We start from the raw sequence: 57,671 nt of genomic DNA on the forward strand, positions 1-57,671 counted from the left end.
ACGTCTCAATTCCGAAATCGGCAAGCTGATATTTTTTCCCGTCAATCGTAACCGTTGAGTACAGATCAAGCCGCATCTCAGCCAAACCGTTATGCAGCGTGCTGTCGCTCCGTAATAACCCGCTTTTAGCCTTTGCCTCCCACTGCTCAATCTGCTTATCGGTCATCGCTTCTCTTTGTTCATCAGTTAGCGGCTTATAATCGCGGTATTTTGATTCTGTTACCTTCTCGTTTGCACTTTTAATTAACGTATTGTATTTATCAACGAAATCTTTAATGTTGTCAAAAATGCCGTCCGTATCAGTCGTGCTGTTAATCGTAACCGTTTTATTGCTGTCCGTCACGCTGTTCAGCGTGTATTTGATGCCGTTGATCGTAAAGTTATTTGACGTTTTTGTCATTTCAAGCCCGTTGAACGTAAACTTCGCGTTTTTCCCTTCGGCATTGGCCGTCAGTTCATTTGTTGCATCATCAACGGCAAAACCGAGCTGATCTTTCAGAAAGCTTTTGGTTGCGTCATCACCTGCGGCAAGGGTAAATCCTTCCCCCGTTTTATTGGAAGTGAACGCAATCGTATCCACATAATCCGTGCCGTTGGAAATTTTCTCTTTTAAAGCCGTCACTCCGAGACCCGAGCTGTTCAGTTTGGAAATGACATCGTCAATCGTATCGGTTGCGGCAATCGTGACGTTTACCTCAGTCGGCTTCGTTTCACCCGGATTTGTGACATTGAATTTCAATGTTTGGCTCTGACCCGAAGTGAAATTGATGGCGCCTGATGATTTATAAGTCGTCGGCGTAGCCAGCTGCTGTACAGACATACTCGTTGAAATATTCTGCTCAGCACTGACGGCCGCCGCGCTGACACTGGAATCCGAACTTGTTACTGTTTTTTTATTCCAGTTTGTGGACATCAGCATATTATTAAATGTCGTAGAATACATGTCGGCAATCTGAGTATTCACTTCCCGATAAGCATCGCGCTTCCATTCAAGCGTCTGCTTTTGCTGGTTTAATTTATTAAGCGGCTGCTTTTCGGCATCCATCATTTTTTTCACCAGAGAATCTACATCAAGACCGGAATTAAGGCCTGTGATTCTTGTGACCATATGTACCCTCTCCTTTTCGGCGTTTAGTCGTAGACGGCTCTATGACAACAGTGAGTTTCCGACTGTTTATCATATCACAGCTCCATAAATGTATGATCTTATTCTTATATCGGTCATATTAAAAGGTTTTCAATAATTTAACTGCAAAATATAATGTTTCATTTTGTCAATAGGGTTCTTTGGCTTGCTGAAGGGGGAGATAGCTGAAGAAATAAAAAAAAGACCCTGGAGAACCAGGATCTTTCCGTCATTAACCTTTCAGCAATTGAAGAACTTGCTGAGGCTGTTGGTTAGCTTGCGCAAGCATAGCTTGAGAAGCCTGAGTAAGGATGTTGTTTTTCGTGTACTCCATCATCTCAGAAGCCATGTCTACGTCACGGATACGTGATTCAGCAGAAGTCAGGTTCTCAGAAGAAGTACCAAGGTTGTTGATTGTGTGCTCTAAACGGTTTTGAACTGCACCAAGTTTAGCGCGCTCGCTAGATACTGTGTCGATAGCTGTTTTGATTGTTGTAAGAGCTGAAGACGCAGCTTTAGCTGAAGATGAGATGTCGATACCTTTTGTTACTTTAGAATCTGCAGCTAATTTTTCAGATGCAACAACTTTACCTTTATCATCATAATATCCAGCAGCTTTTGTGACTTCACCAGTAGTTCCGTCTTTTTCTTCGTCAGCCCAAGTAGCAGTGCTTCCATCAGTTGCTGTAAGTGTATTTTGATCACCAGATACAGTATAAGTCGTACCAACTTTCAGGCTTTCAGAGTCCATTTTATTGATAGACAGGCTCATTGTTTGGCCTTCGTTAGCTCCGATTTGGAACGTAAGGTTTTGCGCAGTTCCGTCAAGAAGTTTCTTCGTATTGAACTCAGTGTCAGTAGAGATTCTTGTTACTTCAGACGCTAATTGGTCCATCTCTTTTTGAAGCTCAGAACGGTCAGAATCAGTGTTTGTATCGTTCGCCGCTTGTGTAGCAAGCTCGCTCATACGCTGAAGAATGCTGTGAGTTTCGTTCAATGCACCCTCAGATGTTTGGATAAGAGAGATTCCGTCTTGAGCATTTTTAGAAGCCATGTCTAAACCGCGGATTTGGGAACGCATTTTTTCAGAGATCGCAAGACCCGCAGCGTCATCACCAGCGCGGTTGATGCGAAGACCTGAAGATAATTTTTCCATGTTTTTTGCAGCAGAGTTTGAACCTGCATTCAGCTGACGGCTAGTGTTAAGAGCCGCGATATTGTGGTTGATTCTCATTTTGTATTTCCTCCCTGAATTGTTTTTCGCACGTCCTTGTGCATTTACGCAGCGTCATTCTGAAGAAAATTTTTCCTCTCATTGGCTACAATATATATATCGGACGGCCGCTTCCATTGTTTATATTGAAAATAAAAAAATCCTCACTTTTTTTGTGAGGATAAGTTAAGTAATAAATCAGTATTAAAAGATACAGCTCTGTTGTTCTCTTCCAGGATCGACAAGTAGATTTCTTTCCTGTGAATATCTACGTGCTGAGGCGCTTCAATTCCCAGCTTCACTTGTTCTCCTTCGATGGCGATCACCTTTATTTCAATATCCGGCCCGATCTGAATGGACTCATTCACTTTTCTTGAGAGAACTAGCATGATCCTCCTCCTATCAGATGTTTTGTTTCATAGGAAGCATCATGTAAAATGATTTGTTTCGCCTTCATTTCCTTTTTATTGACGATAATCGGCGCTTTTAAATTGGCGGTCGTGTTTTCAAAAGGCTCTTCCAGCGTTAAAATCGCCATCACTTCGACGTCCTCTATATCTTCAATATGCAAAAGTTCAAGCGTCGCATGGTCAATGTCAAATTCGTACCCTTTAAAGAAAATAAACGGACTGGCGACAATAAAGGCGATATGCTCCTGTTTGACAGACTGCAGCGCCAAAAACGGTGAATCTTCCGACAAAGGAAGAACAACAAATTGAGTCTCGTCATTAAATCCCGGCAGGCCGTTTTCAAATGAGATAATCTGCCCTTCGTCTATTCTGATTTCTCCGTGATATTTTGTTTTAATTATCATGCTTCACAATCCTTTACCACTTTCATCTTTTATTCTGCGTTGCCATCGTCAACCGAAATCGTCACCTTAGGGTCTTGCATCATATCAATCTGAACTTTCCCCGGCGTATAATTCCATACAGGTTTATTGACGGCTGCTTCAATTGAAGGTTTGCGGGCTTCAATATCAATCGTAAGCTTTGAAGGAATGCAGTCAATGTCGACGAGAAACTGCGCAGGCAGAAAGTCGCTGAATTCGCCGAATGGATCGGGCGGTCTGACATCCGCTGCCTGCCGGGCCATCACATTGCCCGTTTTCTTTTCGATAGCCGCCATTTCCTTCCCTTCCCTGACTGTTTTTGCAATAAACTCGCTGCAGGCTTCCGCACCTTTCTGAGCGGCTTCAGCGTTCAGCTTTTCAAATGATTTGAGATTCAAGTTCTCCCACGCCCTCGTCTGGTCAATCGTCAGTTTGGCCGGCGTGCTTTCTATGTTCAGCTCTGCCGGCGGCTGCTCGATTTCCAAGTCAGCGGGCGGCTGTTCCATCTCGATTTCTTCCTTTTGAAAGGTTATACCGATTTTAGCAGGCACACTGTCAATAATCAATCTCGGCATCTGCACAGAGATCCCTCCTGTTTATAGTATTTTAGTAAAAAAAGCGATCTCCCTGGTGTGAGTCGCTTTTTTATATATTGAAGACGGTCAGTTCTATTATTTCAGGAAGTCAATCAGTGACGGCTGAATGATATTCGCATTCACTGACAGCGCTGCTCTATGGACCGTCTGCTGAGATAAATAATCAACAATCACATCTTCCATTTCTACATCTTCATTATCGGACAATACTTTTTCAGCGGTTGCCGCTTGTGATTCCAATCTTGTCTGAATGAGTTCCAACCGGTTTGTGCGTGCGCCGATATTGGATTTTTCAGCATTCATTTTGTCAGTAAAACCGTCGATATCTGACAGAATTTGATTTGAATCTGCTTCGGACAGCGTGCCTTTGCTTAAAGAAGCTTCTAGGGAGTTTAGAAATTCAAATACATTATCTCCATTTTGTGCGACGCCTCCGAAAGCTGAGTTTGGATCAGAATTCACTTTCAGCACTGCTCCGTTCGAGATGTTAATGTTAACATCCGAAGCACCGGTATAATTCTCATAGTTGTACGTATATGTGCCGTCGGCATTTTCAGTGATCGGCGGGACATCTGAATTTGTTCCGTTAAACAGATAACGTCCGTTTACCTGAGTATTCGCGACAGAAACGAGCTGCTTTTTCAGCTGGCCGATTTCTGTACCGATTGCTTTCAATTCTGTTTCACCGTTCGAATCACTTTTCGCCTGAACCATCAAGTCCCGGATTTTCCCCATAATATCCGTTTCCGAGTTTACGCTTGATTCCGAGTTTTCCAGCCATGTAAAGCCTTGCGAAACATTCCGCTGATACTGGTTTACCTGCGCAAGCTGAGTACGGTACTGCATTCCCTTCATTGCAACGACCGGATCATCAGAAGCTTTCGTGATTTTTTTCCCCGTAGATACTTGCTGCTGAAGCCGATCGAGCTTGTCATAACTTGAGCCGATAAATCGAAGAGAATTTTTTGCGATCATCCCTTGAGTTACTCTCATTTATTTATCTCCTATCTTCCTCCGGTGCCCATACCGTTAATAATTTTATCGAATATTTCATCTTGCATCGTTATAATCCGCGCAGCCGCATTATAAGCGTGCTGAAACTGAATCATATTTGTCATTTCTTCATCTAAAGACACTGCACTGATTGATTGTCTCCGTTCATCGGCTGAAAGGGTGTTGCTTTCAGAGTTGTTCATAAGATTGGCCGCTTTTTGTGAATTAACGCCCAGCTTTCCGATAAGGGATTCATAAAAGTCATTAATTGTAGTGGTTTCACCGTTAATAGTCAGCTTGCTGTTCTGTACGGCTGCAAGATTTGTCGCGTTTGTGCCGTCACTTTTTTCTCCGTTTAACGACGCTGCGATATTATCAGTAGACGCAAGAATTTTGTCACTGACTTTTATTTTCGCTGCCGCACCTTTTGCAGGCACCGCTTCACCACCGCTGAAATCAAAAAATGCTGCGCCCTGTTCGCCTGTATAGGTTTTTCCTTTTTCATGAACTGCATTAAACGCGTCAGCAAAGGACAGCGCCATATTGTCAAGAGCCGTCAGCATTTCAGGATAAAGACCTTTTTCTTCTCCGTTTGACATATAGCCGTATGATTCAATAAGACCTAAAAGTGAGCCTTTACCGGTAAATGCATCCGCATTGACCGTACTGCTGCCGACTGACACACTCGACACGAGACCGCTGTCCTTGTCGTAGTTTATTTTCATTTCTGAAACTGTTTTTGTGTTACCGTCGAGCAGCGTACCGAGAGAATTGTTGTTTCCGTTCAGCAATTCGACGTTAACCGTGCCCTCAGCAGTCGCCAAGGCATGTCCGCCCGACTTATTATATGAAACTTTAATATTTGCCATAGAAGATAATTGATCAATCAATCTGTCTCTTTGGTCATACAAATCATTAGGGAGCATACCGCTCGGCTCAACTGCCGCTATTTGATTGTTAATGTCATTCAGCTGATTGAGAATGGAATTGACCTGATCCGCTGTGTTATCCAGGTTCTTTTTAATATCACCCTGAATGTTAGTCAAAGAGGTAGATATATAGTTAAAACTTTCGGCAAGAGATTTCCCCTGCTCCTGCAAAACTGAGCGCGCTCCCGTATTTTCCGGATTCGTCGCCAGATCCTGAAGGGCATTCCAAAACGAACTGAGCGATCCGTTTAATCCATTATCGTCAAGCTCTTTCATGACGCCTTCCATTTGTGACAATGAATTGGAACGGGCTGTATAGTACCCTAATTTTGTATTTTCAGTTCTGTACTGATAGTCTAAAAAACTGTCTCTGACGCGCTCAACTGAACCGGCTTTTACTCCTGTTCCGATTTGCCCGGCCGTCAGATCACTGTTTTTTGATACTGCGGGATAAGGGCTCGTCGATTGTAATGTAACGCGCTGCCTCGTATATCCTTCTGTATTTGCATTTGCAACGTTATTTGAAACTGTGCTCAATGCAGTCTGCTGCGCACTCAATGCACGCCTTGCTGTTTCGAGCCCCATAAAAGTCGATGGCATTAAAAATCCTCCGTTCTAAGCTTTTGAATCGAATAATGTCAAACGGCTGACAGGCTTGCGTGCCGCTTGCGGCTCTTTATAATTCATATTCTCTTTTTCACCCGGCATGATCATATCGAATGCCCCGGAGATGAATTGTAAAGCCTGAATCGTGAGCTGTTTGTTCATCTCATTCACTTCTTTCAGACGGTCAAGAAGCGCAGACAAAGAGTGAAATAACCCTTCAAGCTCCTGTTTTTCACTGCCTGAAGTTCTGGAGATGCATGCAGCAATTGTATTGTCCTCACTGCGGCTGAGAAACTGAGAAGTTAACCTGATGCGCTCTTCCTCAGTCTGCCCGATTGCCTGAATATACTTTTGCTCTTTGGTCAAAATGTTGGAGAGCTCTTTTGTTTTGCCTGCTTTCAGCGCTTCCGTTTTCTCTTCAGACAGCGTGAGCAGATGTTCATGCAGAGCGCAAAGTCGCTTCAGTTGATCAATAATTGGCTTTGCTGACATTGACTTTCTCCTTTTTATTGCTTTTTATAGAAATTCACTATGTTTTCAGCGATGCTGTTTGAATCTATTTTATATGTTCCGCTCTCTATATCCGCTTTAAGCTGAGCGATTTTTTCCTGACGTGTTTTAGTGACCGCATCTGACGCATTTTGAAGCTCTTTTGCATGAGAAGAAATTTCCACTTTGTCCTTCGGCTTTGCAGCCTCTTTTTGTACGGCTTGCTTTTCGTAATTTTTTTGGTATGGATTAACGGATTGTGTTCCGTACTGATTGATTTTCATAGGATTCCTCTCGCTTTCTGTTCGCAGTCTAATTCTTTTATCGACTGCGTTATCAGTTAGTTTAGGGAATCAGGTGTTTTTGGTATTATAGGCATAGTATGTGTCTTTTGTACTGTTTTTCTCTTCGAATTCAGCGGCTGTTTTTTGGTTCATATGGTCTAATTGCGACTCAATATCTGTCTGACAGGACTTGCAAAATTTCCCCGTCCTGATTGGATTTCCGCACCTTTCGCAAGGATATGCCAAATTTGGAAGCTGGCTGATCTGAATCCTTTTTTGTTTGATAAACTTGAGGATCAGCTCTTCATCCACACCTGTTTCCTCAGTGATCTGCTGCATCGTCGACTGTCTGTTGATCTGCTTTCTCAAAAATTTATAGACGGTTTCAAATGCTTTTTCTTCTTCTTTAATACATGCCTGGCACACGGTCTGCAGGTTCGTTTTAAAAAATAAAGCATTGCATTTTGGACAATTCGCCAATTCACCCATCGTATTAACTCCTATTCCTTCTTTAATCTGCCTTATATTTCTATCAATTATATCGGCAGAAAAAAAGAATGATTTAGCTCCTGATTAAAGTAAAAGAGGAGACCGATGACGCTTTGCCCGCTGTCAGCAGGACTTCGGCGGCTTGGTGAAGTGTGGCGCCCGTCGTATAAATATCATCTATTAAGATGACGTTCATACCTTTGGCGGAGTTTTCGGCTGCTGAAAACTTTTTTTCTGCAGACAGCCTGTCTGTTTTGCTCTTTTTGGATTGTTTTTCGTTGTTCAGTCGGATGAGGGGGAAAATGACGGGCATTCCGAGCAGAGAGGCCAGCAGCTCGGATTGATTGAATCCGCGTTCGGCCAGCCGTTCGCCGCTCAGCGGAATAGGGATGAGAGTATGTGTATTTGATGGATATGCCGCTTTAAAGCCGGCAGCAAAGTCACGTTCAAATGCTTGAATGATTTTCGCATCACCCCTGAATTTAAACCGGGCCAATGAGTCCTTCATCGCATCATTATACAAATATACCGAACGGTTTTGCCGCAGCAAAAAGCGCTTTTCCGTTTTTGATTCCCGGGCCGCACAATCAGCGCATTTTTCATTTGACTCCTGAGGCCTCCCGCATATACTGCATACGGGGCCTTCAATTTTTTCGAATTGGCTGCTGCATATGCTGCATACCTCTTGCTCGGGCGCCAGAGAAAACAGAGATCTCCAAGTCAATGAACTTGAAATTGGTGAGTCACACAATAAACAATTCAGAGATATTACGCTCCTTCCCGAGTTTCACAGAACTCGCTTGGATTAACCGAAACAATCGCCGCTGATTCAGCCAGAATGACAAGCAGCGCCGTATTTTTCTGTTTATCAACTATCTCTGCTTTTGCATAAGCAACTTTCTTTTTATCTGTAACATATGCCGGTTCAGCCCGGTTTAGTGAAAGTGCCAGTACATCATTTTTGCATACCCGGCATGTGCATTTCATATGAAGCTTAGGCATATGGCGGTCGAGAAGTTCCTTTAATATGATTTCTTTAGAATTGACAAGCATGCTGACAGCTCCTCATAGGAAAGTATGAGTATACTGTATCACGTTTTCTGAAATTAACTAGTCCAACAATTTACTTTTTTGTGCCAATTTGTTCATATGTTCAATATGTTTTTTTGCTTTTTTCATTCCGTTTGTAATTCCGAAATGAAACATGATGACATCACCGCTGAAATGTTTATAATGCCTTCCCGTTCTGCCTGCGATCTGTACGAGCGCGCTCTCAGTAAAGATAGGTGCTTCTGCGCCGAGGACACATGTCTGAACTTTGGGCACGGTAACCCCTCTTTCTAAAATCGTAGTCGTTACCAGCAGGTCAAGCCGGCCGTCTCTGAACCGTTTCACTTTATCCTTTCTGAATGTGTCTTCCGCATGTACGCCTTCTGCCCGTATGTTTAATTTCTGAAAATAATCCGTTGTCTTTTTCAATACGTGTACAGACGGAACGAATAAGAAAACCGGCAGCTGTAATTGAAGTTTTTGGCAAACCCAATCAGTTACAGAGCGCGGCAGTTTTCCTTTCTGAAGCTTCTTCTTCCAATTGCCGCACCACAAAAAACGCGGCTCCGGGAGGGGTTTCCGATGATATCTGGCCGGTATGCGGACGCTTTTCAGCAAACCGGCTTCAGCCTTCTTTTTTAATGTGTCTGAAGGAGTTGCCGTTACATAAACAAGGGCGCTGTTTTTCTTCCTCGCTTTATCAACAGCGAATCTTAATGTCTCATCGGCGGAAAAAGGAAACGCATCTACTTCATCTATTATCACGACATCAAAAATGTCTCGGTAGCGCATCAGCTGGTGAGCGGTTGAAATCATCAGCGGAGTCAGACGGCCTTTGTCCTCGCTGCCGCCGTACAGAGCAGAAACTTCGACTTTCTCAAATGCTTTTTTCAGTCTCGGCAGCAGTTCAAGTACGACATCTGTACGCGGAGTCGCGACACAGACGCGCAAACCGTGATTCAGCGCAAACTCGATACCCGGAAACAGCATCTCTGTTTTCCCCGATCCGCAAACCGCCCATACTAACAGCTCTTGTCTCTCTTTTATCGCATCTGTAAGCGCGGCGGCCGCCTGCTTCTGTCCGTCTGTCAGTGTTCCTTCCCAAGAAAGCTTTACAGGCTCCCAGCTGTTTTCAGAGGCTTGATTCCAAGAATATAATGATGTCAGTTCATCAGCCCTTCCCATCATGACACAGGCACGGCAATAGGTAATCTGCCTTTTGGCAAAGGACGCCCAAAATGCCGCAAAGCAGGCTTGATCAGACTGACCGCATCGTTGGCAGACGTAACGGTTTTTCCGGCGGATGATTGACGGCTCGGCCGTTATATACTCTTTTTCTATAAAACCGTTGATGCGCTGATCTGAAAACGGTATCTCAGATCTCAATAAATGCCGGCCGTAAAAGAAATCCCGCACCTCTGAAAATTCTGAAGCACCTTCGGACATCTCCCTGCCTCCTTTCTGCTCAAAGTATGCCTTGTCGGGAACCCACTTGTCGAATTGCCAAAATTAAAAAATAAAAAAATCTCCGCCCTTGAAAACGGAGATTTTCACTTAGTTTTTAAAGCACCAGCCGATTCCGATGGCACCTTCGCCCAAATGGGTTCCGATCACGGCACCGAAATAGCTGTTATAGAATTCGACATGAGGATACTTACCGCTTAACTCCTGTATAATATCCGCCGCTTCTTCTTCCCTGTTTGCATGGATGATAGCGGCCCGCATCGGGATTCCTTTACTTGCATCTTCCCCAAACAGCTCAAAAATTCTCGAAATCGCTTTTTTGCGTGTCCGAATCTTCTCAAAAGGAACAATTACCTTATTGTCAAAATGAAGAATAGGCTTTACCTTTAACAGACCGCCGATAAAAGCCTGAGCACTGCTTAGACGCCCGCCCCGCTGGAGGTGTGATAAATCGTCCACCATAAAATACGCACGGACTGTTTTTTTCATTTCTTCCAGCTCTTTTATAATCTCTTCCGGTGAGTCAACACCGTCTTTAATGAGCTGTGCTGCCTTTAATGCATAAAAACCTTGTGCCAAACAGCTGATCTCTGAATCAAAGGGATAAACTTTAATATGATCAACCATAGTGTTTGCTGAGGCGGCGCTGTTATATGTTCCGCTGATTCCGCTGGACAAATGTATGCTTATGACTGCATCATATGTTTTGCTCAGTTCTTCGTACAATGCGATTAATTCACCGAAAGAAGGCTGAGACGTAGTCGGCAGCTCATCATGATTTTTTACTTCTTTATAAAAACTTCTCCAGTCGAGTTCTGTTTCTTCGCGGAATGTTTTTTCACCGAAAACCACTTGGAGAGGGATCATATGAATATGATGTTCTTCTCTCATCTCTTTCGGAATATATGCTGTACTGTCTGTTACAACTGCAATCTTCATCACTTTACCTGCCTTATTAAGTACTTAATAAGTATTTTAATAGATATGCAGCTGTAAAAAAAGACTTGCCATAACAGGCAAGTCTTCTCACACATGACTAACGCATCTCTACCCAGCCGTTTTTAATGGCCACGACAACGGCTTGTGTCCGGTCATTAACGTTCATTTTCTGCAAAATATTACTCACGTGATTTTTCACTGTTTTCTCACTGATAAACAATGATTCACCGATTCCGCGGTTGCTTTTTCCGTCTGCAAGCATTTGCAGCACTTCACATTCCCGTCTCGTTAATATATGTAATGGTCTCCGGATTTCCGGGTAAACCTCATGCTGAGGATGAGCAGAAACTCCGCTTGTCGCAAGACGGCGGAATTCGTTGACAAGATTGTGGGTTACTTTCGGGTGAAGGTAAGAACCGCCCTCGGCTACCACTTTCACTGCTTCGATTAAAGTATCTGCGTCCATCTCTTTCAGGAGATAGCCTCTTGCACCTGTTTTTAAAGCATGAGTCACATAGTTTTCATCATCATGGATGGAGAGGATAATCACCTTAGATTCAGGGTACAGCTCAACAAGCTGTTTAGTAGCCTCTACACCATTTACATTCGGCATATTAATGTCCATTATGACAACATCGGGATGATAATGCTCGACGATTCGAGCCGCCTCATCTCCATCGTCACCTTCTGCTACCACTTCAAAGGTAGGTTCAAAATCCAATATTCTTTTTACACCCTCACGGAATAGTTGATGGTCGTCGATAATAACAATATTTACTTTAGTCACACGCTACGCCTCCTTATCCTATTGTTCTATATACGCCGCTGTTCGGTCAATATGTCTTTTGGCTCTATTTAACAAATTATAGGCCGAGAGATAACGGAACCTTAATCATGATAAATGTCCCAAGACCTATTTTAGAGTCTATCGTTATCGTTCCTTCAAGCAGATCTACTCTTTCTTTCATTCCCAGCAAGCCGAATGACTTGTTTTTCTTTTGTTTAGCATCCTTAATATCAAAGCCTTTTCCATTGTCCTTAATGATGAGAACGACAAAATCAGCGGTTACTTCCACTTTTACTGTAATTTCCTCTGATTCTGAATGCTTGAGTGCATTTGTGACGGCTTCCTGAGCGAGACGGAAAAGCGCCACTTCAAATTGCGGGGCAAGCCTTTGGTTCTCTGTGTCTCCGATGCACTGAAAATGTATTTTCACCTTTCCGTTGTATTCTTCAGTTGTATAAAGATATTTTCTCAGTGTCGGAATCAGCCCGAGATCGTCCAATGCCATCGGTCTTAAATCATATATAATCCTTCTGACTTCGTAAAGGGCATTCCGCACATTCTGCCGTAGATTTCTGATTTCCTGAAATCCGTCCTCCGTGCCGCGGTCGCGGAAGATCCGTTCAATTAATTCCGATCTCATCATGACATTTGCCAGCATTTGCGCGGGACCGTCATGAATTTCTCTGGAAACTCTTTTTCTTTCTTCCTCTTGGGCTTCAATGATTCTTAAACCGAAATCTTGTTTAGCCTGCGCATCGGCAAGAAGAAGCCCTACTTGGCGAAGGTCTTGATTCAGGTAATTCAGAACGACGGTTATTTGGCTGACCAATGATTCTGACCGTTCAATAATTTCCTGAAGCCCCAAAAGCCGGCGTTCTAAATCATCTCTGCGCTCCCGCAGCTGCTTTTCACGCTGCTGGATCATCGTCAGTTCCACTTGAAGTTTGTGCGCCTTTTCATAGGCGTTGCGAATTTCTTCTTCGCTGAACTTATGGAAATTTCTGCTTACTTCAGACAAGCGGTTTCGTGCGTGCCGCGTATGAACTTCAAGTTTGTCGCCCAGCTCAATGACTTCGTACACCTGCTGTTTGATCTGTTTGAGTTCTTCAACCAGCTGCTCATATTGCTGGCGCGACTGCTCTCCGATTTGAAAAACCTCGTCCTTGCTCCCGTCCACGGTTTTCAGCATTTTCATAAGTATAGAATCCAAAACTTTGGAGTCCATCTTCGATTTATTCATCTGTCTCCCTCCGTAACGGTGTTGTTATGTATTTTTATTATAAATGTAATTGAACTGCAATTTATGTCGAATTATAATGAAAGAATGCGTATATTCTAGAAAAAAACATTTTTATATAGTATCTTACTCTTTCATGATACCAAAATATGCGCAAAAATTCTAAAGTCTGTTCGAATTTGTAGAAACAAGTCTTTTAATGCTTGTCAGGAGGGTCCAGCAATCATGCTGCACAGCTATTTAACAGTTAAAGAAACGGGTGAACATGAGATTGTGATTGAAAAATCGCGCTTTATCTGTCACCTGAGCCGTGCTGCTTCTGAAGAGGAAGCGCAGGAATTTATACAAAAGATAAAAAAACAGCACTGGAATGCGACTCATAACTGCTCAGCTTATCTGATCGGCGAAACCGACCATATACAAAAGGCGAATGATGACGGAGAACCAAGCGGCACAGCCGGCGTCCCCATGCTGGAAGTGCTGAAAAAACGCGGTCTGAAAGATACCTGCGCGGTGGTTACCCGGTATTTCGGCGGAATAAAGCTCGGTGCAGGCGGATTGATTCGTGCATATGGGAAGTCAGTGTCTGAAGGCTTAAATCATATAGGAGTTACGGAGCGGAAGCTGATGCGGATTATGCATACATCAGCGGATTATACGTGGCTCGGCAAGATAGAGAACGAACTGAGAGAATCAGTTTTTTTACTGAAAGATATCCATTATGCGGATCATGTCGAATTTGAAACGTACGTTGAAGAAAAAGACAAAGACGAGTTTATAAAATGGATGACAGAACTGACGAACGGCAAGAGTAAGAATACAGAGGGAGAACTGACGTATTTAGAAACAGACGTCAGCCCTAAAGGAGACTAATGTAATGGCTGAACGTGTAAGAGTGCGTGTTCGAAAGAAAAAGAAAAGCAAACGAAAGATCATATTCAAACGGATTTTGCTGCTGCTTACCCTCGTTTTGTTAGTCGCTGCCGGGTTTGGCGGATACAAAGTATACAAAACGATCAATGCGGCAGATAATGCATATGATGCCCTTTCCCGCGGAGACAAATCAAAACTTCGGGATAAAGTCATCGATATGAAGAAAAAACCGTTCTCCATTTTGTTTATGGGGATCGAAAATTATGCCACAAGCGGAAAAGGCGGACGATCAGACTCTCTTATTGTCGTTACCCTTGATCCGAGAAATAAAACAATGAAAATGCTGAGTATTCCGCGTGATACGCGGGTGACGCTTGCCGGCGATACAACCGGTAAAAAATCAAAAATCAATGCGGCTTTTGCTAAGGGCGGGGCGGATGAAACCGTCTCAACCGTCGAAGACTTATTAGGCATACCGATTGATAAGTATGTCACTGTCGATTTTAACGGCTTTAAGGATGTTATTGATGAAGTCGGCGGAGTCAATGTAAAAGTGCCGTTTGACTTCGACGAAATGAGTGACGTCAGTAAAAAGAAACGGATCTACTTCAAGAAAGGAAACATGCATTTGAACGGTGAGCAGGCTCTGGCTTACGCGCGGATGAGAAAGCAGGATAAGCGCGGAGACTTCGGCCGGAATGACCGCCAAAAGCAAATCCTAAATGCACTGATCGACCAAATGTCTAAAGCTGGAAATATTGCTAAAATCGATAAAATCGCTGAAACAGCAAGCAATAACGTCCAAACGAATATCCGAATCACTGAAGGACTTGCCCTTCAGCAGATTTACAGCGGCTTTACCAGCAAAAAGATTGATACACTGAGCATAACAGGATCAGATCTATATTTAGGCGGCGGCGGAACCGCGTCTACAGGCGGAACATATTATTTCCAGCCGGATCCGACCAATCTCGAAAAAGTACGGCAGGAATTGCAGAAACACCTGGATTACCCGTCCAGAAGCAGCACGGCGTCCGATCCTGCTTCTGACAGCACCGGAACGGACAGTACGACTGATTCGACTTCCGGCAGCACGGGAACAGGCGGTACAACCGATTCAACCAACGGTACTGCTGGTGCAAACGGTACGGACAGCACACAGTCCGGCGGCACAACAGGCTATTAAGAGTAAACCCGATCCTTTGAGCAGGATCGGGTTTTTTTATATAATAAGAGAATAGCAGAATCCACAAAAAAGCAGACCATTCGCATGATCTGCTCTTTTTAATTTTTCTTTACCAATCTCTTGTAAAACTTGGTAAATGGTTTAAATTGTTCATTTACTAACCCTGTGACCTCTGCTATGATTTGCATAAATACAATCAATACAAAAATAATAAACAGCGAAAGCCATATGGTCGCGCTTTTCAGCAGGATGGCACTGACGCTGAAAATGAAGCCGATTAAATAAATGATAATGACAGCCGTGCGGTGTGACAGCCCGAAGGCCATCAGCCGGTGGTGTATATGTGACTTATCAGGCGCTGAGATCGGCTGTTTGTTTAAAATCCGCCTGATGACGGCGAATGTCGTATCAAAAATCGGCACGCCCAAAATGATGATCGGAATGATGATACTGAATAAAGTAACACTTTTATAAAGACCTAATAATGAGAGTACTGAGATGACGTATCCGAGAAAGAGCGATCCGGTATCTCCCATAAATATCTTTGCCGGGTGAAAATTATAAAATAAAAATCCGAGTGTGCTTCCTATCACGACAAGTGAAAGTGACAGAATAAGGATTTTCCCTCCGGACAACGCCATAACGGCGATAGTGGAGAGTCCGATGACCGACAGGCCGGCAGCGAGTCCGTCCAAACCGTCAATCAGGTTCATCGCGTTCGTAATACCGACGATCCATAACACAGTCAGCGGGTAAGCGACCCATCCCAATTCTAAACGTTCCGTTAAAAACGGTACGGAGAAAAAGTCCATTTTCAGTCCCGTGCTCACAATCATAATGGCCACGGCCAGCTGGACGAAAAACTTTACCTTTGCGCTTAATTGGTATTTATCATCAAGGATTCCTAAAATAACAATAATAAACGCACCCACCGTGATGGCGGTCATTTTCGTTTCATTATATATGCCGGCCGCGAGCACACCCGCCGCTACGCCGATAAAGATGGCCAAGCCGCCCATACGGGGCATTATTTTATCATGTACTTTTCGGTTGCTGGGCTGGTCAACTGCACCTATTTTGATCGCAATTTTTTTTACGATAGGAGTTAGGATTAAAACCGTTAGCAGAGAGACAAAAAACGCAACAACTATGCGAAACATGCGTTCGTCAAGCATAAAGAAGTCTCCTTTGGAATTATATGAAGTCTTTTCTGATATTGAACCGTTCCTTCCATTATAATTCTTACTAGTTATTATAACAAGCATCATCAAAAAGAAACACGCAAATCAAAAAATGCGCTTTCCCTTTTAATGGGATTGCGCATTTTTCAATATACCTGTGCATTCGAGCATTCGGCCGAATAAAACATTCCAATCCCGTCTCCGGGCCAATTCACGGCGCAAAGCCTCATATGACCCGCTGCGGTCCGCTGCCAGAAGCGCGTCGCAGGCCGCGATGAAATCTGCGGGATCACTGCCTTCAACGTATTCATAAACGAAAGGCCTTTTGATTTTTGAAGTAGAAGAAAGATTGCAGCCGACAACCGGTTTCCCGGCGGCTAAAAATTCAAAAAGCTTAAGCGGAAATACCGCGTCATTATAAGGTGAATTTTTATACGGCATGATGCCGATGTCGACAAGCTGCATATAGGACGGCACTTCATTCGGCGCGGCAGGTCCCGTCCAGATGACATTCGGACGCTCCAGAAGCGACTTGAAATCCGGATCGTCCTGAGCCGTGTTCGGGCCTACCAATAAAATCGTCCAGTCAGGCCTCAAATCTGCCGTTTCCGCCATAAGCGCAAAATCGAGCTTCGGTTTGATTCCGCCGATAAAACCGAGAACCGTTCCGTTCCGTCCCCGTAAAATGTCTTCATCCGGCTGTTTATTTTCCCGTGAAAACAGGTCATATTCCACTCCGTTTTCAATGGTGAACACTTTCTGGTGCGGGTTCTCCAGCTTTTTTCCGACCTCCTGGTGCAGACAGTCAGATGTACACGTAATGGAATCGGCACGCTGAATGATTCTCATTTCCGCCTGTTTAATGATGTTTCTTCTAACATTTGACAACACCCCGGATCGGCCGCTGATCGGAGCGGCCCACAGATCACTGCAATCATAAATCACTTCATCCCAAGGAAACATATCTGCCAGAAGCGGAAAACCGGGGAAGGTGTACCATAAGCAGCAGCGGGCCCCTTCTCCTTCTTCCTTCAGCATGTTCACCAATGGTGAAAGCTTATGCCTGTAGCACATGTCTGTATACCTGCCGAAGCGGAAAGCTTTTTGCTGCATGATATCCTTTACAGTGAACTGCCGGATTCCCTCGGCGATCCCGGCCATCTGACCATCATTGGCTCGCGGAGACGGGCATACCCAAATGACGCTTTTCGTTTCTTTTTGCCGGGCGAGAAATTCAGCCAGCCGGTGCCGTCTGTATCTCAGCCGGTCATGTCCCCATTCCGCCGCTCCGACGATTACGTGAATAATCGGTTCCACCTTCATCACCCAGCTCCTCTGACGCCTACAGTCTTTTCATGACCGCGTTTTTCGCATATTGCATAAAACACCACGAAGCCTTGATAAAGTGCAGGCGCTCAATTTCTCTATAAACAAACCACGTTTTTCTTGCGGCTTTCCACTTGTTGCTTGAAATCGAATTCTGCACAAGCCTGTATTCTGAAAGGCACTCATTCAGGCCGTAAGCCGTAAATCCCCTTTTCAGCAGGGAAAGCCATGTCGCTAAATCCTGCCGCGTTCTGATATCAGGCATTTGAATCTGCCCCGTCTGCTCTCTGTCAATCATGACCGTTAAACATCCTATAATCGTGTTTTTTAAAGCTTCATCATATGACAGGCTTTCAGGAGCTTGAATCGTTTTGTCCGTCGGCGTTCCGTCCTGCTCCATGACGCTGTAGCCCGTAAATGAAAAAGCGCAGGACCGCTCTGCCATAAACGCAAGCTGTTTTTGAAGCTTTTCCTTTTTCCATCTGTCATCGCTGTCCAGAAATGCGACATAACGGCCCTTGGCATGTTTAAGGGCTGTATTTCTGGCAGCCGCGGCTCCCCCGTTTTGATCTAAATAAACGACGCGGATCCGCTCATCCTTTTGTTCATATTGCCGTAAAATATCTCTCGTTCCGTCCGTTGAACAATCATCCGCGATAATCATTTCCCAATGCGGGTGGCTCTGATGTAAAACGGATTGGATCGTGTCTTCGATATATTCACTTGCGTTATAAGACGGTGTAATGACAGATACGAAAGGTTTCCAGTTTGTCATGGTCACATCTCCATCGCAGATTTTTACAAGGACTCTCTAAAAAACTCAGGAATGACAATGAACATAAATGCAACTGCAATGCCGATTAAAACGCCCAGAACCGCTTTCTTTTTCGGCGGCATGCCTTGTCCCGCCGTTTCATTCATCGGCTCTGAATTGATGATGCCGGCCGCTTTCAGGTTCAGCTGCGTATTTTTCAATTCGTATAAAAATCGTTCCTTATCCACTTTGGCGTCCGCACTGACGGTTTCTCCTTCAAGCGCAGCAATACTCTGCCGCACTACTTTTGCCCGTTTTTCAAACAGGTCCTGATCATTCTTCAGAAAAGTTGTTATGACGGCTTGAAACACCGATTCAGTATCCTGTTTGTTTTGGCCGCTGTAGCTGACCGTGATCAATGAATCTGATTGTGTTTCGACAGTCAGTTTACTTTTCACGGCCGCTCTTTCTTCATCTGTTTTATCAGGCAGAGCCTGCTTTAAAAAGGCATCGCTCGTCAACAGGAGCGGGATTTCTTTTGTATTGTTATAAAGCGGATGATCATAGTTTCCCGCGGCGATCGCGGCTTCTGATGTAAAACTGCTGTTTCCGCTGATTTTTGACGGCAATACATATCCCGCCGCCCCTAACACAACGGGCAGCGCAATGATCCAAATGATATTCTTTTTGATACGCCGGGTTATTCTTGTCAACATATCCTTCATCTCGCATCTCCCTGTTTTTCATAGTACGCCGTGACGGCAGGCTCCTTTTGTAAACGCCTCAGAATATTGACCGCCGCGATCACGAGCGAGAGAAATACCCAGTGGAAAAATAAATTTGATACGGAGCTTGGGCTGATGCTGCTTACCAAAAAACCGGCCATCGCCGTGATAAGTCCTTCTGTGATCAGTCTTGACTGATTTTCCGATTTTCTTTCATGACATTTATAAAGTGTCCAAAAAAGGAACAAATAGACTGTCAGGTAACCGAGCATCGTAAGCACGCCGAAGTTCGCCATAATCTCGACGAGCCAGTTGTGCACCTCAACTACGCCGCCCGTATCATAAACGGGCTCAGCTTTTAAATAATACGAGACGTTTCCGGCACCCACTCCGAACCCCCAGGAATCAATCACATAGTGAAAGGCGTTCTTTAAAAGATTCGCCCTCGCGAGGTTGGAAGGAAGCGGTTGCTGTCCCGGTATCGCCTGCGGAGCTGAAAACAGATTCAAGACGGCATTGGTGATACGGCCCGCAAATAAAACCGCAAACAGCGCAACACCCGCTCCCGCAGCGTACAGCGCGAGTTTTTTCAACAGGGAAGGCAGCAGGATGAAGACGTATACAGCCGCCCCCGCGCATATGCCCAGCAGACTCGCGCGCGAACCGGTCAAAATGATTAAATACAAAGCACTGATTGCAAAGAGCAGGCTGACGGCCTTCACATAGCCGTTTTTCATATTTTTCACCGCCGTTGCATACAGAAAGAAACTGATGCACAAAAAGGTGGCGAAATCATTTTGATTAAAGAAAACGGACGTCGGATAATGCTGTTTGTACTGCGGGCCGTTATAAAGCGTGGAGCTCGGCAGATGGTTGTGTGTAAAATGGTTGTAAAAGCCGACCGCCATCACAAAAATGGTCATCACAAGCCATATGCCGTAAAAAACCATCAGCTGATCAAAGCGCTGAATGAACATGACAATAAGATAAATCAAAAACATGCCCATTCCCATTAAAGCTAAATATTTAATCCCGTACGTCACGGATTTTGCCCACAATAACGATAGGAGACCGTATGTAAACCATAAGGCGAAAAACATCAGAATCCCTTTTACATTCACCCGATTCCATCTGTCAATATGATGACGGTTTGTCAGGATGCCGGCGATGTGAAGGGCGCCAGCTCCGATTAATAACAGCCGGTATATAAATAAGCTGAAAAATCCGAGATGAACCGCAAAGAAGGCCTGGTTTAAAAATGTACACGCGATCAGTATATAAATGAGCCCCATAAACATCTGACCGTTTGTTGTAAAGGCGGATAGCAAAGCAAGTCCGGCAATGCCGATCATGGCGGCAAGCAGCAGCACGGTGATTTTTCCGAAGCCGGCATCCGCCCTGACCGCCTCCAGCATGATAAATCCTCCTGTAATGAGAGCGGCAAGCAGCACAAGAACATGTGCCGCTGAACGTTTGATACTCACATGGCAAACCCCTTTCCAAAACCGGCAGCCGAGCCGGGCTGCCGAGAGCCTGAAGACAAATCTTTTTCTATCTTGCCAGTTCTTTTATTTGCCGATCGGCATGAACCGCTGGACGTCCGACGGAATGATAAGTGAATCCTAAAACCCTCATATACTCCAACGGAAACATATTTCTGCCGTCAATGATGACCGGCTGTTTGAGCAGCTGCTTCACTCTCTGAAGATCCATCTCCTTGACTTCCGGCCAATCTGTTGTAATCAGGCATGCGTCCGCGTTTTTGATGGCACTGTACAGCTCTGTGTGATATTCAATGCCGCCGTCTCCTAATATCGCTGACGCTTCGGGAATCGCGATCGGATCATACGCTTTCACGTGAGCGCCCTGCTCTTTAAGACTTGTGATGATATCAAGAGCCGGGGCGGAGCGGACGTCATTTGTGTGCGGTTTAAAGGCCAGCCCCAGTACGGCCACGGTTTTCCCTTTTAAGGGACCAATGGCGCGGTTCAATTTTTCCGTAATACGGACCCGCTGCTTCTGATTGGTTTCAATGACGGCTTCCATCATTTGAAACGGATAGCCGGCGGCGTTTGCGATATGCAATAAAGCCGTTGTATCCTTCGGAAAGCAGGATCCGCCGAATCCGATGCCCGCCTGCAGAAATTTATTCCCGATCCGGCTGTCAAGACCGAGGCCTTCTGACACGTGGGAAATGTCCGCCCCGACACGTTCGCAAATATTGGCGATATCATTAATAAAAGATATTTTGGCGGCTAAAAAAGCATTTGCGGCATACTTAATCATTTCCGCGCTTTCAAGATTGGTCTTTACGATCTTCGTACGGAACGGCTTATGAAGCTCTTCAATGACCGAAGCGGCATGTTCGCTTGTGGCGCCGATAACCGCCCGCTCCATCTGCATCGTATCCCGCACCGCCGAACCTTCGCGGAGGAATTCAGGATTTGACGCGACATCAAACGGATATTTTCCCTTTGACGCTTCGCTGACGATTTGATAAACGAGCTTTCCCGTCCCGACCGGAACAGTGCTTTTGGTGACAATGATTTTGTATCCGTTCAGCTGTTCTCCGATTGTTTGCGCCGCTGCCTTAATGTAGGTCAGATCGGCTTCACCCGTCTTTGACATCGGCGTACCGACGGCGATATAGATGATATCAGCGGCTTTCACAGCCGGCTCAATGCCGGCCGTAAAGGATAAGCGCCCGGCACTGACATTTTTTTCGGCTAATTCCTCAAGCCCCGGTTCATATATCGGGATGACTCCATTTTGCAAGCTTCTGATTTTCGCTTCATTGATGTCACAGCAAGTCACATGATGGCCGATTTCCGCAAAACAAGTTCCAGATACAAGACCTACATACCCTGTTCCTAATACAGCGATTTTTTTCACAGCTTCATCCCTCTTTCGAAAGGTTCTCCTCTTGCCCGGCCCGGTTCATTACGGATCGGTATTTCTCTTTCAGCGCTTTCGCGTTTTGGCTTGCGTCAAAATACGTGCGGACGGTTTGATAAAGTTCCTCGGCTGTTTGCGGCGTCCAAGCCTCTCCTCCGTCATATCGCAGAATCGATTCTGCCAGCGTCTCAGGTGAACCCGGCTTGATCAGCAACCCCCGGTGTTTCCCGAATAAAGAAGCCAATCCTCCGACATCGGTGCAGATCACCGGCACCTTCAGAGCGAGCGCCTCAATGACCACAGTCGGCATGCCTTCGCTGTAGGACGGCAGCGCCATTACATCCGAGGCCAGCAGATAGTCCTGTACCTTGTCGTTCGGCACTTGCCCCGTGACGATATGAGCGGCTTCCCGCAATGAAGATGCGGCGGGACCGTCACCGACAAAGACGGCTTCATAATTTTCATCCAATGACTGAACGGCTTTTGATAAGTCGAAAACACCTTTCTCTTTGACAAGCCTGCCGATGAACACGATCAGTTTTTTATCCGGAGGAAGGCCGAGCCGTTTTCTGACGGCTTCTTTCGTCTCGTTCCTTTCTCGGAAGGCGTCAAGCGTGATGCCGATCGGAAGCACGCTGCACTCCGCTTCGATGAGCTTTTTCATTTGTTCCCGCAGACTGCCGCTCACAGCGTAAATATCGGCTGCTTCCCGCACCGCAAATGTAAATGCGCGATGAGCGCTTTTGCTGTAATGCGGATAGACATTGACATCACTGCCATGCAAGGTCAGCACATACGGGATGCCTAAAGCCTTTGACACAATGGCGGCCGCTCCGCCTGACGGCATGGCGAAATGCGCGTGAATCAGATCGGGCTTCAGGCCTTGATTTTTAATCGCGGAAAGAACCGATGACGCCATTCTTTTATGCGGCTGCGCCCATTTCAGCTGCCCGGGAACCGCCTGATAAAACGGCCGGTGGACGGACACGCCTTTCCGCCATTCATGTGCCGGCCTGATATCCTTTTTCCGATATGTCTTTTTCAGCACCCGGAATGGCGCGGCGAGTTTCGGCCGCGGACAAATGACGGTCATCTCCGCGCCAAGCTTTCTCAGTTCTTGCGCCTGTGTTTCATGAAAAACGCCTTCCCCCGGCTTCTCACTGCTCGGATATACACTTGTCATCCACAATACCTTCATAGCAAACGTCCTTTTCTTAATTTACTTTTCATATGCGGATAAGCTTTTCCTAACAGGAATAAATAACACAACGCGCCGCAGGCTACGGAGATCACCAGCCGCAGCTTGACATCAAGGCTGATGCGCTCCGTTCCGAAGCTGGCTGTAAAAGCGATGACACCCATTGCCGCCGTAAGCAGAAACGGTTTGGCCACGGCTTTGAAGTAAGCCGACAGCCGCAGCTTAATGACATATGCCAACAGCCAGCGCCCGATCAGGAAATTCAGGATGCTGATGAAAGCGTACGTCCAGGCTACCGTCAAGAGATTTCCGGACAGCACGGCGGCGTACAAAGATGCACCATACAGCAGCATCACCCCGGCGTCCCAATAAAACGCCAGATCGGCCCGCCCTTTTGCGAGCAGCACAGATCCGTTCGGATTCATCAGGACCCTTAAAATCCCGACGATGGCGAGAACGTTTAAAACCGGGACAGCCGATAGCCATTTTTCTCCGAATACCGAAGCCACGAATGCATCCGACACTGAAACCAAACCGAGCAAAAGCGGAAAGGATATCAGCGCGAGTATTTTGGTCATATTAAGAAATCCTTCTCTGATAACGCTGTTTTCATGCTTGTTTTTCGCAAAGACGGGAAACGCGACTCTCGTAATGATCGGATTAATTTTTAAAACCGGAAGCGTGACAATCTGGTAGGCCAGATTGTAAATGCCGAGCGCCTCGGCGCCGATAAAACTGCCGATCAGAATCATATCAATATTCGCTCCGAGCCGGTTCACAAGCCGGGAAGACAGCTGAAAGGCCCCGAAAGAAAAGAAGCCTTTCATTCCTTTCAGATCAAAAACGAACGCCGGTCTCCATGTTTTTCTGCAGGACATCCAGTACAGAATGCCTTTTGACGATTGCAGCAGCACCTGGGAAATCACATAGGCGAGAATCGGGTCCTTATAAAAAACCGCGGCCGCCAAATACACGAAGGACAGCACATTTGAAAAGATTTCAATCTTGCTTAACGTATTAAATGCCAGCGCTTTTTGCAGCATATACTGGTATTGCTGACCGATCGGCGCGATTAAAAACATGACGGCCAGCACGCGGATTAAATAGACAAGCTCCTCCCGCCGATAAAAATCGGCGATGAGCGGACTGCTGAAAAACAGCAGCGCAAACAGCGCAAGCCCCGTTATGATATTCAGCCAGTACAAGGAAGACATCTGTTTATCAGTCACATGATCTTTTTGAATGAGCGCGGCGCCAAAACCCATATCAAGCGCAATTTGGGCAAACACCACTACCGTTGTGATCATGCCGACAAGGCCGAATTCAGCCAGTGACATGACCCGCCCGAGCAGGGCGAATTGGACGATTTGAATGACCGTAATACACGCTGTCGAAATACTTGTCCATTTGGCGCCGCTCAAGATTTGATTTGTAATACTAGGCATCGTTTTCCCTACTTTTTTGTCTGCTGACCAGAATTTTTATCGCGCCCCGTCACCGGTCCAGATCACTTTGCACGTTTTGAGCATAATCTTCAGTTCCAATGAAAAGGTCAGGTTGCGGATATAATATAAGTCAAACATCAGTTTTTCCCTCGGTGTCATGTCATATCCCCCGTTGACCTGTGCCCAGCCGCTTAATCCCGGCTTAACGGCCAGCCGCTCCGTAAACCCCGGAATCTCAGCCTGAAACTGTTCCGTAAACACGGGACGCTCGGGACGCGGGCCGATCAGGCTCATTTCTCCCCGAAGCACATTTACCAGCTGCGGCAGCTCATCAATACGGGTCCTTCTGATAAAAGCGCCGACCTTTGTCACGCGGGGATCCTTTTTCAGCGCCCAAACCGCCCCCGATTTTTCAGCATCTATTTTCATAGAGCGGAGCTTATACAAATAAAACGGCTTCCCGTCTTTGCCTACCCGCTCCTGCTTATAAAAAGCCGGGCCGGGCGACTCCAAACGAATCAGTATGGAGAACAGGCCCATCATCGGGAGTGCCGCCAAGAGCCCCGCAAGCGCAAACACAATGTCCATGAATCGCTTAAAAGCCAAATAACGGGCCGTTCTTTCCGTAACGGCAGCGGAAGTCCCCTGCCGCACTGCATAGTTATTATTTACATTCATGCTTTTCTCTGCTCCCACTGACACACACCTCACGATTTGTTGGGATGTTTGATGACCTATGCCGTGAGTTTAGCAGATGGATGTTAATTGGAAGTAAAGGAAGCGTTAATGTTTATTAGAATGTTTCGATTATTGTTTTTTTATTGTAAATCTATTCATATCCATATTTGAGACAAAGCATAATGAAAAATAAAAAACAGACCGGTATGAACCGGTCTGTTTCCATGAAAAATATTATCTGAAATAGGAGGAAACGCCTTGGGTGATCCCCGCCGCGAGTCTGTCCTTTTTCGTTGATTGTTTTAAAATATTGGCATCAATTGGGCTTGTGACAAAACCGGTTTCTAACAAGACACTCGGCATTTTAGAATACTTAATGACGTAAAATCCGGCAGTTTTCACACTGCGGTCACGCGTGCCGAGAGCAGAAACCATTCTCGGCTGAATATTTTGGGCAAGCCTCAGACTGTTTGCGGATTGGTACGTTTTATCATAATACGTCTCCGTACCGTTTGCACTGCTGTTATCATTCGCATTTGCATGGACGCTGATGAAAATATCGGCGTTCGCCTTCGCCCCTTTGTTCACTCTCTCCTCAAGCGAGTCAAAGGTGTCGCCCTTTCTTGACATTACAGTAAGCGCGCCCGCACCGTATAATTGATTGTTAAGACGCGTAGCGATATCAAGGTTTACATTTTTCTCAAGCAAGCCGTTTCCGGTTGCACCTGAATCCTGATAGCCATGCCCCGGATCAATAAAGACCGTTTTGCCGACAACCGGATTTTTAAGCTGCGACGCGGCATTGTTGCTTAAAGATGAAGCACTTCCTATGACGGTGAAGCTGGTGATGTTTTTACTTCCGATATACGTCCGGACGTCTTTTGACAGACTGTCTCCATTCGTCAGCAGGTGAACTCTCCCCTGTTTGGCGCTCAGCACGCCTCCGACGATGGTATCCGCCTCTTTAAAACCATTGGTAACAAACGTATAGCCTGTGCTTAAGCCTGTCTTTTTTGCAAGATTCACAGACAGGTTATAGCGGTTTTTACCGCTGATTCTTGAAGGGTTCGGCAGCTTATTATAAAGTGAGCTGCTGATGCTGCTTGTCCCGCCGATGACAATCGTGTTTTTAATCCCCAAGCTTTTAATCGCATTGGACGTAGAACCATTTAATGTCGAATCATTAGTAAATAAAATCGGATATTTTTTAGCGGACGCATAAGAAATCGCAGCCATTCCATCTGCATCAACAAACCCGTTGACCACAAGGGCTGTAGAAGATCTTGTCATTTCACCCGCCACTTTTGCGGCTGTGGCATATCTCGTGCTCCCTGATAACCGTTTGACACTGATGCCTAATTTAGCAATTTGATTTGCGGTATTTTTCGAAACGGCAGGTGTGCCGCCAACGATAATCACATTTTTCGTTTTTAAATCAATTAATCCCTTTTTTGTGCCCGCAGACAGCTGATCTTTATTTGTAAACAGCAGCGGCGCATTTTTTTGATATGCAAGCGGCGCAGCGGCAATTGCATCGGCATATGAAGTTCCGCCGGTGATAATGACCGTTTTCGCTTCACCCCATGATTGTTTTGCCGCCAGTACAGCCGTATCATACCGGGTGCTTCCGCCGATCCTTTTAACCGTGTTGTCAGCCAAAGCGGAAGGGACAAATAGAATGACCCCGAGAATAAAGACGGGGAGACATTTTATGATGAATTTCAATCCGATCTCCTCCACAGAAGTTTAGTAGTTTGTAAGTGCTGTATTAGGATAATAGAACGCAAGAATAGAAGTATACGGCTCTCCGGCCTCCGCTCTTTCTTTTGCTCCGTATTGACTCATTCCTACGCCGTGACCGTATCCCTTTCCTGATATCGTGATTTGCGAAGAATTACCGGACGCACTGGCGTATGTGCTTTTAAAAGATGAAGCTCCGATCATCGTTCTGAGTTCAGACGCTTTCACCTCAACAGATGCAGTCTTGTTCATGACATAGCCCTTCGACTTGTCATTCACATGGTACGTGACCTTCACCGCGGCGTCTTCCGCGCGCTGGCCTTTTGTTTTTCCGGTGAGCGAGAGATCAGAGATGCTTGCAATTTTTATGGAACTTGCATTGGTTTCTTTATTTTTCATCAGCCAATTTTTTATTCCGTTGAGCTGCGCGGCATTTGCTTCGTTTGTTTTAGACCACCAGGATGCGGGATTTTTCATATCCAGACCCGTTGGCAGCTGCTGCTTCTGCAATGTTAAAGACCAGCTGATTTCCGGATCTTTTGTATCCTTTTTAGCTACTAAATACGGCACTTTCGATCCCCACACTTCATCGCCGGCTTCCATGTAACCGCCATTGCTTGATGAGTAAGTGGCATCTATCAATCTGCCGGAATAAGTGAGCACTTTCCCTTTTGTTCCGTTAACGGCTGCGGTTGCGTTTGGATACCAGCTGTATCCACCGTAAACCTGAAAGGCCGTTGTATCCGCGACTGTTTGTCCCATCTTGCCGATAGAGTAGGTGCGGGCGGCAACAGCCTGGGCTTTCAGCGCTTCTGTCGGCCAGCTTCCCGGCATTTCATTCGGCAGGACACCTTTCAGATAGTCCTCAAAAGGAATGTTTTCATTAACAGGTCTTACATATTTGCCGGATTCCGCAGTGAAACTCATATTCCCCAAATATGGCTTCCCGTCAATGCTGATTGTGTTTGCTGTTGAATATTTTTCTGGAACCGCCTTGAAAGACGTTTTTCCGCTGTTAATGCCTGCAACACCTAATTTGCCGCCGGACGTTTCAATACGGTACGTCTTTCCATTTACGAGATAAAACTCTTTTGCGTAAGCAGCCTTAACTGAATCGGCAATTGAATTCGCGCTGCCTATTAATGTATAAGAATAGGTGCCTTTCGTTTTAAAAAGGCTGGCCTCGTCTGCGGGTGTTTCACTTTTTTTGATGTATACAAGCGGCATGTGATTTGCGGCGGCAATATTTGATCCGACAACGATGTCCGCTAATTTAGTCCCGTTGGCAGCCACCGTTTTGCTTGCATCCATGCCAAGCGAAGTGACTGCGTTTGCTGATATTTGATATCTATTTGATCCGGTAATTCTTTTGGTGACCGAGGCCTTCTTTTTAATTTGATTCTCCACATCTTTGCTGACGCTTGAAGTGCCTCCCATGATGATTACTTTTTTAGGCAGATTGTAGCTCGGGAGGGAGTCTTTTTTCGTCAGGAGAATCGGATAGCCGTTTTGCGCAGCATAAGGCGCGATTGCCAGCGCATCCGTATAAACATCCCCCGTTACTACGACCGCTTGGTCATAGCTGCCCATTTCGGCCGCAATATTTTTGGACAGATCATATCTGTTTTTTCCGCTGATCCGTTTCGTGCGGCCGTATTTCTTCAATGTCTTTTCCGCGGCTGACGAAATACTGTTCGTCCCGCCGATGATTAAAATATTATCCGGATTGAATTTCTTGATTTGCGCTTCTGTGCTGCTGCTCAGTTTTTTCGCTTCAGTCAGCAGAACAGGCGCTTTCAGTTTATTCGCTAAAGGAATGACGGAAAGCGTATCCGCAAAATAAGCGTCCGTATTAACGACGACCACGTTGGACGGATTTTTCCAATACTTAGATGTCGCAGTGTTAGCCGTATCATATTTGGATGCGCCTCCTAATCTGACAACGGAGGAGACATCGCTTCCCGTCAGTTTATAAGTTCCTGAAGGTTCGATATTCAGAGTCGATTTATTACCAATATAATTCGTCAGTTTTACTGAAATATCAGAACTGGCCGCAAAAGTGCTTTCCGGTAATAAAGCCAGGCTGAATATCACAGAAAAACAGACAGCCCATATTGTTTTCTTCAATTTTTATCCCGCCTTTTGCTGATCATGGTGTATTATTTTGCTTTCTCGATTTCCTTGATCTCTTTTTGGCCTTTATCATTTGTGAAATAAGTGATGCTGACTTTGTCATTTTCGCTGAATTTATTCAGAACATCAGAGAAGTCATCAGAAAACTCAAAGCTGACGGGCTGATCATCCACTTTTACTTCAATTGTGTGCGTATCCGCCATACCGACATAATATGCCGTTTCTTTTTGAGCCTGGTTCTCCGCAGAACCGCTTCCCTTCTTTGATTGATCCGCCGTTCCGCACGCTGCCAACACAACAGAAAAAAGCAGTATTAAGAACGAAGCTGCAATAGTTTTTTTCATTTTTTTCACCTCATCTTTATGTATCGTCTTATACTAACTTTTTTTTAAGGTAATTTTAAGGTCTTTTTGTAACCTTTTTTTAAGAATTTCGTCTATTACATGGTTATAAGTAAAAATATGACTGGGTTTATAAAGATTAGTAAATTGCATCAGGAAAGTTAATAGAAAAGGTGATGACAAATGAGAGCTGAACGAAAAAGAAAGAAGAAAAAAGTTCTTCTGACAATCGTAACAATCATCGGGCTGTTAGTTTTATCATCAGGAGGCTACGTCTACTACTTGTGGCACAAAGCGGCTTCAACGGTGGCAAGCATTCAGGAAGACTTGAAAAAATCGGACAAACGTGACACGGATATAGATCTCGGAAAGAAGGATCCGATTTCTGTTTTAATCATGGGCGTCGATGAGCGGAAAAATGACAAAGGGCGCGCGGATACGATGATTTATATGACCGTCAATCCTAAAACGAATACAACAGAAATGGTCAGCATTCCGCGTGATACGTATACGAAAATCTCCGGCAAAGGTACGATGGATAAAATCAACCACTCCTATGCTTTCGGCGGAACGCAGATGGCCGCGGATACCGTCGAGGACCTGCTTGACGTGCCGGTAGATTATTTTGTGAAAGTAAACATGGAGAGCTTCAAAGATACCGTGGATACACTCGGCGGGATTACGGTGAACAGCACGTTTGCCTTCAACTACGACGGGCACTCTTTCGGAACGGGGAACATCAGCCTGAACGGCGAAGAAGCGCTTGCCTACACGCGTATGAGAAAAGAAGATCCCCGGGGGGATTTCGGCAGGCAGCAGCGCCAGCGCCAAGTGATTGAAGGGATTATTTCTAAAGGGGCAAACATCTCGTCTGTCACAAAATTCGGAGATATGTTTAAGGTCATTGAAAACAACATGAAAACAAACATGTCATTCGATGATATGTGGACGGTTATGACTGACTATAAAAACGCCCGCAGCAAAGTCACTCAGCATGAACTGAAGGGAACGGGAACGAGAATCAACAATATCTATTATTACAAATTAGATGAAGCAAGCCTCGCTTCAGTCAAAAAAGAATTAAAAGAAAGCCTGAAATAATAAAAAACTCTGCATATGATGCAGAGTTTTTTTATTCTGTAAAAGGCTGCGGACGGGTTTTTCTATAGCCGTACCGATAAAGCAGTTCTTCCACAATCCGTTTTGAAGCCGATCCGTCACCATAAGGGTTTGACGCCTTTGACATCCGTTCATATTCAGTCTGATCGGTTAAGAGCTGTTTTGTCAGCTGATACACCGTTTCTTCATCTGTACCCGCCAGCTTTAATGTCCCGGCTTTCACTCCTTCGGGGCGCTCGGTTGTGTCCCGAAGCACCAAGACCGGCTTTCCGAGAGAAGGCGCTTCCTCCTGCACTCCGCCCGAGTCGGTCAAAATGAAATTTGCTTTCGCAGCGAAGTTATGGAAATCCACGACCTCCAGAGGTTCTATTAAATGCACCCTGTCCGAATCAGCGAAATGGGCTTCTGCGGCCTCACGAACTGCGGGATTCAAATGAACGGGATAAACGACTTGTACGTCCTCAAACTCCTCAACGACTCTTCTGACGGCCTTAAACATCTGTTCCATCGGCCTGCCTAAATTTTCACGTCTGTGCGCTGTCAAAAGAATCATCCTGCTTCCGTCCAGCTTGTCAAAAATCGGATGAGAATAGTCTTCCCGCACTGTCGTTTGAAGCGCGTCTATCGCCGTATTTCCCGTGACAAATATAGAATCCGGCTTTTTATTTTCAGCAAGCAGATTCTGTTCAGCCTGGCTTGTCGGCGCAAAATTCACATCAGCGATCACGCCCGTCATCTGCCGGTTGATTTCCTCGGGGAAAGGAGAGTATTTATTTTGCGTACGCAGACCGGCTTCCACATGGCCGACAGCGATTTGATGATAAAAGGCGGCAAGGCTTCCGGCGAACGTTGTCGTCGTATCTCCGTGGACCAACACGATATCTGGTTTTACTTCTTGGAACAGCTTGTCCAGTTTCAGCAAAGCATGAGATGTAATTTCTGAAAGCGTTTGACGCTCTTTCATAATATTCAAATCAAAATCAGGCGTAATGCTGAATGCTTCAAGCACTTGATCCAGCATCTGTCTGTGCTGTGCGGTTACAGTCACCAGCGAATCAATTTCCTGATATTTCTCAAGCTCTAATACGAGCGGAGCCATTTTAATTGCTTCAGGTCTTGTACCGAATACGGTCATTACTTTTAGTTTTTTCAACGGTTTGTCTGCACCTCGTTTTATATGTCGGATATCCCTTCATGTTAACATATTTATGCCGTTTCTTAGATATTGTAAAGCTTAATGGCAAACAAAGCAAAAACCGTTACAAGACTCTTTGAAAGCGGATTAAAAGGTGTGAATTTTAATCAATTGTGGTAAAGTGGAAAAAGACTAGGTTATAGTTCTGAAAAAAAGATTTTGCAGAAACAAGGATGGTGTTATTCAGTGAAGAAAGTACGCAAAGCCATTATTCCGGCAGCAGGTTTAGGCACTCGTTTTTTGCCGGCCACAAAAGCAATGCCTAAAGAAATGCTTCCAATCGTTGATAAGCCGACAATTCAGTATATTATCGAAGAAGCTGTCGAATCCGGCATCGAAGATATTATTATCGTAACCGGAAAAGGAAAAAGAGCAATAGAAGACCATTTCGACAATGCCCCTGAACTGGAACGCAATTTAGAAGAAAAAGGGAAAATTGAACTTCTTCAAAAAGTGAAAAAATCGTCAAATATTGCGGATATCCACTATATTCGCCAAAAAGAGCCAAAAGGACTCGGTCATGCCGTTTGGTGCGCACGCAACTTCATCGGCGATGAACCTTTCGCCGTTCTTCTCGGCGATGATATTGTCCAGGCTGAAAAACCGGGACTTCGTCAGCTGATGGATGAATACGAAAAAACATTGTCTTCAATCATCGGTGTTCAGCAAGTTCCTGAAAGCGACACACACCGCTACGGAATTATCGATCCGTTAACAAATGAAGGCCGCCGTTACCAGGTCAAAAATTTTGTAGAGAAGCCTGAACCGGGCACAGCTCCTTCCAACTTGGCTATTTTAGGAAGATACGTTTTCACTCCTGAAATTTTCATGTACCTGGAACAGCAGGAAGTCGGTGCAGGAGGAGAAATTCAATTAACGGACGCCATCCAAAAGCTCAATGACATTCAGCGTGTCTTCGCTTATGATTTCGAAGGAAAACGTTACGATGTCGGTGAAAAACTCGGATTTATCGAGACGACACTTGAATTCGCCTTACAGGATCAGGATATCCGCCATAAATTAATTCCGTTCATGAAGGATCTTCTTGAAAAAGAAGAAGCTGACGAATAGAAAAAGCTGCCGAATCCGGCAGCTTTTTTTATGTGATCTTTACTTTTTAGACGTTACCGTCAGTGTTTGATCAGCATTGTTCACAGAAAAAGTATATTCCTGGTTTTTAAGCATGAGCAAATTCTGATTGATTTTGCTGCCGCCTTTTTCACTTAAAGCTGAGATGTCTGCAGGACGCGATAAATGAAAAACCACTTCGGAGACTGTATCATTGTCAATCACTACCTCCGTTTTTGCATCGGATGTTTTTAATACGTTCCGTCCGTCAGCCGTTTGTCCGGCAGCTGGATTTTTCAATTTAATCTGTACATCGTCCCCGCTTTTATTGAGATATGAGAGAAACTCTTCTGCTGTTTGGCTTGATAAACTGCCGCTGAAATCATTAAGCTGAACATCCGTCTTTTTTAAAGCATTCACTTTATACAGATCAGTCTTTTTCATAAAGTACTCTTTATCGTTTAATTTCACTTTGGCCGCCTGGTTATTTTCGGCTTCTACCTGCACCTTCGTGCCGAAACTTACACTTGCGGAGGCTTTTCCTTTTATATCTTTTTCAGTATAAAGGTCCGCCTTTTCAGCTTTTACCAAAGCAGGTTTATTCACAGACTCATAAAGTCCGGCATCGCTCTGTTTGACGTGACCGAAAGATGTGATCGCACGCAGAGGCTTGTCTGAAAACATCGAAGCGCCTGCGCCGACAGCCAGCAATGCAAGCAGCGTAATCTGTATCGTATTGGCAATGAATTTAGGCTTCGCTTTCTTTTGCTGCGCCTGAGTGATTTTCTGTTCCTCGGCTGCCCGCGTTCTGCCTTCAATCTGCTCGTTTTGATATTTCTTTTTTTCTTTCTTTGAAAGCTTGTTGAACCAATCCACAAAAGCTTTATATTCTTTCACAACAGCTTTCGTTTCGTCGAACATGCGCATTTCGCCGTAATGCATCCAAGCCACCCGATCACACATTTTCTCAATCTGTCCGATGGAATGACTGACGAAAAAGATCGTTTTGCCGCGTTCTTTAAATTCCGTAATGCGGTCCACACATTTCTGATAGAAAGTCTGGTCCCCTACTGAGAGCGCCTCATCAATAATAAGGATGTCAGGGTCCATATGCGCCGATATGGCAAAACCGAGACGGGATTTCATACCGCTTGAATAGCTTTTAACAGGCTGATCTATAAAGTCGCCGATATCCGCGAATTCAACGATTTTTTCATAAAGCTCGTCTATCTGCCGATTGTTGAGACCCATCATCAAGCATTTTAAACGAATGTTGTCTTTACCGCTTAATTGATTGTTTAATCCGGCAGAAATCGCGATTAAAGACGGCTGCCCGTTCATATCAATCTCACCGCTTGTCGGCGGAATAATCTTTGCAAGCAGATTGGACATCGTTGATTTTCCCGACCCGTTGATCCCTACGAATCCGATCGTTTCCCCTTCATAGACGTCAAAAGAAACATTTCGGACAGCGAAAAAACCTTTTTGATTTCTGTTTGGGAAAAACAATCCTTTAATTTTGTCAGACTGTTTTTTATATAGAAAATACTGTTTTGAAACATTTCTGAACGAAACTTTTAGTTTCATCGTATAATCTCCTTACTATATTAAAGAAAGTCAACAAACTTATCTCTGAATTTCATATGAAGAAGTGAACCGACTGTTAACAACAGCAGTGTGACAAACCAGAAATACAGCGTGTATTTCACATCGTGGAAAAACCACTGCCCTTCCATAAAGCTGTCTCTAAAGCCCTCGATAATATAGAAAAGAGGGTTTAACTTCAAGATGGTCAAAACTTCAGGTCTGTTTCCAAATTTCTCCGCAATATCCCAAAAAATCGGCAGAAGAAAAAAGAGCAGCCTTGTGACGGCCTGAAGCAAAAACTGGTAATCCCTGATTAATACGCTGATAGTCGAATTAAACAGGCCGAAAGCAAACATAAAACTGATCATACAAAACAGGTAATAAATATATTGCAGCCAATGCAGCGTCGGAAAAAGACCGTTGCTCAGCAGCACAATAATATAAATCCCCATCATCACAAAATAACTGAATAAATTCGATGCTATCACTACAGAAGGCAGTGAACTGATCGGAAAGTTCATTTTCGACACTAAATTTATCCGTTTAAAAACGCTGTTAGATGCATCCAGTATCGTCGGACTGATAAAGAACCAAGGAATTAAGCCGGCCAGCATCCAGACAATGAACGGTACGCTGTCTCCATTTCCAAGCACCATATCATGTCCGCCGCGAATCCCGAGACCAAATACGAACCAGTATGCCAGCATTTGAATCATGGGGTTGAGAAACTGCCACAATATACCCAAATAGTTCACTTGATACTTTGATTTCGTTTCGTACACTGCAAGCCGCATAATCAGCGGAAATGAGTTGAATTGCTCTTTCAGAATTTTTACCAATGCATTCATTCTAATCTTCCTTAGTCGTAAGTTTTAGGTAATAGCTTTGACTTACAAAAGCACCGCTCATAATTGTAACAGATTACGATGTATTTTTCACTTCATAACAAGCCTGAGTCCAATGAGCGCAACATGCCGTCACTTAAGCAAAAAAGCATAATTAACGTGGTTAAATTATGCTTTTTTGCACTTATTTACTTGTCCCCGAAAATCACTTTTACGGCTTTTTCAGACGATTCTCCGGTTTCTAAATAACAGAACTTCTCGTAAAAAGGCCCGAACGAATCCGGAAGCTTATAATCATCTGATTCCGTTTCATTGACCCATTTGATAACGTCACCTGTTTCTTTGACTAGCGGGCCGGGCGCTTCTTTTTCAAAGTCAAAGTAAAACCCTCTGAGTTTATCCCGGTACGTTTCGATATCAGGCACATAAAACAGCATCGGTCTTTTCAGATTTGCATAGTCAAAAAAGACAGAGGAATAGTCCGTTATGAGTAAATCAGAGACCATATACAGCTCACGGATATCTTCGTAGCTGGAGAAATCATAAGCAAATCCTTCATACGGTCCGAGATCAAAGTTTTCCGCCACGAGATAATGCATTCGTAAAATAATGACATAACGGTCGCCGATCGCTTCTCTCAATTGATGAAGGTCTAAATCAAGATCAAACTTGTATTTTCCCTTCTTATAAAATTGGTCATCCCGCCATGTCGGTGCGTAGATAATCACTTTTTTATCTTGCGGAAGATTCATTTTTTCTTTCAGCGCTTTGATGACAGAAGGGCTGTTATCCGTTTGAAGGAAGTCATTCCGCGGATATCCCGATTCAATCATGGTTTTATTAAACTGAAACGCCCGGGCGAATATTTCGGTTGAATATGCGTTCGGTGAAATCAGGTAATCCCACTTTGAAGCCTCTGTCGTAAAGTTGCGCTTGTATTTTTCAGTGTTTGTTCCCGGCATATGCACTTCATCCATATCTACTGCAAGGCGCTTTAAGGGCGTGCCATGCCATGTCTGGACATATGTCGTATGCTCAGGTTTCGGAATCCACAGCGGCATACGGCTGTTGACAACCCAGTACTCGGCTCTTGCCATGGCGAACAGCCATTTGAACGTAAAGCGTTCGATATAAGGAATTCCTTTATCTTTAAATGTCTGTGAGTAAGCGGGGTTTACACTCCAGCAGAGACGGTATTCCGGCATCTCTTTGCTCATGTATTCATAAATCGCCCGCGGGTTGCAGCTGTACTGTTTTCCGGCAAAGCTTTCAAACATGACAAATTTCTGTTTGACAGGCAGTTTCCCCGCAACCCTGAATCCCGCTTTATAAGTGTTTTGTATTCTTTTCTCAATGAACTTTTTCAGCTTATTCTTTCTCTTGCGTACAAAGGAAGCGCCCCGTTTCAGCTTTCCTTTCACAAAATACTCCACGCGGGTGCTGAAGCTGTAATCGTTCATTCTCAGGTGGAGATTTTTCGTTTTCTTTTTCGTGAAAACGTGAAATCTGGCAGGCCCTTTCTCCGTTTTCAAAATCGTGAATTGGTTAGGGTTTACATGTTCAGATTTCAGAACCTTTAACGGTTTGCTGTTGGTGATAATCTCTTCACCCGTCCCGACATCTTCAAAAATGAATTGAATATGGAATTGAAAGGTTAGCTGCTGATTCAATTCTTTATAAACGGCATTCAAATCAATTTTTGTATCAAAGCCTATCGTGTCAAGCATCGTTGTGTCCTGAACATATTCATCAAGGTCGTGTCTCGGCACGTCGTGAAGCGGATACTTCAGAATGAGAGGCTCCTCTTCTTTTCCTTTTTTCATTTTCAGAATCAGGTTTTTTTCTTTTATCTTTAAGGCTTCTGCCGCATTCAGCCGGAATGCAAAACCTTTCAGATGTAAGCTGCCGTCAGATTCGAGCTCCATTTCATCAATCCGCGTGACGAACTTTTTCTGCAGCAGCTTTAAGGAGAAATTCCCTTTCTTCGTCGTGTAAGGGAAAAAGAACATATGATGAGCCTCATCTTTATAAGAAGACAGTTCAATAGGTTCAAGGCTGGATTTTAACCGTTTTTTACTAATATCACTGTCATCATTGATAAAGGAGACATAGAAATCCAGACATCCTTTGCCGTCCGTATGGTCAGAAAGCAGATCCGTGCTCATGACAGCATGGTACTCCCCGCCTTCTCCTGCCAACCGTTTCAGAGGGACGGAAAGTTCCGCTTTTGTCTTACGATTTATAATCTGAAGAGAAGGCTCTTCCCCTGCAGTGACATTTTCACAGGATATCGTAATGCTGAATGTCTCTTCCTTTATGTTAAGATGTTTTAACTTGTATCTGACAGGATTTTCTATACCCATAAAATAAGTCTACTCCTCTGTTTCAATTAAACATATCCAATCACAATCATCATTTTGTTACTTTCAGCGAAAGGTTCTCCTTCACCGTCCGGTAGAATTGATATTGCAGTCCGTTCACTTCTGCCGTCACCTTTTCACCGTCTTCTCTGTTTAACATGACACGTTCATAATCGTTATAAATGACATACATAATATAACCGCCAAGTCCGACTTTTTCAATGTCACTTAACGGGATTTCAAGGACGTACCGCCCGTCTCCCAGTGACTGAACCGGAAACTGGTGGAATACTTTCATGTTATCTCTGTGCTGAAACTGAATATAATGGGCATTATTTCTGTCCTGTCCGAACAAGCGGAACGTAACGGTGAATTTATGATCGGCGAACACCGCGCTTTCCGTTTCTCCGTGCATGCGAAGTTCGACCAGTTTATTTTCTTCATCCGTCAGCGGGCTTTCTAAATAAGCCAGTCCGCCTTTCGTCACGATGTTTTTATCGGGCTCTTTTTTGGACCAGCGGAACAGCTTTTCGACCTCGTCATACCGTTTTTGAGTCAGCAGACGGAAGGCTGTTTTATGAATCGGATGAAAAAATGTCTCAGAAATATCGTATTTCGTCTTCTTTAACACATTCAGAATTTCATTGAATTTATTGTAGTAGGCTTCTTTGTTTTCGCTTTTCAGGAAGTGCATCCGATCGAAAAGGCGCGTAATGGAATCGAATTCGATCAGGCGGTTCATCGCCATCTTCTCTTTTTCAGTATCTAATTTTTTGTTCAGAATATACTTCATTACGGCTATGTTCGTATCGGTTTTTTCCATTATATTAGTCTGCTTTGTCAGCGACTCATTATTGTCCATTCTGTTCAGATAATAGACCGGTTCGGTTGACGTTGAAATATCTCCGCACGCCAAAAGAACATCCATAAAAAATTGCTTATCTTCAGCAAATTTCATTTCCGGATATCTGATATCATTATCTTTTAGAAATTGTAAGTTCATCATTCTTGCCCGCGGGCCGAGATGATAGAAAATATGCCGGATTGAAAAAGGCGATACCTTCGCTCTGTTCAGCGAAGACTCATGTTTCCCGATCGTTTTTTGACCGTTCACCTGCATTTCGATCGTTTTTCCGACCGCATAATTTACCTGATCTCTTTCGAGCATGTCGAATAAGATTTTAACTCCGTTCGGCGCAAACCAATCATCTGCATCCAAAAATGTAATGTACTTCGCATTTGCCAGCTCAATTCCCAAGTTTCTCGGATAAGCCGGAGTTCCCGTGTTGTCTTTCAAAAAGACGACTGTAATATTTTCATACAATTCGGCGTACTCAGTCAGGATGTTTCTGGAATCATCAGTAGAGCAATCATCGACCAGAATTAAAGAAATATGCTGAAAGCCGATGTTTTGAAGGATCACTGAATCAACTGTTTTCCTTACATATTCTTCTGCATTATAAACAGGAACGACTACCGCTACCTTCTTCTCTTCCGCCAATGCTTCTTTGTTTAAAATGGTATATTCGCGTTCTTCTACGGACGGCTTGGACTCTTTTTTATTCAACTTAAAAAAGTTACTAAGATTCATCTTTAAATTCTCCTCTTATTGTCTAGCTTTTTTTCAAAAGCGCATAACAAATATAGCGAAAATAACCTTATATTACAAGAAGTACTCCCTATCCGGAGGGAGTACTTCTTTATCATCTGTATATCCGAATGTTTCAATTACACCCCGGCAATTTCTTTTTTAATCTGTGTGGTGGAAATGCCTTCGGTTCTAGGGAGGTAGATGACTTCGCATTGATCTTTAAGGAAATCGAATTTGCCTTCCCAATCGTCTCCCATTACGAACACATCGATGTTGTGATCCGCTACGTCACGTACTTTTTGATCCCAGCTGTTTTCCGGAATGACTTCGTCGACATAACGGATCGTTTCCAGAATCAGCTTTCTGTGTTCATAGCTGTGGTAGGCCTTTTTTTGTTTTTGCAGGTTGAACTCGTCTGTTGAGATGGCAACAACAAGGTAATCCCCAAGCTGCTTTGCGCGCTCAAGCAGTTTAATATGACCCCAATGCAGTAAATCAAACGTACCGTAAGTAATGACCTTCTTCATGAAACAAAAGCTCCTTTCTATCATCATACGTATAACAAGCAACTGCCCTGAAATGCTGCGCAGCTGTATCCTTAATCACTAAAGTGCCAATTTCGTACTCATGGAACCTCATTATATCACATAGCCCTGAAAAGGTTAAGCCAATGTAAAACGAAGTTAAAATCCACTTATTAACAAATGTTATTACAATAGGAGTTTAGCAGGGTTTTTGCGCGTGTGATTAAAGAAATTGTTATCTTATTTATATTTTTGTAAAACTATTGTTAAGTTTATCTGAAGGTATTATGTTAAAATAAAGCTTAGCCTAAGTCACGAAAAAGTGAAAGAAAATCCCGTACAAAAAGGAGGACGGCAGATGCAGACTGAAATGGTGCACAACCTTTCTTATGTTAATGGAAATTTACAGGAGTTTATTTCATATTTAGACACTTATTATATCGAACAAAAGCAAGGAGCCGTCATTGCGACGGTCAATCCTGAGATCGGATACGCTGCGGCGAAAGACAAAGGTTATCATCAAGTCATTTCATCCGCGGATTTCGTCCTGCCGGATGGTATCGGCGTCGTGTTAATGTCACGTTTGACGCAGCACCCGCTGAAATCAAGAATTGCGGGATTCGATGTGTTTCTTGCGCTGCTCGGCCTCGCAAACCGGCAGTCTAAAAAAATATTTTTATACGGAGCTAAACAAGACGTGCTTGACGCCGTTTTGAACCGGATCAGCAAAGAGTATCCGAATATTGAGGTTGTCGGAGCCAGCAACGGTTATGAAGCGGATAAACGCTTCGTCGCCAAACAGATTTCCCGGGCGAAACCCGATCTCGTGTTTGTCGCCTTAGGATATCCCCATCAGGAACAATTTATTTATGAATACAAACATCTTTTCCCTCAGGCTGTATCGATCGGTTTGGGCGGAAGCTTTGATGTGTTCAGCGGAACGGTGAAACGCGCCCCTGAATGGATGATTAAAACGAATCTGGAATGGCTGTACAGACTGGTGACGAATCCGTGGAGATGGAAAAGGATGCTGAACATTCCGAAGTATGCTTTTACCGTTTTGAGAAATAATAAATCAAATAAAAGCCTGTATTCCAAGCAGGCAGAAGATCAAACGAAACAGCTTTAAACAAATAAAACAGCAAAAGAGATTGGTAATCTATGAACTTGCGATCTTTATTCGCCGCTTTTTATTCTATATATCTGTCTGTTCTCGGCGTTTTGTTCAAGCCTGTAAAGCCCAAGAACCATTTGACCCTGCTGGTATCTTTTGAAGAGAATGCGCAGGCTCTCATCCGTTCTTACAAAGCGCACGCTGAATCGCTTTCTTATGAAGTGACGGTTGTGTATACGAGACACGCCGTCAGTCTGAAAAAAGAGGTGGAAGGTATCGGCTCTTTTTATCTGAACGAAAAACATCCGCTGCATCTTTTGAAGGCTGTTTTGATCCTTTTTAAGAGCAAAGTGGTGATAACGGATAACTATTTCCTCATGACAAGCGTCTTAAACCGCCGGCCGCAAACGACATGCATTCAGGTGTGGCATGCGAACGGCTCTTTGAAAAAGTTCGGCCTTGAGGATGTGACGAATCAAAACCGCCCGGCATCAGACATCAGCCGTTTTAAAAAAGTGTACCGCTCGTTTGACTTTGTCACCGTCGGCTCAGACGCGATGGCTGACGTTTTTAAAAAGTCGTTCGGCATACGGGACGGCCAGCTGTTAAAAACGGGTGTCCCCCTGACTGACGTCTATTATGAAGACAAGCCTGAACTGAAGCACAAATGGCCGAAAAAAATCATCTTGTACGCACCGACATTCAGGGATTATGATATGCAATCCTTTCGGCTGCCATTCACCGAAGAACAGCTCACAAACGCGTTAAACGGAGAGTATATGCTGCTTGTAAAGCTTCATCCTGCCGTTTTGCAACATATTTCGGCTTCGTTTGAAAGCGAATTGATCAAGAACGTGTCTGACATGCGTCTGCATGATCTCTTGAAAGCGGCTGATATTTTAATTACGGATTACTCTTCCGTGCCTTTTGAATTCGCGCTTTTAAATAAACCGATTTTCTTTTTCACATATGATCTGGAGGAATATGATCAAAAACGCGGTTTAATCGACAATTATACTTCCGTCATTCCCGGAAAGGCTTGTCATGACAGCGAAGCCCTTCTGGAGGAAATGACGAAAAAGCCATTTCGTGCAGAAGAAATGAAGCGGTTCTCGGACAAATGGAATATGTATTCAGATGGGAATTCGAGTGAAGCGTTATTGAAATTTGCGGAAACAAAAATGAAAAATTGTGCTGAAGCACCTGCCTGAATCCGACGGCGGGTGTTTTTTGCATGAAGAAAGGGCTGAAGCATACACTCAGCCCTTTTTTTATACTTTCATATACACGGGAACATCATAGTAAAGCGTATAGTCATCCAGCAGTGAGTATAAGCTGTACATGCGGTTTACCTGCTTATACGCCCAGCCGATGTCTGTCGCATACTGATGGGCCGCGGCTGGAGACCATCTCATTTTATACAGCGTATCCTGCTCGTATGAAGGATTGTGAATATAAGAGGCACCGATAAATTGGGCTCCGCCGATAATCGCGGCTTCCGGAGTAAACCACCCTTGATTATACGCGTATTGTGCGCCGTAGTAATTCGGGTTGCTGTCATAAGCCCCGATGCCGTACATGTTGTAAACCTTTTTACCATTATACATAATGCCGTTCGCAAGCTCTGACGTGCCATTGCCCGTTTCAAGCAAAGCATGCGAAATCAAATACACTTCATTGATGCTGTATTTGCCGGCGGCTGTAATAAAGGCCTGGCCTTTCCCTGTCAGTATTCCTTTATTGACCAGCACTTTTTGATTCAGTTCCGATGCGTTCAGTCCGGCTGCCTGAGAGAGCTTCAGAAATTGAAAGTAATACTTGCTGTCTTGTGCGAAGTGAGCCGGATTGACATACTGCCCGACTTCGTCACTGCTGGCGTTTCTCCAGCCCATGCTGAGTTTGGCCCAGCCGTTTGTCTGGCCTGTGATGCTGACTTTATCGCCTTTTTTCAACTGCCCGATAATATTGCCGGAGCTGACTTCCGGGGTTGACCGGACGTTCAGGACGTCGGCTGTGACCGTTCCGGAGGCCGTATTGATGTACGTAAGCGATGCATAAGCCGCGGCATCAGTCTGCGGGCTGACTGTCATTTGTTTTTTGACCATATCTGCCAGCGAGATGTTGTAATTGGTATTCATGATTTGCGGTCCGTTTTTTATTTTCAAAATAGCCATCGTCCATCCGTACAGCTTTTTCAGCTTTTGGGAGGCGGCGTCCGCTGACTGCGCTCCCGTGAATTGATCGCGAATGCGGAGTTCATAAACCGGATGGCTTTCACTCGTATAGCCGGCCTGTAATTGTTTGGCGCTGAAAAAGCTCATGCTTTTATTTAAAACGGTTTTACTGCTGAATGTTTCGGTTTTGATGACGTACTGTGCAGAGCCGGTTTTCCCCGTCTCCTTCACAGTTCCGGCCGCTTTGTTTTGCTTGAAAAAAGCAGTTACGCGGTCAATGTCTTCCTTTTTAAGCAGCGGTGCCGTTTCAATTCTGAATTGTGTATACGCCGCTTCACCTGTTTTCTGTGCGGAGGCGGATACTTTTTTCCCTTTGAAAAAGTCCAGCGAACGATTGATCTTTGCCGTATCAAGCAGTGATTCGGTTGTGACTTGGTACGTTGTGTCCGTCTGCTTGGATATCGTTTTTGTATTGGCAGTCAGCTTATATCCCGCCAGCAGATTCAATCCTTTTTTTATCTTCGACTGGTCTGCCGTCTGCTGAGAAAGCAGCTGATATTCGTTTTCTGCTGTTTTTCCCGCCGCTGTTCTTGCCGTCTTTACATGCTGCTGGCGGAAAAACGCCTCCGCTTGATCTGCCTGTGCAGCGGTAAGCTGCCCTGCCGTGATCCGATAAACGGACACTGTTGCTGTCTTTTTGACAGGCGATGCGTCGCAATGCCATTTTTTCTTTTTAAAGAAAGCTTGAACACTTTGCAGCTGCTTAGCCGTCAGTCCGCTCATCCCGACCGTATAATTATTTTTCTTGCCGGCTTTTTGATAGCTTCCGCTGACACCCGTATTCTTCTTGATTTGGGTGATAGCATTTTGTACGGCGCTTACTCCGTTAAAATATCCTGACTGCACGTTGTACACGGTTGCTGTTTTGTTTTGGGCATACTTTTGAACGTTCCCTTTGACGCCCGTTTTCTGCTGAAGCTGTTTCGCTAAACCTGCCGCAACATTTGCGTTTGAGATGTCAGAGGCTGTCACGGTGATATTCGGACTGGCCTTTGCCGTGACTTTCAGCGACGACTGCAATCCTGTTTCCTTTTGAAAATCAGTTTGGATTTGAGCGGCTTTTTGATCGCCGGAGATTGTTCCTGATTGGATCTGAAACCGGGCTGTTTCCCGTTTGACCTGACGGTATGACGCTTTCACGCCCGTCTGCTTCGTCAACGCTTGCGAGAGCGCTTTTGCGTCCGCTTCGGCCGCCATCTCAGCAGTCACGACCTGCATGTACGGCTGTTTTGTCCCCGCCGGCTTGACGGCGCCGGTCACGCTCGTTTTTTTCGTCAGTTCGGCAAGAAGATTTTTCGTCTGCCGCTCGTCTGATAGAACGCCTGATGTGACGGTCACGTACGGCTGTTTGCTTCCGCTTGCGCTGTAAGTGCCGGTCACGCCCGTCTGCTTCGTAAAATCTTTCAGCACGGTTTTCGCATCCGTTTCATCGTGTAAGCCTGAAGCTGAGATTTGATAAGTGAGCGGCGTATTTCCGGCTTTCTTTACGTCAGCCTGCCACCCCGTATCCTTTTTCAATTTCGCTGCCGCTTGAAGCGCCCCGTTCTCAGAAGCAAATTGCTGCTTCGTTTCCAGCTCGTAAACGGAGTAGTCGCTGTATGCGGCCTCAGCGGGCTGTGTAAGGGTGCAAAAGACAAGGAAAACGGCGGACAATAACATAGGTGCAACGAATCTCTTTTTCATTCCTTCTCCTCTTTCTGATTCAATTGGTTTCTATCAAACTAGTTTATTTATCGGCCGGCCTTCTTCATTTTTACAGAGAGAAACCACCCAATTTTCCAAATAAAAAAAACTTAATCCCAGAGCTGGGATTAAGTTTGGTTTTATATATGAGAAACGATGAGCGTGCAATCTCCGTTTATCGTAAAGTCAGGCATCTGATCCGGCAGTATGAAATGCGCGCCTTTTTCAAGCTTGGCAGACTTGCCTTCACAGATGATGGAGCCGCTTCCTTCTGTGACGCTGCACAGCATAAACGGAGCGTCCTGGGTCATTTCCGCCGTCCCGCTGATATCCCATTTGTATACAGAAAAATATTCTCCCTGCACAAAGGTTTTGATGGTGACGCCTTTTCTCGTTTCAGTTGATTCATCCAAAAATCCGTCCACATGCGGAACGGTGGCGGCGTTGACGGCATCGCGGATATTCAGCTCACGCGGCTGGCCGTTTTGATCTGTACGCCCGTAATCATATATCCGGTAGGCCGCCTCTGAATTCTGCTGTGTTTCAAGCACGAGCGCCCCCGCGCAAATGGCATGGATGGTTCCGCTCGGCACATAATAAAAATCGCCGGGTTTGATCTTCACGCGGCGCAGCAGGCCTTCCCAGTCACCGCTGTTAATCATGGTGACAAGTTCCGCTTTCGAACGGGCCGTGTGACCGTATATGATTTCCGCATTTTCTTTACAGTCAATAATGTACCAGCACTCAGATTTCCCCGTTTCGCCCAGTCCATGCTCCTCGGCGTCATAATCGTCAGGATGGACTTTAACAGACAGATGATGTTTGACGTCCAGTATTTTCGTCAGCAGCGGAAACCGGTCCCCTTCCGTTCCGCCGAATAATTCTCTATGCTGATCCCACAGTTCCATCAAGGTTTTCCCTTGATACGGACCGCTTTTGACCGTGCTCATTCCGTGCGGATGGGCTGAAATCGCCCAGCATTCGCCGGTTGTTTCTGAAGGTATGTCATATCCGAATCGTTCGCGTAATAACGTGCCGCCCCATAGTTTTTCTTTATATACAGGCTGTAAAAAAATCGGCTCTTGCGTCATGTTCGTTCCCCTCCCCTTAAAAAGCGGCTCATATCCCATTCCCCCTGTGTTTTTTTTAAAACACGGAGGGAGCCGCAGTTAAAAACAATATGTATAAAATGGCTGACCTGCTCATTATACCATTCGGATGGGGCGGAATGCTCAGTCATTTCCTATTCCAGAATAAAATGCCTTGTTTGTCGCAAATTAAAATAACTGATGGAAAAAGGGGGGAACATTGTGACGATACATGCGGAGCTCGGCAAAAACCTTGAAGTGCTGAAAAAACGGTTCGGCCAAAGCGATGACATGATGTTTTATTCGTTTACGTACGGAAACGGCAAATGTGACGCCTGTCTTATATATATAGACGGACTGACCGACAATCAATTGCTTGCGGAATATATTATTTCGCCCGTGCAGGCGGCCGCCCGGCATCAAGAGGAACCGGCTGAAACACCGCCGTCATCCATCTCTTTCGGCTATCGTCATACCCGGCTTTCTTCACTTAAGGACGCGGAGGCAGACATTTTCTCCGGCAAATCGGTTTTGCTGGCGGAGGGATGGGAGGAAGCCCTTTCGTTTGAGACGGAAACATTTAAAATGCGTGATATTGAAGAACCGTCTTCAGAAGTGCTTGAACGAGGACCGAGGATAGGTTTTGTCGAAAAGCTCCGAACAAACACGGCGCTGTTGCGCGAGCAGTCCGGTGATCCCAACCTCCAGATCAAAGAGATCACAATCGGCGAACGTACAAAAAAGCGGATCGCCGTTGCCTACATTCGGGATATTGCCCCTGATGATGTTGTAAAAGAAGTGATGAAAAGACTGGAGTCCATCACCATTGACGACATTCCGGAATCAGGAGCGATCGAACAGCTTATTGAAGATAACACGTATTCTATTTTCCCGACCGTCTTGACGACCGAACGGCCCGACCGGGTTATGGGCGCTCTTTTGGAAGGAAGGGTTTCCATTCTTGTAGACGGAACGCCTTTTACCCTTTTGGTGCCGGCTACCGTTGATGAATTTATCCACTCCCCTGACGATTATAATCAGCGGTGGGTTCCGGTTACCTTTCTCAGGCTGCTTCGGTATACATGTATTTTAATCACGATTTATTTACCCGGCCTTTACATATCGCTCGTTACGTTTCACACGGGGCTTTTGCCGACGAGAATGGCGGTTACGATTGCCGGGAGCAGATTGAATGTCCCGTTCCCTCCTTTTGTTGAAGCGTTCATCATGATTTTTACGATCGAGATGATCAGAGAAGCCGGACTCAGGCTGCCGAAGCCGATCGGACAGACGATCGGCCTGATCGGGGGCGTGGTGATCGGGCAGGCCGCCGTTCAGGCGAATATTGTCAGCGCGATGATGGTTATTGTCGTATCCGTTACGGCGTTGGCTTCTTTTACGGCGCCCTCCTATGCGTTCAATTTTCCGCTGAGGCTCATCCGTATTTTTTCAATGATTCTGTCGGCGATATTAGGTTTATACGGACTGATCATGTGCTATCTGCTTGTCATCGGCCATCTGATGCGTCTGAAAAGCTTCGGCCAGGACTATCTTATTCCGATCATGGCGCATCCTGGCCAAGACTTAAAAGATACGATCGTCAGACTGCCGACGCCTCTTTTGAAAAAACGGCCGACCAGAAAAGAGACGAAAGATAAAATCAAGCAAAGGTGATCCCCATGAAAAAACCGGAAGACAAGCTGTCGTTTATGCAGACACTTCTCATGGTAAGCGGAACAATGATCGGAGCGGGCGTGTTAACACTGCCGCGCTCCGCCGCAACAGCGGACAGTCCGAGCGGATGGATCATTATTCTTGTGCAGAGTGTCGTGTTTATCGGCATCGTCCTGCTCTTTATGCCGTTTTTGCAGAAAAACAGCGGGGAAACCATTTATGAGCTGAATCAAAGCATCATGGGCCGCGCTATCGGTTCTCTTCTGAATTTATTCATCAGCTGTTATTTTGTCGTCACCGTCTGTTTTCAAGCCCGTTTTCTCGGTGAAGTCATCAATTACTTTTTACTGAAAAATACGCCGATGGGTGCCGTCATATTCATCTTTCTGGCGGTCGGCATCTACCATGTGACCGGCGGGGTCTATCCCATTTCAAAGCTTTATGCCTATTTGTTCCCGGTTACGATCGTCATTCTGATTATGCTGCTTATATTCAGCCTGAGACTGTTTAATCTGGATTTCGTCCGCCCGGTCATGGAAGGAGGCTACAAAAGCTTTTTTGAGATGTTTCCGCGGACCCTTTTGTATTTTTCAGGACTTGAGGTGATTCTGTATCTGGTGCCGTTTATGAAAAATCCGAAGCAGGCGAAAAAGGCTGCTGTCTTCGGCATCGCAGGCGCAGGGTTATTTTACAGCATTACGCTGCTTGTCGTCATCGGCTGTATGTCGGTCGCTGAAGCCAAAACGGTGACGTATCCGACCATTTCCCTGATTCACGCCTTGGAAATCCGGGGCATTTTCATAGAGCGGTTTGATATCTTTCTTTTAATTACGTGGACATGCCAGCAGTTTACTTGTATGCTCGGTTCTTTTAAAGGAGCGCATCTCGGATTAAACACCATTTTCAAACTGAAAAATAAAAACAATGCCTGGCTGCTGGGAGGCTTATTGGCAGTGACATTCGGCCTTTCAATGTACCCCGATGATATCAACAGTGTGTTTGCATTCGCGAATATTCTCGGATATGCGTTTTTTGCCGTCATTATGATTCCTTTTCTCATCTGGTTTGTCAGCTGGATGAAAAAAATAGCCGGGAGGAAACAGACGTCATGACACTTTTCATAAAATGGGCGGCTGCGCTTTTCATACTGATGACGCTTTCAGGATGCTGGGACGCGAAGGAAGTCGAAAAGCTGTCTTTCGCCCGGGGGCTGGCGATAGACGAGACGAGTGACCGCCGATATAAATTAACCTATCAAAACCTGCTGCCCCAAAGCGAAAACAGCCAGGCTTCCGGCCGGCCCATGTTTGTCAATGTGACGACGCGGGGGGATACCATACTTGAAGCCGTCAGTGAAGTCTCTTTAAAAGATCCACCCGTTTACAGCGATCATTTAAAGGTGCTGATATTCAGCGACAAATTGCTGGCCGACCAAAATATACTGCAGATGATGAATCATTTTATCCGCGATGATGAATTACGGCGGAGCAGCTATCTCTTCGCGGCAAGAGGAAAAGCGTCCGATATTCTGACGGAGCCGACGCCGAATCAGCAGCAGCCCATGGCCGCGGAAAAGCTGATCGACCTTACGAACAACGGCGGCTACAACGGGAAGATTTTAAAACCGCTCCGAATCGGGAGAGCTTCGATTTACTGCCATAATAAACTCAGTTTTCTCATTCAGGCCGTCAGCAATCAAAAAGGAAAAACGGTGTATGACGGAGCGGCCATTATCAAAAACGCAAAACAAAACAGATTGGCGGGCTTTCTGTCATCATACGAAATACAGAGCCTGAATTGGCTGATGGGGACGATACGGGGCGGCGTGCTGCCCGCTTTGGATAAAGGGGGGCACCCGATTACCTTCGAGATCAAAAAATCAACATCTACCATCACTCCCAGGCTGAAAAATGGGAAGCTGTCATTTCATGTAGCGGTAAAAACAAAAGGACTTTTGTCAGAGGATCAATATGCCGGAGAAGATTCATTCGATCAGCACTATTTAAACGGGCTGGAAAAGATTTTCGAAAAAAAACTGAAAAGCGATGTGAAAGAAGTCATCGATAAGCTGCAGAATCAATATGAAACGGACCCTGTATTCTTTTCTGACAGAGTCCGCATTCAATATCCCGACTATTGGAAGAAAGTAAAGCATCATTGGGATGAGACCTTCTCCGAAGCGGCTTTTGACTATGATGTTTCCATTCAGATTACCAACTTCGGAACGATGGGACGGTAGCCTTCAGCCTGTTTTTTCGACACGGAGGAGAATTTGATAAATCCGGCTTTGTTCGGGCAGCTGTGTCACCGGAAATTGCATCGATTGCGCCATTCGTGTGATTTCCTGTAAAAACAGCTGCACCCGCTCATCCACGTGAACATACGTATAGGACTGCTTTTTCACAGCAAATGTCTCTTCCGGAAAGAGCGTGCACACCGTCTGCGGCGTAAAAAACCGCAAGTGGGTGCGGTCGAGAATGCCGGCGTCTCTGTATGTCCAGTCACCGAGCAGAAGCGGGAACAGCGCTTCGGCGTGGGAAATATTCGGAATGCTGCAAACGATTGATCCGGCAGGCGACAAATAGGATGAATACATTTCAATGACGCGCCACGGGTCTTTTAAGTGCTCAAGGATGTCCGCGAAAATGATGCAATCAAAAAAGCCTTCCGGATAAGGCAGCTTCACTTCTTCGACATCTTCCTGCAGCACCGCTTCATAGTGCCCTTTTGCCGCTTGCGCCGCCAGCGGGTGCAGTTCTATTCCGTACAGTTCGCAAGGCTGTCTGTTTTGAAGTTCCAGCCCCGTAGCCCCCGCCCCGCAGCCGACATCAAGTATCCGTTTCGCCTCCCGGGGAACGAGCTCCGCAATTTCCGGTCTCGGATGAGTAAAGTACGTAAAATCAGTGCCCCATTTTTCCGTAAACCGCTGGCGGTTCTCCGAATATAACTGATTGATATTGATATCCTGATTAGCCGTAAACGTCGCGTGCCCGTGGTGATGCACAAAAGCATCGAGGGCGATGTGCAGGCTGTAGCCTTTTTGCAGGGCGCGCAGACATAGGTCATCATCTTCAAAAGAACCGTATCCGAATTGCTCATCGAACGGGCCGATGTCTTCAATGACGCTTCTTTTCACCAGAAGACAGAAGCCGACAAGGCGCAGCACCCGCTTTGTATGATGCTTTTTCCGTGCGCAATACGCCTCCGCGAATGACTCCAGCTCATCAAGCGAATGATATGCGTCATGGATCATTTGCGCGCCGCTGACATAGTTGCTGACGGGCCCGACCATACCGGCTTTTTCAGAATGATACAGCACCCTCAGCATGGAGGTGAGCCAATTTTTCGTGACCATCGTATCGTTGTTCAGAAACAGCAGATTTTCTCCCCCTGCCGCTTCGATTCCCTGGTTGCACCCTTTGGCGAACCCGAGGTTTTTTTCATTTAGGATGACTTTGACGTCAGGCAGATTTGATATGTATTCTCTCGTTCCGTCTGAGGAACCGTTGTCAACTATAATCAGTTCAATCTTATCTTTGTCGGTGTATCGTTCAATGCTGGCCAGACATTTTTTCGTCAGCTCAAGTTCATTATATGTAAGGATAATAATACTCGTTTTCACCGGCATCCCCGCCTTTATCGTGACTTTATACAACGTATGACATATCCCCGTCATTTATGTGACCGGGCGCCCGCTCGGCATCCGTTTTGAGGGGCCGGTGAAATAACCGCCCCCCTAAAACTGAATATTACGAATGAACTGTCCGCCGATTTGATTCTGATCCCGAGCCTCCGTTACGGCTTTTCAGATCCTGCTCAATTTCTTCAAGGCTTTTCCCCTTCGTCTCGGTCACTTTAAACCGGACGAACAGGAATGCCAGTATCCCGATCGCGGCATAAATGAGAAATAAATAGCTGATGCCGACTGCTTCCATTAACATCGGATAGGTTAATGAGACAATCAATGTTCCGGCATGCAGCATCAAAGTGGAGACACCCGTCCCGATACCCCGGACATGCAGCGGGAATAATTCAGGAAGCATGACCCACACGGCAGGCCCCCAGCTGACCGCAAACACAATGATAAACAGGCCTAAACAAATCACCGTTGTCCATGATGCGGCTGCTGAATGTTCAAAGAAGAGATTGACCGCGGCCAATACGAGCAGACTGATGACCATGCCCGCATTACCGGCCAGCAGCAGCGGCTTCCGGCCGATTTTATCAATGACTTTAATAGCCGCAAGCGTCATGATGACATTGACGGCGCCGATTCCGACCGTTCCCAATATAGACGCGGAATTGCCGAACCCGACACTGGTAAATGTTTTCGGGGCGTAATAAATAATTGTATTTGTCCCGATGAATTGCTGCAAAAAGGCAAGTCCGAGGCCGGCAATCAGCGCGGGTCTCACCCACGGCTCAAACAATTCTTTCAAGCCGCCTTCGTTTTCCTTTTCCGCTTCTTTCATCTGATCAATCTCATCATCAATATTCTTCGTTCCCCGCAATGATGAAAGGATTTCTCTTGCTTTCTCTTCTTTGCCGATCGTAAACAGCCAGCGCGGGCTTTCCGGCATAAATAAGATTCCGATCAGCAGAATGACTGACGGCACAACCGCAAGTCCAAGCATCCAGCGCCAAGCGCCTGCATCGGCAAATATATAGTTCACGATATAAGAAACGAGGATTCCGACCGTAATCATCAGCTGATTCAGCGAAGAAAGCGCCCCCCGTTTATGCTTCGGAGCCAGCTCCGATAAATAGAGCGGAACGATCGTTGTAGATGTTCCGACAGCCAGTCCGAGAATGATCCGGAAAAGAACCATCACCTCTGTATTCGGGGCAAAAGCGACTCCTAAACCGCCTATACAAAACAGCAGCGCCGCTCCCATGATGGCCTTCCGCCTGCCGAACCGGTCGGTCAGTTTGCCGGCAAATCCCGATCCGAGAATCGCCCCCGCCAATAACGAACTGACGACGAGGCCTTCTGTAAAGGCGTTCAGTCCCAGTTCTTTTTTCATAAATAAAATAGCTCCGGAAATGACTCCGGTATCATATCCGTATAACGCGCCGCCGAGTGCGCCGAAAAAATAGAGCCATTTATTCGAGTGTATGCTTTTCATGTTATGTAGACTCCCTTCATCCAACGCTGTAACGCGCGGAATTGTTCTACTGCTTCTTTTACCTGTTTCCGTCCGTTTCAAACCTTCCGCACCGTTAATATCCATTATTTTACTAATTATTTTTTACAAAGCGACGAAACATTTCCCGCTTCCTGCCGTCCAATATAATGTGAACCTGATGCAAAAATAACAGTAGATGTTGTCGAAATAGAGAGAAAGATTTGGAATTTTCTCATTTGCAGATTTGCTCCAAGTCAACAATTATGGTACGCTTCACAAAGAATAGAAACGAGAGGTAATGATATGGAAGAACGATCTCAACGCAGAAAAAAGAAAAGACGCCTCAGAAAATGGGTGAAATTTGTACTGGTATTCGCCGCTTTCTTATTGGTGATCGCCGGTTCCGTCGGCACCTACGCATTTGTGAAATTGAATAATGCGACCAAAGAAGCGCACGTCAGCCTTGACCGCGGCGACCAGTCCGTAAAACGGATCAAAGAATTTGACCCGAAGAAGGATTCTTTCACCGTATTGCTTTTAGGAATAGACGCCCGTGACAATAAGGGCGAATCAGTAGATGACGCAAGAAGTGACGCCAACGTGCTCGTCACCTTCAACCGGAAAAAGAAAACAGCGACGATGCTCAGCATTCCGCGGGATTCCTATGTCAACATCCCGGGACACGGCTATGACAAATTCGCGCACGCACATGCTTACGGCGGTTATAATTTAACTTATAAAACAGTAGAAAACATGCTTGATATTCCGGTAGATTATGTGGTTGAGAGCAACTTCGACGCGTTCCGAGATGTCGTCAATGAATTGAACGGCGTTACGGTAAATGTGAAAAGCCAGAAAATTGCCGATCGTATTAAAGTCGATACAAAAGGAAAAGTCGTGCTGAAGCCGGGCGTCCAGACGCTTGACGGTGAGCAGGCGCTGGCTTATGTAAGAACACGCAAAGCGGACACCGATCTGATGCGCGGACAAAGACAGATGGAAGTGCTGAGCGCCATTATTAAAAAATCTAAATCGTTAAGCTCGATCCCATCTTATGACGATATCGTCGACAGCTTAGGGAAAAACTTAAAAATGAACTTATCTCTTAATGACGCCATCGGTCTGTTCCCGTTTATCACATCGCTGAAATCGGTGGATTCTTTGCAGCTGACAGGTTCAGACAGCTATATTTACACTCCTCAGTACGGCAAAAATATTTATTATTTCAAGCTGAATGAGGAAAACCTTCAAGAAGTGAAAACGAAATTAAAAAATGATTTAAACGCGTAAGATGTCACGGCGGGATTAGCAAATCCCGCCGTTTTTCTGTTGAAAAAAAGGACATGAAGGTATAGCCTTTTAACTGACGGCTTTCTGCTGATTTCGCACAAAGCTGAACATACTACATGAAGCAGCTTTATTTTAAAGGAGGGCATCCATACATATGAAATTGATAGCCATTGACTTAGACGGCACATTACTGAACTCGGACAGTGTGATTTCTCCGGAAAACAGAGCGGCTTTACAAAGAGCGGATGAAGCGGGCATTCTCGTGGCCATCTGCACGGGCAGAGCCACGTTTGATGTAAAAGCGCTCTTAAAGGATTTGGATATTCCGATCATTGCGGCAAACGGCGGGACAGTCCATGACAAAGGATACCGCCTCGTCAGCCGGCTCTTAATGGATCAGCAGGCCGGGAAGGATATCGCCGCTTATTTAACGGACAAAGACATTTACTTTGAGGTCTATACAGATGATCATCTGCTGTCCCCATTTGACGGCGAGTCCAAACTGCAGGCAGAACTGGACATTCTGAAAAGCGCCAATCCCAAGGAAGATATTCGGACATTATGGGAGGGCGCAAAGACGCAGTTCAAACAATTCGGCATTAAACCCGTGCAGGATATACAGGCGATTTTTAACGGAGACGAACATGTTTACAAGCTTCTTTGTTTCTCTTTTGATATGGAAAAACTGAGAAACGCCAAAGAAGAAATTACACATCATCCGAAATTATCCCAGACATCTTCCGGGAAACACATTATCGAAATCCTCCCTGCCGGTTCCGGAAAGGGACGTGCTCTGACGGAGCTTGCCTCACTGTACGGAATTGAAAAACAGGATATTTACGCCATCGGCGACAGCCCGAATGATTTCTCCATGTTTGAAGCGGCGGGAAACCGCATCGCCATGGGCAATGCGATTGATGAACTGAAGGAAAAAAGCACGTATATTACAAAAAGCAACGATGAAAACGGCGTCGCATATTTCATAAACCGGCTTCTCGACAACGATCAATAAAAGGCAAAAGCCAGGTCTTTCACGGCCTGGTTTTTCATGTTTCCGAAAAAAGAAATTCCGAAAAAAGAAATTCCCAAAAATGAAAATAAATTGTAAGATAAAGAAAAAAGGAGTTTCATGATGTCGAATGCAATCGCTATTATAGGATGTTTAGCTTTTCTCTGCGCAGTCGGATACGGAATATTCCATCTCATATGCAAAGCGGCAAAAAAAGAAAAACATTTTTCAAAAAAGCTGTTTTGGCCCCTTCTCATCGGCGGATTTATCCTGCTTCTGACCGGCGCCTCCCTCGCAGAACCGGACGCCTCGGCCGAGAAGGCAGAGGAGAAATACAGCACCCTTGATACCGCTTATCAAAAATTGACGAAGGAACACCAGGCGCTTGAGAAAAAATATGAAAGCATCAGTGCCGCGGCCGAAAAGGAGAAATCCGAAGCCGAAGCCGGCAATGAAGAAAAACTCAGCAAACTCAGCCAAGAGATAAGTGAGCTGAAAAAAACAAACAAATCACTCAAACAAGACAATGAGAAATTAAAAAATTCACAAAAGAAGCTCGAAAAGACCGCTGAAACGCTTCAGTCAGAAAATAAAACTTTAAAGCGGCAGAAAGCAGAAACAAAAACATCCGAAAACGCGGAAACGGCGCAAAACAATGCCCCTTCCTCCGGCGGACATGCCGAAACGAAAGCAGCCGGCACCTCACAGGGATGCGACATTAAAGGCAGCCGGAACGGCATTTATCACACGCCGGGAAGTACATACTACGACCGGACGACAGATCCCGCGGAAATGTTCTGTTCCGTAGAGGATGCGGTAGCGGCCGGATACAGAGCGCCGAAACGGTAAAAGAAAAAGACGTCAGAGACACTCTCTGACGTCTTTTTTTACGGAAGCCGGATGCTGCCCGCATATTTGTCCTTCCAATAAGCGCTTGTGTTCATATTTGTTATGGTAACGCCTGCGGACACGGTGACATGAATCACTTGTCCGTTCCCGATATAAATGGCCGGATTCAGGCTTTCCGCTTTAAAGAAGACCAGATCGCCGGGCTTCAGATCTTGTTTATCGACCGGAACGCCCGCCTGCATCTGCTTGTCCGCATAACGCGGCAGGCTGATTCCTTTCGCTTTTTGATAGATGTATTGAACAAATCCCGCCGTATCAAAGCCGGTTTCCGGTGAAACGCCGCCTTTCAGATAAGAAATTCCGATATGATCGGCCGCTGTGGACACAACGGGATTTTCTTTAGAAATGGCTAAATTGCTGAATCGGCGCACCCCCGTAAAATGTTTTTTCCAGTAATCTTCCGACAAGTAAGAAATGGTGACTTTTGCGGAGCGGCTTGCTTGGATGAACCTTCCCTCTCCCGCATAAATGCCCGCATGGGAAATTCCTTTTTTATACGTGTCGCTGAAATAAATCACGTCTCCGGGCTTTATATCGCTCAGTTTGATTTTCTCACCGACCAGCCACTGCTGTTCCGCAGATCTCGGCAGGTAAATGTGAAGCTTGTTTTCAAAAACATATTGGACCAGCCCCGAACAGTCGAATCCCTCCTCGGGCGTGCTTCCGCCGAATACATACGGAATGTCGAGATAACGGGCTGCCTCCTGAACGATCGGATCATCAGCCAGTTCCGGATCTTTTGTAATCCGCTTTGCGCCAAGATATAAATTCATCCAATAACTGCTTTTTTGAAAGCGTGTGACGGTTACGCCTTCTGACGGAGAACTGTGTATCATCTCTCCGTTTCCGATATAAAGACCGTCATGGACGGGCGCGTTTTGTGTGGAATCCGACTTTTTGAAAAACACAAGATCTCCCGGTAAAAGGTCATTTTCTTTGACGGCGGCTCCGACTTTCCATTGATCACTGACCGTTCTCGGCAGATGGATGTTCTGTCTGCTGAAAAGATAATGCATCAATCCGGACGGATCAAAACCGTCCTCAGGCTCTTCGCCTCCGTAAACATATTTATTTCCGACAAGTTTTTGCGCGTCTGAAACCATCAGGACAGAAACTTGAGAATCCGCTTCAGCAATTTCCGTTCTCGTTACTGCAGGTGCCACAAGACAAATCATAAGGCCGGCAAGGATGTACTTCCTCCAGCTTGTGAGCATGTTTTCTATTCACTCTCCTCATTTTTAGTAGTTTTTACATCGGTAACTTTTAACAAATGTTTAGGAGAGCACACAAAAAAAGAATGCCCGTTATGGGCATTCTTTACTGGATTCGGAACAAACAATATGCCGGCAAGCGGAATCATGCGCTTATTTTGCGCCCGCTGTGTCCTCTTGCTGAATCTTTTGCATTTCCGTATCAATTTTTTGTTTTTCCTGATCTGTGAGCTGATCATTGTATTTAAACGCTGACATAAACATAAATACCATAATGATCGCGGCAAACGGCCATCCCGCTTTAATGATTTTCATTTGTTTTTCACTCCGCTTTCTTTTTTAAGATATCGCTGTGATCCACATCAAACGTTAATTTTCCATCCTTGACGCTCCAATCGAAATTCGATTCTTTCGTCAGTTCACGTACGATCGTTTTATGATTGATGCTGCCTTTTTTAACCGGTGCAGGCGTTGCTTCATGAATATTCATCGGCGTGACTTCAAAGCGTCCCGTGCCGTTTTTCTGCAGATGATA

53 protein-coding genes (2 of these 53 only partly in view) are annotated in these 57,671 nt (G+C 45.3%); 12 read left to right on the forward strand and 41 right to left on the reverse strand.

The window, feature by feature from the left end; translation table 11 throughout:
* The 16 genes from G4O42_RS17025 to degS all read right to left on the reverse strand — a co-directional run.
* Positions 1-1,108, reverse strand: the 5' portion of a protein-coding gene (locus G4O42_RS17025; protein ID WP_032876175.1) for a flagellar hook-associated protein 2. It extends 413 nt beyond the left edge of the window; only the first 1,108 of its 1,521 coding nucleotides appear in the window; the start codon lies at positions 1,106-1,108; its stop codon lies beyond the left edge, outside the window.
* A gap of 250 nt (positions 1,109-1,358) precedes the next feature.
* Complete coding sequence (locus tag G4O42_RS17030) at positions 1,359-2,360, reverse strand: flagellin N-terminal helical domain-containing protein (RefSeq protein WP_032876173.1); 1,002 nt, start codon at positions 2,358-2,360, stop codon at positions 1,359-1,361.
* A 143-nt stretch (positions 2,361-2,503) separates the two neighbouring features.
* On the reverse strand, positions 2,504-2,728 hold the full coding sequence (csrA, locus tag G4O42_RS17035) for a carbon storage regulator CsrA (protein WP_003151402.1): 225 nt from the start codon (positions 2,726-2,728) through the stop codon (positions 2,504-2,506).
* Entirely contained in the window at positions 2,722-3,153 is a 432-nt protein-coding gene (gene fliW / locus G4O42_RS17040; RefSeq protein WP_007407475.1) for a flagellar assembly protein FliW, read from the reverse strand. The genes csrA and fliW overlap by 7 nt, the downstream gene beginning before the upstream one ends.
* A 29-nt stretch (positions 3,154-3,182) precedes the next feature.
* Positions 3,183-3,752 (reverse strand): DUF6470 family protein, encoded by a 570-nt coding sequence (locus G4O42_RS17045; RefSeq protein WP_007407476.1) that lies wholly within the window; start codon positions 3,750-3,752, stop codon positions 3,183-3,185.
* A 90-nt stretch (positions 3,753-3,842) separates the two neighbouring features.
* Positions 3,843-4,760 carry a flagellar hook-associated protein FlgL gene (gene flgL / locus G4O42_RS17050; RefSeq protein WP_003151396.1) on the reverse strand — a complete coding sequence of 306 codons (918 nt, stop codon included), beginning with the start codon at positions 4,758-4,760 and terminating at the stop codon, positions 3,843-3,845.
* Between the two features lie 11 nt (positions 4,761-4,771).
* Positions 4,772-6,289, reverse strand: a complete 1,518-nt coding sequence (gene flgK, locus G4O42_RS17055; protein ID WP_032876170.1) for a flagellar hook-associated protein FlgK — start codon at positions 6,287-6,289, stop codon at positions 4,772-4,774.
* 15 nt (positions 6,290-6,304) lie between these two features.
* Complete coding sequence (locus G4O42_RS17060; protein WP_032876168.1) at positions 6,305-6,787, reverse strand: flagellar protein FlgN; 483 nt, start codon at positions 6,785-6,787, stop codon at positions 6,305-6,307.
* Positions 6,788-6,801: 14 nt separating this feature from the next.
* A complete protein-coding gene (gene flgM / locus G4O42_RS17065; RefSeq protein ID WP_003151393.1) occupies positions 6,802-7,068 on the reverse strand; it encodes a flagellar biosynthesis anti-sigma factor FlgM in 267 nt (88 codons plus the stop codon).
* Between the two features lie 69 nt (positions 7,069-7,137).
* A complete protein-coding gene (locus G4O42_RS17070; protein WP_012118571.1) occupies positions 7,138-7,557 on the reverse strand; it encodes a TIGR03826 family flagellar region protein in 420 nt (139 codons plus the stop codon).
* 73 nt (positions 7,558-7,630) lie between these two features.
* Positions 7,631-8,320, reverse strand: a complete 690-nt coding sequence (locus G4O42_RS17075; RefSeq protein ID WP_196770545.1) for a phosphoribosyltransferase family protein — start codon at positions 8,318-8,320, stop codon at positions 7,631-7,633.
* A gap of 5 nt (positions 8,321-8,325) precedes the next feature.
* Positions 8,326-8,610 (reverse strand): late competence protein ComFB, encoded by a 285-nt coding sequence (gene comFB, locus G4O42_RS17080; RefSeq protein WP_003151389.1) that lies wholly within the window; start codon positions 8,608-8,610, stop codon positions 8,326-8,328.
* 57 nt (positions 8,611-8,667) lie between these two features.
* Entirely contained in the window at positions 8,668-10,053 is a 1,386-nt protein-coding gene (locus G4O42_RS17085) for an ATP-dependent helicase ComFA (protein ID WP_032876163.1), read from the reverse strand.
* Positions 10,054-10,161: 108 nt separating this feature from the next.
* Positions 10,162-11,010: a DegV family protein gene (locus G4O42_RS17090; protein ID WP_032876160.1), complete on the reverse strand. Its 849-nt coding sequence runs from the start codon at positions 11,008-11,010 to the stop codon at positions 10,162-10,164.
* 97 nt (positions 11,011-11,107) lie between these two features.
* Entirely contained in the window at positions 11,108-11,797 is a 690-nt protein-coding gene (gene degU / locus G4O42_RS17095; protein WP_003219701.1) for a two-component system response regulator DegU, read from the reverse strand.
* A gap of 76 nt (positions 11,798-11,873) precedes the next feature.
* Entirely contained in the window at positions 11,874-13,037 is a 1,164-nt protein-coding gene (gene degS / locus G4O42_RS17100) for a two-component sensor histidine kinase DegS (protein WP_007407484.1), read from the reverse strand.
* A 222-nt stretch (positions 13,038-13,259) separates the two neighbouring features.
* On the opposite strand from degS, the gene G4O42_RS17105 reads away from it, so the two are divergent.
* Together G4O42_RS17105 and G4O42_RS17110 are read left to right on the forward strand one after the other, a co-directional pair.
* Positions 13,260-13,907 carry a YigZ family protein gene (locus G4O42_RS17105; protein WP_007614107.1) on the forward strand — a complete coding sequence of 216 codons (648 nt, stop codon included), beginning with the start codon at positions 13,260-13,262 and terminating at the stop codon, positions 13,905-13,907.
* Between the two features lie 4 nt (positions 13,908-13,911).
* On the forward strand, positions 13,912-15,093 hold the full coding sequence (locus G4O42_RS17110; RefSeq protein WP_032876157.1) for an LCP family protein: 1,182 nt from the start codon (positions 13,912-13,914) through the stop codon (positions 15,091-15,093).
* Positions 15,094-15,191: 98 nt separating this feature from the next.
* Here the strand turns inward: G4O42_RS17110 and G4O42_RS17115 are convergent, their stop codons facing one another.
* From G4O42_RS17115 to G4O42_RS17170, 12 genes are all read right to left on the reverse strand, one after another.
* A complete protein-coding gene (locus G4O42_RS17115; RefSeq protein ID WP_003151382.1) occupies positions 15,192-16,268 on the reverse strand; it encodes a glycosyltransferase family 4 protein in 1,077 nt (358 codons plus the stop codon).
* 132 nt (positions 16,269-16,400) lie between these two features.
* Complete coding sequence (gene tuaH / locus G4O42_RS17120) at positions 16,401-17,597, reverse strand: teichuronic acid biosynthesis protein TuaH (RefSeq protein WP_032876154.1); 1,197 nt, start codon at positions 17,595-17,597, stop codon at positions 16,401-16,403.
* 19 nt (positions 17,598-17,616) lie between these two features.
* Positions 17,617-18,375 carry a teichuronic acid biosynthesis protein TuaG gene (tuaG, locus tag G4O42_RS17125; protein WP_032876151.1) on the reverse strand — a complete coding sequence of 253 codons (759 nt, stop codon included), beginning with the start codon at positions 18,373-18,375 and terminating at the stop codon, positions 17,617-17,619.
* Between the two features lie 23 nt (positions 18,376-18,398).
* Positions 18,399-19,079: a teichuronic acid biosynthesis protein TuaF gene (gene tuaF, locus G4O42_RS17130; protein ID WP_032876147.1), complete on the reverse strand. Its 681-nt coding sequence runs from the start codon at positions 19,077-19,079 to the stop codon at positions 18,399-18,401.
* Complete coding sequence (gene tuaE / locus G4O42_RS17135; protein WP_032876144.1) at positions 19,076-20,563, reverse strand: teichuronic acid biosynthesis protein TuaE; 1,488 nt, start codon at positions 20,561-20,563, stop codon at positions 19,076-19,078. The genes tuaF and tuaE overlap by 4 nt, the downstream gene beginning before the upstream one ends.
* Before the next feature lie 67 nt (positions 20,564-20,630).
* A complete protein-coding gene (tuaD, locus tag G4O42_RS17140; RefSeq protein ID WP_032876141.1) occupies positions 20,631-21,971 on the reverse strand; it encodes a UDP-glucose 6-dehydrogenase TuaD in 1,341 nt (446 codons plus the stop codon).
* A 4-nt stretch (positions 21,972-21,975) separates the two neighbouring features.
* Positions 21,976-23,172 (reverse strand): teichuronic acid biosynthesis protein TuaC, encoded by a 1,197-nt coding sequence (gene tuaC, locus G4O42_RS17145; protein WP_032876138.1) that lies wholly within the window; start codon positions 23,170-23,172, stop codon positions 21,976-21,978.
* Positions 23,169-24,617 carry a teichuronic acid biosynthesis protein TuaB gene (tuaB, locus tag G4O42_RS17150; protein WP_032876134.1) on the reverse strand — a complete coding sequence of 483 codons (1,449 nt, stop codon included), beginning with the start codon at positions 24,615-24,617 and terminating at the stop codon, positions 23,169-23,171. Before tuaB ends, tuaC begins: the two co-directional genes overlap by 4 nt.
* 36 nt (positions 24,618-24,653) lie before the next feature.
* Entirely contained in the window at positions 24,654-25,313 is a 660-nt protein-coding gene (locus tag G4O42_RS17155; RefSeq protein WP_032876131.1) for an exopolysaccharide biosynthesis polyprenyl glycosylphosphotransferase, read from the reverse strand.
* A gap of 216 nt (positions 25,314-25,529) precedes the next feature.
* On the reverse strand, positions 25,530-27,020 hold the full coding sequence (locus tag G4O42_RS17160) for an N-acetylmuramoyl-L-alanine amidase (protein WP_015418344.1): 1,491 nt from the start codon (positions 27,018-27,020) through the stop codon (positions 25,530-25,532).
* Between the two features lie 21 nt (positions 27,021-27,041).
* Complete coding sequence (locus G4O42_RS17165; protein WP_032876128.1) at positions 27,042-29,162, reverse strand: SpoIID/LytB domain-containing protein; 2,121 nt, start codon at positions 29,160-29,162, stop codon at positions 27,042-27,044.
* Positions 29,163-29,194: 32 nt separating this feature from the next.
* The gene (locus G4O42_RS17170) at positions 29,195-29,512 is read right to left on the reverse strand and encodes a hypothetical protein (protein ID WP_032876125.1); all 318 of its coding nucleotides are present in this window, start codon (positions 29,510-29,512) and stop codon (positions 29,195-29,197) included.
* A 180-nt stretch (positions 29,513-29,692) separates the two neighbouring features.
* Between G4O42_RS17170 and tagU the strand changes: the two genes are divergently transcribed.
* Entirely contained in the window at positions 29,693-30,610 is a 918-nt protein-coding gene (gene tagU, locus G4O42_RS17175; protein ID WP_003151369.1) for a polyisoprenyl-teichoic acid--peptidoglycan teichoic acid transferase TagU, read from the forward strand.
* A 31-nt stretch (positions 30,611-30,641) separates the two neighbouring features.
* On the opposite strand, the gene wecB is transcribed toward tagU, so the two are convergent.
* A complete protein-coding gene (gene wecB / locus G4O42_RS17180; RefSeq protein ID WP_032876121.1) occupies positions 30,642-31,781 on the reverse strand; it encodes a non-hydrolyzing UDP-N-acetylglucosamine 2-epimerase in 1,140 nt (379 codons plus the stop codon).
* Positions 31,782-32,009: 228 nt separating this feature from the next.
* Here wecB and galU point away from each other — a divergent pair, with 228 nt between their 5' ends.
* On the forward strand, positions 32,010-32,894 hold the full coding sequence (galU, locus tag G4O42_RS17185) for a UTP--glucose-1-phosphate uridylyltransferase GalU (RefSeq protein WP_003151367.1): 885 nt from the start codon (positions 32,010-32,012) through the stop codon (positions 32,892-32,894).
* A 39-nt stretch (positions 32,895-32,933) separates the two neighbouring features.
* Here galU and tagH read toward each other — a convergent pair whose 3' ends face one another.
* From tagH to tagD, 5 genes are all read right to left on the reverse strand, one after another.
* Positions 32,934-34,478, reverse strand: a complete 1,545-nt coding sequence (gene tagH / locus G4O42_RS17190; protein ID WP_032876118.1) for a teichoic acids export ABC transporter ATP-binding subunit TagH — start codon at positions 34,476-34,478, stop codon at positions 32,934-32,936.
* Between the two features lie 20 nt (positions 34,479-34,498).
* The gene (locus G4O42_RS17195) at positions 34,499-35,326 is read right to left on the reverse strand and encodes an ABC transporter permease (protein WP_007614137.1); all 828 of its coding nucleotides are present in this window, start codon (positions 35,324-35,326) and stop codon (positions 34,499-34,501) included.
* Positions 35,327-35,511: 185 nt separating this feature from the next.
* Entirely contained in the window at positions 35,512-37,686 is a 2,175-nt protein-coding gene (locus tag G4O42_RS17200; protein WP_032876115.1) for a CDP-glycerol glycerophosphotransferase family protein, read from the reverse strand.
* Between the two features lie 49 nt (positions 37,687-37,735).
* Positions 37,736-39,274, reverse strand: coding sequence for a glycosyltransferase family 2 protein (locus tag G4O42_RS17205; protein ID WP_032876112.1), 1,539 nt, complete (start codon positions 39,272-39,274; stop codon positions 37,736-37,738).
* Between the two features lie 137 nt (positions 39,275-39,411).
* Positions 39,412-39,801 carry a glycerol-3-phosphate cytidylyltransferase gene (tagD, locus tag G4O42_RS17210; protein WP_003151361.1) on the reverse strand — a complete coding sequence of 130 codons (390 nt, stop codon included), beginning with the start codon at positions 39,799-39,801 and terminating at the stop codon, positions 39,412-39,414.
* A gap of 355 nt (positions 39,802-40,156) precedes the next feature.
* Here tagD and G4O42_RS17215 point away from each other — a divergent pair, with 355 nt between their 5' ends.
* Together G4O42_RS17215 and G4O42_RS17220 are read left to right on the forward strand one after the other, a co-directional pair.
* Complete coding sequence (locus tag G4O42_RS17215) at positions 40,157-40,927, forward strand: WecB/TagA/CpsF family glycosyltransferase (RefSeq protein WP_032876110.1); 771 nt, start codon at positions 40,157-40,159, stop codon at positions 40,925-40,927.
* 32 nt (positions 40,928-40,959) lie between these two features.
* Positions 40,960-42,123: a CDP-glycerol--glycerophosphate glycerophosphotransferase gene (locus G4O42_RS17220; RefSeq protein ID WP_032876107.1), complete on the forward strand. Its 1,164-nt coding sequence runs from the start codon at positions 40,960-40,962 to the stop codon at positions 42,121-42,123.
* Between the two features lie 60 nt (positions 42,124-42,183).
* Here the strand turns inward: G4O42_RS17220 and G4O42_RS17225 are convergent, their stop codons facing one another.
* Positions 42,184-44,829, reverse strand: a complete 2,646-nt coding sequence (locus G4O42_RS17225; protein ID WP_032876105.1) for an N-acetylglucosaminidase — start codon at positions 44,827-44,829, stop codon at positions 42,184-42,186.
* Between the two features lie 140 nt (positions 44,830-44,969).
* Positions 44,970-45,920 carry a mannose-6-phosphate isomerase, class I gene (gene manA / locus G4O42_RS17230; protein ID WP_032876948.1) on the reverse strand — a complete coding sequence of 317 codons (951 nt, stop codon included), beginning with the start codon at positions 45,918-45,920 and terminating at the stop codon, positions 44,970-44,972.
* Between the two features lie 219 nt (positions 45,921-46,139).
* Between manA and gerBA the strand changes: the two genes are divergently transcribed.
* The 3 genes from gerBA to G4O42_RS17245 are packed head-to-tail and all read left to right on the forward strand — an operon-like array spanning position 46,140 to position 49,830.
* The gene (gene gerBA / locus G4O42_RS17235; RefSeq protein WP_032876103.1) at positions 46,140-47,591 is read left to right on the forward strand and encodes a spore germination protein GerBA; all 1,452 of its coding nucleotides are present in this window, start codon (positions 46,140-46,142) and stop codon (positions 47,589-47,591) included.
* Positions 47,592-47,596: 5 nt separating this feature from the next.
* A complete protein-coding gene (locus G4O42_RS17240; protein WP_032876101.1) occupies positions 47,597-48,703 on the forward strand; it encodes a GerAB/ArcD/ProY family transporter in 1,107 nt (368 codons plus the stop codon).
* The gene (locus G4O42_RS17245; protein ID WP_032876098.1) at positions 48,700-49,830 is read left to right on the forward strand and encodes a Ger(x)C family spore germination protein; all 1,131 of its coding nucleotides are present in this window, start codon (positions 48,700-48,702) and stop codon (positions 49,828-49,830) included. Before G4O42_RS17240 ends, G4O42_RS17245 begins: the two co-directional genes overlap by 4 nt.
* A gap of 3 nt (positions 49,831-49,833) precedes the next feature.
* Here the strand turns inward: G4O42_RS17245 and G4O42_RS17250 are convergent, their stop codons facing one another.
* Together G4O42_RS17250 and G4O42_RS17255 are read right to left on the reverse strand one after the other, a co-directional pair.
* Positions 49,834-51,246 carry a glycosyltransferase gene (locus G4O42_RS17250; RefSeq protein ID WP_079891110.1) on the reverse strand — a complete coding sequence of 471 codons (1,413 nt, stop codon included), beginning with the start codon at positions 51,244-51,246 and terminating at the stop codon, positions 49,834-49,836.
* A 94-nt stretch (positions 51,247-51,340) separates the two neighbouring features.
* On the reverse strand, positions 51,341-52,717 hold the full coding sequence (locus G4O42_RS17255) for a sugar porter family MFS transporter (protein WP_032876096.1): 1,377 nt from the start codon (positions 52,715-52,717) through the stop codon (positions 51,341-51,343).
* 303 nt (positions 52,718-53,020) lie between these two features.
* On the opposite strand from G4O42_RS17255, the gene G4O42_RS17260 reads away from it, so the two are divergent.
* The 3 genes from G4O42_RS17260 to G4O42_RS17270 all read left to right on the forward strand — a co-directional run bounded on the left by G4O42_RS17260 (position 53,021) and on the right by G4O42_RS17270 (position 55,865).
* Positions 53,021-54,007, forward strand: a complete 987-nt coding sequence (locus G4O42_RS17260) for an LCP family protein (RefSeq protein WP_007407510.1) — start codon at positions 53,021-53,023, stop codon at positions 54,005-54,007.
* Between the two features lie 154 nt (positions 54,008-54,161).
* On the forward strand, positions 54,162-55,019 hold the full coding sequence (locus tag G4O42_RS17265; RefSeq protein ID WP_032876094.1) for a Cof-type HAD-IIB family hydrolase: 858 nt from the start codon (positions 54,162-54,164) through the stop codon (positions 55,017-55,019).
* A gap of 120 nt (positions 55,020-55,139) precedes the next feature.
* The gene (locus G4O42_RS17270; RefSeq protein WP_032876089.1) at positions 55,140-55,865 is read left to right on the forward strand and encodes a sunset domain-containing protein; all 726 of its coding nucleotides are present in this window, start codon (positions 55,140-55,142) and stop codon (positions 55,863-55,865) included.
* Positions 55,866-55,903: 38 nt separating this feature from the next.
* Here G4O42_RS17270 and G4O42_RS17275 read toward each other — a convergent pair whose 3' ends face one another.
* The 3 genes from G4O42_RS17275 to G4O42_RS17285 form a co-directional block, all read right to left on the reverse strand.
* Entirely contained in the window at positions 55,904-57,139 is a 1,236-nt protein-coding gene (locus G4O42_RS17275; RefSeq protein ID WP_032876086.1) for a C40 family peptidase, read from the reverse strand.
* 150 nt (positions 57,140-57,289) lie between these two features.
* Positions 57,290-57,451: an extrachromosomal elements maintenance protein EdmS gene (gene edmS / locus G4O42_RS17280; RefSeq protein ID WP_003151344.1), complete on the reverse strand. Its 162-nt coding sequence runs from the start codon at positions 57,449-57,451 to the stop codon at positions 57,290-57,292.
* A 7-nt stretch (positions 57,452-57,458) separates the two neighbouring features.
* Positions 57,459-57,671, reverse strand: partial view of a CapA family protein gene (locus G4O42_RS17285; RefSeq protein WP_007614174.1) — the end only. 936 nt of this gene lie beyond the right edge of the window; the window shows 213 of its 1,149 coding nt (coding positions 937-1,149); its start codon lies off the right edge, out of view — the gene reads right to left on this strand; its stop codon occupies positions 57,459-57,461.

Source organism: Bacillus sp. LUNF1 (genome assembly GCF_011008975.1).
Classification (GTDB): Bacteria; Bacillota; Bacilli; order Bacillales; family Bacillaceae; genus Bacillus; species Bacillus velezensis.

Excerpts from the sequence above, each read along its gene's own strand:
- G4O42_RS17030 (WP_032876173.1), bottom strand. The coding sequence starts at position 2,360 with ATGAGAATCAACCACAATATCGCGGCTCTTAACACTAGCCGTCAGCTG.
- csrA (WP_003151402.1), bottom strand. The coding sequence starts at position 2,728 with ATGCTAGTTCTCTCAAGAAAAGTGAATGAGTCCATTCAGATCGGGCCG.
- fliW (WP_007407475.1), bottom strand. The coding sequence starts at position 3,153 with ATGATAATTAAAACAAAATATCACGGAGAAATCAGAATAGACGAAGGG.
- flgL (WP_003151396.1), bottom strand. The coding sequence starts at position 4,760 with ATGAGAGTAACTCAAGGGATGATCGCAAAAAATTCTCTTCGATTTATC.
- flgK (WP_032876170.1), bottom strand. The coding sequence starts at position 6,289 with ATGCCATCGACTTTTATGGGGCTCGAAACAGCAAGGCGTGCATTGAGT.
- G4O42_RS17060 (WP_032876168.1), bottom strand. The coding sequence starts at position 6,787 with ATGTCAGCAAAGCCAATTATTGATCAACTGAAGCGACTTTGCGCTCTG.
- flgM (WP_003151393.1), bottom strand. The coding sequence starts at position 7,068 with ATGAAAATCAATCAGTACGGAACACAATCCGTTAATCCATACCAAAAA.
- G4O42_RS17070 (WP_012118571.1), bottom strand. The coding sequence starts at position 7,557 with ATGGGTGAATTGGCGAATTGTCCAAAATGCAATGCTTTATTTTTTAAA.
- comFB (WP_003151389.1), bottom strand. The coding sequence starts at position 8,610 with ATGCTTGTCAATTCTAAAGAAATCATATTAAAGGAACTTCTCGACCGC.
- G4O42_RS17085 (WP_032876163.1), bottom strand. The coding sequence starts at position 10,053 with ATGTCCGAAGGTGCTTCAGAATTTTCAGAGGTGCGGGATTTCTTTTAC.
- G4O42_RS17090 (WP_032876160.1), bottom strand. The coding sequence starts at position 11,010 with ATGAAGATTGCAGTTGTAACAGACAGTACAGCATATATTCCGAAAGAG.
- degS (WP_007407484.1), bottom strand. The coding sequence starts at position 13,037 with ATGAATAAATCGAAGATGGACTCCAAAGTTTTGGATTCTATACTTATG.
- G4O42_RS17105 (WP_007614107.1), top strand. The coding sequence starts at position 13,260 with ATGCTGCACAGCTATTTAACAGTTAAAGAAACGGGTGAACATGAGATT.
- G4O42_RS17110 (WP_032876157.1), top strand. The coding sequence starts at position 13,912 with ATGGCTGAACGTGTAAGAGTGCGTGTTCGAAAGAAAAAGAAAAGCAAA.
- G4O42_RS17115 (WP_003151382.1), bottom strand. The coding sequence starts at position 16,268 with ATGCTTGACGAACGCATGTTTCGCATAGTTGTTGCGTTTTTTGTCTCT.
- tuaH (WP_032876154.1), bottom strand. The coding sequence starts at position 17,597 with ATGAAGGTGGAACCGATTATTCACGTAATCGTCGGAGCGGCGGAATGG.
- tuaG (WP_032876151.1), bottom strand. The coding sequence starts at position 18,375 with ATGACAAACTGGAAACCTTTCGTATCTGTCATTACACCGTCTTATAAC.
- tuaF (WP_032876147.1), bottom strand. The coding sequence starts at position 19,079 with ATGAAGGATATGTTGACAAGAATAACCCGGCGTATCAAAAAGAATATC.
- tuaC (WP_032876138.1), bottom strand. The coding sequence starts at position 23,172 with ATGAAGGTATTGTGGATGACAAGTGTATATCCGAGCAGTGAGAAGCCG.
- tuaB (WP_032876134.1), bottom strand. The coding sequence starts at position 24,617 with ATGCCTAGTATTACAAATCAAATCTTGAGCGGCGCCAAATGGACAAGT.
- G4O42_RS17170 (WP_032876125.1), bottom strand. The coding sequence starts at position 29,512 with ATGAAAAAAACTATTGCAGCTTCGTTCTTAATACTGCTTTTTTCTGTT.
- tagU (WP_003151369.1), top strand. The coding sequence starts at position 29,693 with ATGAGAGCTGAACGAAAAAGAAAGAAGAAAAAAGTTCTTCTGACAATC.
- tagH (WP_032876118.1), bottom strand. The coding sequence starts at position 34,478 with ATGAAACTAAAAGTTTCGTTCAGAAATGTTTCAAAACAGTATTTTCTA.
- G4O42_RS17195 (WP_007614137.1), bottom strand. The coding sequence starts at position 35,326 with ATGAATGCATTGGTAAAAATTCTGAAAGAGCAATTCAACTCATTTCCG.
- G4O42_RS17200 (WP_032876115.1), bottom strand. The coding sequence starts at position 37,686 with ATGGGTATAGAAAATCCTGTCAGATACAAGTTAAAACATCTTAACATA.
- G4O42_RS17205 (WP_032876112.1), bottom strand. The coding sequence starts at position 39,274 with ATGAATCTTAGTAACTTTTTTAAGTTGAATAAAAAAGAGTCCAAGCCG.
- tagD (WP_003151361.1), bottom strand. The coding sequence starts at position 39,801 with ATGAAGAAGGTCATTACTTACGGTACGTTTGATTTACTGCATTGGGGT.
- G4O42_RS17215 (WP_032876110.1), top strand. The coding sequence starts at position 40,157 with ATGCAGACTGAAATGGTGCACAACCTTTCTTATGTTAATGGAAATTTA.
- G4O42_RS17220 (WP_032876107.1), top strand. The coding sequence starts at position 40,960 with ATGAACTTGCGATCTTTATTCGCCGCTTTTTATTCTATATATCTGTCT.
- G4O42_RS17225 (WP_032876105.1), bottom strand. The coding sequence starts at position 44,829 with ATGAAAAAGAGATTCGTTGCACCTATGTTATTGTCCGCCGTTTTCCTT.
- manA (WP_032876948.1), bottom strand. The coding sequence starts at position 45,920 with ATGACGCAAGAGCCGATTTTTTTACAGCCTGTATATAAAGAAAAACTA.
- G4O42_RS17240 (WP_032876101.1), top strand. The coding sequence starts at position 47,597 with ATGAAAAAACCGGAAGACAAGCTGTCGTTTATGCAGACACTTCTCATG.
- G4O42_RS17245 (WP_032876098.1), top strand. The coding sequence starts at position 48,700 with ATGACACTTTTCATAAAATGGGCGGCTGCGCTTTTCATACTGATGACG.
- G4O42_RS17255 (WP_032876096.1), bottom strand. The coding sequence starts at position 52,717 with ATGAAAAGCATACACTCGAATAAATGGCTCTATTTTTTCGGCGCACTC.
- G4O42_RS17260 (WP_007407510.1), top strand. The coding sequence starts at position 53,021 with ATGGAAGAACGATCTCAACGCAGAAAAAAGAAAAGACGCCTCAGAAAA.
- G4O42_RS17265 (WP_032876094.1), top strand. The coding sequence starts at position 54,162 with ATGAAATTGATAGCCATTGACTTAGACGGCACATTACTGAACTCGGAC.
- G4O42_RS17270 (WP_032876089.1), top strand. The coding sequence starts at position 55,140 with ATGTCGAATGCAATCGCTATTATAGGATGTTTAGCTTTTCTCTGCGCA.
- G4O42_RS17275 (WP_032876086.1), bottom strand. The coding sequence starts at position 57,139 with ATGCTCACAAGCTGGAGGAAGTACATCCTTGCCGGCCTTATGATTTGT.
- edmS (WP_003151344.1), bottom strand. The coding sequence starts at position 57,451 with ATGAAAATCATTAAAGCGGGATGGCCGTTTGCCGCGATCATTATGGTA.